Raw genomic sequence first — 57,671 nt, forward strand, 5'->3', positions numbered from 1 at the left:
AACGACCCTGTACTATTCTTTGAGCATAAACGTTTATATCGTCTGATTAAAGGAGAAGTACCTGAAGAAGATTATACTTTGCCAATTGGGAAAGCAGAACTGAAGCGAGAAGGTCATGATGTCACAGTCATTACCTATGGTTTAATGGTTCAATATGCCCTTCAAGCTGCTGAAAGTCTTGAGAAAGAAGGTATCAGCATTCATCTTCTAGACTTACGTACTCTTCAACCATTAGATAAAGAAGCAATCATTGAAGCGACAAAACGGACAGGAAAAGTATTAATTATTCATGAAGATAACAAGACTGGTGGAATTGGTGGAGAAGTTTCGGCGATCATTGCTGAAGAAGCTTTATTTGAACTTGATGCACCAATAAAACGTCTGACTGGAATTGATATTCCTGCCATGCCGTATAGTCCACCTTTAGAAAAAGCATTTATGCTGACCCCAGAAAAGATTGCAAAATCAATCAAAGAATTAGCTGAATTTTAAAGGAGGTGGAATAGATGGCAACTAAAGTATTAATGCCTCAGTTAGGCGAAAGTGTCACAGAAGGAACGATCACTAAATGGCTAAAAAAGGTTGGCGAGCAAGTTGCTCTTTATGAGCCTTTATGCGAGGTAGAAACAGATAAAGTTAATGCAGAAGTTCCAGCGACTGTAGCTGGTATAGTGACCGAAATCGCCGTTGAAGAAGGAACAACTATTGCGGTTGGCCATTTAATTTGCTATATCCAAGAAGATGAAGCTATTTCACCTGAATCAATAGATGGTATTGAACAAACTTTAGAAAACCCTGTTCAATCCGAAATAGTCCAGTCTAAAGCCCAGCCAAATGAAAATCAAGGGATAAAACATGCAGGAAAAATTCGCTATTCTCCAGCAGTGATGAGGCTTGCACAAGAAAACAATATTGACTTTACCAGAATAAAAGGAACAGGTTTGGAAGGACGTATTACTAGAAAAGATGTCCTACAATATATTGAAAATAACAATAAGCAGGAAGTATTAAATGATTCACCATCAATGATTGAGTCAGCTGAGTTAACAACTGGATCAAATGTTGATTTTACTTCTCCTATTATACAAACAACTCCTATTTCAAACGGAATTGATCATGGAGATCAGGTAATGAAGGTTAACACTGTAAGGAGAACCATTGCGAAACGAATGGTGCAAAGTAAACATGAGGCTCCTCACGCTTGGTTAACTGTAGAAGCTGATGTAACAGAACTAGTAAATTACCGAAATAGCATCAAGAAAGAACTTATACAAAAAGAAGGATTCAACCTTACCTTTCTACCATTTTTTATTAAAGCGGTCGTTGAATCGATCAAAGAATATCCCATTTTAAATTCAGTATGGGACGAAGATCAAATTATTTTAAAGAAAAATATTAATATCTCGATTGCAGTGGCTACAGAGGATGCTTTATTTGTTCCAGTTATCCATGATGCCGATCAAAAAAGTATTTATGGGCTGGCTAAGCAAATTGATCAATTAGTTAAAAAGACCAAAGCTGGAAAATTAACGATGGATGATATGCAAGGTGGAACCTTTACAGTGAATAATACTGGAGCGATAGGATCTGTTTTATCAGCACCGATTATTAATCATCCCCAAGCAGGGATTATTACGATGGAATCTATTGTAAAAAGGCCAGTAGTGATTGAGGATATGCTTGCAATTCGTTCTATGGTAAATCTTTGTATGTCGTTCGATCATCGAATTATAGATGGGTTCATTGCAGGTCGCTTCATTCAGAATGTAAAATCAAAGCTAGAATCGTTAGGGAAAAATAAGGTTTCCATTTATTAGTAGGATTGGTTATATGCAAAAGGATAGCAATTTGTCTGCTATCCTTTTTGTTGTGTCTTAAGCTTTACTTAAATTCTCACTAACTGGTGATTTTTCCTCAACAGATAAAGATTGAGCACTACCTCGTGGAATGATGAACCATGCCGTGATAAGTGCCAAAAAGGAGAGGACAAAGGCTGTCCACATCGTGTTATGAATCGAATTTGCTAAGAAAGTAGCCATCCGATCTAAGATATCTGGAGGAATCAAAGCGGCTTGGTCTCCTTCAAAAACACCTTGAGATTGTTCAATTTGCTGTAGTAATTCTGTAGGTAGCTTACCCTGATTTTGTAGAATAAAGAATTCTACTTGTGGCTTCATATTCATCGTTAAAACAGATCCGAGAATGGTCACACCAAGCGTTGCACCAATACTTCTTGCAAACATTTGGCTTGATGTTGCTAGTCCACGCTGTTCAAAAGTAACAGCACTCTGGACGGCAACAGCAAATGTAGTCATCGCTAATCCAAGTCCACCACCTAAGATGAACATCGAAACAAGAACATAAACATAAGATGTATTGACACCTACTTGTGCAAGCATGAAACCAGAAATTGTCATTAAAGAGGCGCCAAACAAAATCGGTAATCGATAACCATTCTTAAGAATCAGGCGACTAGCAACAATGGAGAAAAGACTCCAACCAATCACTTGGGGAGTGATACTAAGTCCAGCTTGTGTAGCACTTGTTCCGAGAACACCTTGAACATATAACGGAACGAACTGGATAGAGCCAAACATTCCAATCCCCATTAAGAAAGCTGTGAGATTGCTTGAACCAATGATTTTAATCTTAAAAAGGGATAATGGAATAAAAGGTTCTTTTGCTTTTTGTTCCACATAGATAAATAGAACAAGTAAGATAAGTGATAACCCAAAGAATGAATCCGTGATGATATGAAACCAACCGTAACGGCTAACAAGCAATGTACCATAAAGGAACATTACAATACTTGTGGAAAGCAAGGTTACGCCAAGAATATCAATTTTATGGGTATGTTTAGTCGTCTTCTGTTTGGGGAGAAAAATCGCAACTAATGTAATGACCAATATTCCAATCGGAAGATTTAAATAAAAAAGCCATCTCCAGGAGAAGTGATCTACAATAAAACCACCAATAAAAGGACCTATAATAGCAGATAATCCCCATATGCTTGAAAACAATCCTTGAACCTTTGCTCTTTGTTCTAGTGTGAACATGTCTCCAGCAATTGTCAATGCAAGGGGGAGAACACCACCAGCGCCTAATCCTTGGATTCCTCTAAATAAAACCAATTGAACCATTGTATTTGCTTGTCCACTTAATGCGGAACCTAGCACAAACAATGTCACTGCAATAATAAACATCACCTTACGTCCATACATATCTGCCAATTTACCATAAATCGGCACAGTTGTTGTATTGGTCAACATAAAGGCTGAAAATACCCAGCTATATAATGAAAAACCACCTAAAGCACCAACAATCGTCGGCATTGCTGCATTGACAATGGTGGCCTCCATTGCTGCAAGGAACATGCCAATCATGATTGCAAATGTTAGAATCTTACGCTGATAAGAAGACATAGATAACCTCCATTTCTAAAAGTAAAAATACAATATATTATTATGTGCTTTTTCTGGCTAAACATCAATAATCAAAGGTTTTTAAAACAGCATATCCCATCGTAATAAATTTTATAGATAAAAAAGAAGATTTCCCAAGTAACTGGAAAATCTTTAAACCCACTATGATTCATTAACGAATCGTATATGTTTGATGACTTCAAGAAATGTTGGGAGTACTTTATCTACGTTTCTTTGGAAGTATCGGAACTTAACAATCGTTCCTTGGTTCTTATCGTGTTGATAAAAAAAGAAATCGTTCCTGACCCCATTCTCATTAATTGTTGAAAATAGATATTCATCGAATATCATGAGATTTTTATCTTTTGTGAGAGGTGATCTAACTAATTCCTCTATAGCAAATTCTTCGGCTATTTCTCTATTGACTATGTTAGAATCAATGGGACGTATAGAAATAAATTCAGCAATACTAAACCCAAATTCATTACCATCTTCAAACATATTTTCTTTTAGTATTTTCGGAACATATAAACCATATGAAGTAAATTTAACTTTTTTAAATTCGGCAGGTTCTATTTTTCCCTCAATGGTGATATTAATACTTTTTTCTCCATTGTATGCCGCATAATCAAATAGTTTTTGTTTCATCATTTCATTTTCTATGTTTTTTTCTTCTATTTTTACTTTCTTTGTTTCTTCTATTGATTCTTTAGGTTTTTGATTTATCTCTTTTTGTTCAAAACTACCATTTTGACAACCAACTAAAAAATGAAAAATAGAATAAATACTAACTTTTTCACATAAATACCTCCTCTAGAATAATTTACATGAAAGAAGACCAAGTGTAAAGTAACACTGGTCTTCTTTCGTTATGATTATTAAATTAATTATATGTTTCTACGTGAAAATGATCATCGTGAACACCACTAGTATCCACTACAATTTTTGAACTACTTACTCCATGATTTGTTTTGAAAATAACCTTTTGTACATTTGAATGTGCTACGGCAACTTCAAGAAACGTCTTTTCCTCAGTGGTTGTCATTGGCGCATTTCGAATATCAATGATTTTTCCGTTCATATGAGTTTGGTGTTCGGGTGTATCAGCCCCATCGATTAAGGAACAATCATTAACTTCAATTTTCTTGTTTGTTTTTTGGTAAAAACTGTAACCTAAGTCATAAAGAGTATCTCTCGTTGTACTTGTTACCCAACTATGATCAAGCATATATTTACTATCACTACTCAAACCGGTTGAGGTATCATTATAGTTAATATATGCTGAGGTTGAACGAAATACTCTAACCCATCCCTTAGGTGAAACCCCAATCACAGCATGCATTGCATTACGTGAACCAGCTCCATAGATCCCATCAGCAGTTAACCCTTCTCTTTTTTGAAAAACTTTTAGATTTTCTTCAGTCGCTGAATCAAAAATAGTTGAGGTATTGTTTTCTAGTGAAGGAGTACCCGTCCATAAATATGAAGGTGTTTTACTGCGATACTCCCTCAGATTTGCTTTTAAGATGGCGACTTGTTCATGATTATCTCCAAGCCGATAAGAACTTTTAAAATTTGTAGTATAGAATTGATTTGAGTAGGTAGTTCCAACTGCCGCAACGTTATTATGTCCATTATCCATTTATAATCATCCTTTCCCTTTTTTAAATTAAACAGAAAGGGTGCAAAGAGTAATGGTTCACCCCTAACCATACTCTTTGTTCTGTCTACTATATAAAGGGGGTTGAATATCAAAAATAACAACTATAGTTTCAAAAAAGGTTGAAAAAAATAAAAAAATCTGATTCAGAAGTTTCTAAATCAGATTTAAATTATAATAAAGTAGGTCTTATCTGTGTGCAAATGTCTTTACATAATTCTATGGTGAAAGGTTTATCAACGTTTACCAAAGGTATGATAATTGCTAATTAAAGTTAAATATATAGAAGGATTTTATTTATTTTATAAGAATACATGAATATACTGGTAAAAGAGGTGATCTTAAATAATGAGAAATTTTATTGTTAAAGGTTTATTAGGATTTTTATGGAGTGCTTTGTTAAGTATCATCACAATGCTAGTCATATGGATTATTTTCAAAGATAAGAAGGACATTGGAACAATTGCCATGTACTTTTTTTATACTTCCTTTATTTATTTGGCTATTGGAATAGCAAATACAATAGGAACCTATAGAGCAAGAGGGGATTTTAATTACCAACAAGCTAGAACGATTTCGAGCCAATCAGGCCTTGAACGGTCAAGAGAAGATATATTAGCAATAAGTAAATTCTATCGTTTATCTTCCATAATGTATACTGTTGGCTTAATTTTATTTTTAACTAGTTATTTTATCCTATCTGGGTATGAACCAAACTTGTCAAAACTAAAACCACCATTGCCAACAGTTACGGTTAATGAAAGGGAAATACCTGTGACACTAAGAGATTATTCAGTTCGCCAATATGGGATGGAATATCGTAATGTAGAACTTTCAACAGAAGAGATAGCTAAAAGTATAATTCCAACGAAAGTTGATCCTCATTCCAAATTAGTTGTTAAATTCAATGAAGAACCAAAGCGGATTTTTATAGGTCAATTAAATCAACCTTTTGGATTAGATAGAATGGTTGAAAATATGGTGTTTCTTTCAAAAGAAGAAGGAAAATATATTTACGAACTCCATGTAGAATGGGACGAAAAGAATGCCAATTATGTTCTTGTTGTTCAAATAGATAGTAGTAAATAATAGGACTTGGAAAGGATCCAAGCCCTTGAAAAATTAACCAGCTGCACGACAATTTCCATCAGATGTACAGAATTGGTAGCCCGGTAAGGTTGAACTATCTGTGTAATAAATCAAATTTGAATCAACTTCAAATAGATAGAGACTACTAATGTTACCGTAACCTTTAATAGCCCCTTCAGTACAATAGTCTGTGATTGCTCCTCCAAAATGAGGCCAGCCTCCACAAATAAATCGTTCTCCACAATCACATTGGTACCAACCTACTAAAGAATCGATTTCTTGACCAGTATCAGCATCAACCACAGAACAGTCTCCTCTTGACAACATTTTATGATTTCCATAGATAGGACATGGTGCAATAGCCATTTTAGATCATCCTTTCCCTTTTTATTTTCCAACAGAAGGAGTATAAAGAGTAATGGTTCACCCCTAACCATACTCTTTGTTCTGTCTATTATATAAAGGGGATTGAAAGTCAAAAATAACAACCATAGTTTCAAAAAAGATTGAAAAAAATAAAAAAATCTGATTCAGAAGTTTCCAAATCAGATTTAAATTATAATAAAGTAGGTCTTATTTGTATGCAAATGTCTTTACATAATTCTACGGTGAAATTCTTCAAAGTCGGGCACCTCATCTAACTTATATTTTTTTGCTGTTAAAAAAATCTTCAAAAATAGTTCTTGTCGAAGATCTTCTCTATCGTTATAATTGGCTTGGTTTAATAAACGATTGACTTTTGGCTCTAATTGATGAATAAATTTGATTAAAGACGAATCGTTTCCATCTTGGACTTCTCTTATCAATTGATATAACTCGCTCAACCTATTCACCTACCCGATGTATATTCCCGGATAGCTTGTCCCAGTTGATCGATACTTTGTCTTAAGGTATCAATTTTCTTTTCAAACCGTATTAACAAATAAATAGCGATTACGATAGGGAAGCCAACATTGCCAATAGCATTATACCATTCGCTTGCTTCGTTCATGTTCTCACCCCCATGGCTTTTCTAATCTTTTCTAATGCAGTCTTTCTTGTTTTGGAAACAGCTTGTTGGGATACATTTAGCACCATTGCAATCTCGACATCTTTTAGCAATTTGACAAAGGAGAGGTAAAGGATTTTTTGTTGATGATTCGTAAGCTGTTTAAAAGCTTGATATAGATGATCGTCGGATAAATAGGAATCCAACGAATCTAACCCATCTATATCTTCTAAACTAATGGTTTCTGTATCTGCAATCGTATCAAGTAATGTGGTTTCACGATCATTACCGATAGGTTGTTCAAGGATCAATGCTTCCCTTTTATGGTGTTGGGACCGTTTTTTACTAAATGTGATGGCTTCGAAATATAGAATCTGATTAAGATAAACCTTAAAACGATATTCGAAATAAAATTCTTTAAACAATTGATTCAGCGATTCTGTATAGTATTTGTCGTTGAAGAGAGATAAAACAAAAACATTCAGATGAATTTCTTCTTCAAGAAAACGTGAAAAGAGATGATTTTGGTTGAATTCTGGATTTTTTATTAGATAATAGTCTAGTTTTTGTTTTAAAAAGGGAAAACGATTTAACTTGAAAAACTTCTTTTTAATGTTAATTTCTTTCGCTTCTAAGTATTCATGGTAAATCTTAATTCCAATCGTTTCGATATCAGATGCAATGAATATGGGATTGTTATTGTCCGAAGGGATAGGTTGAATTTGATTAAAATACACTAACTCTTCAATGTCTACAAAATCTTTTATTGGTAATTCTGGATGGGAAAAATATCCTTTAATTGTATAAAAATCCTTTTTCATATTCATTTCACCTCCAATATAAGGGAAAATATCCTTTTATTTATTTCTATCATAGATGTTTATATATATTAAAGAGTCATTAGAATGAAAAAATACAACCATTCGTCGAACAAATTTGAAAAACAGTTCTATTTTACATTGTCAGAGGAAGTAGGGAAAAATATTTATGGAAATACAAAAAATGGAATATTATAAGATTGTTGTTGGATACTAGCAAATCTTAGATTCTTATTACTCATAATTGTTTTTACCTCGTTTGAACAATGGGGAGATTTTGGAAAGAAATATTTACCAAATCAATATTTGCCATTATATAATTACATAACCATGGATGATAACATAGATTTTAAAAAAGAATCTTTAATCTTTCTAAGTTCTGTTGGTGCAAAAACTTGGTATAATCTATCTTTAGCGTCAGTAAAAAAATACTAATCGTTAATAATGAACTAAACTAAGTAATTTGGAAAATATTTATCAGAATGATAAGGATTCAAAGGTGAACAGAATCTCAAAATTAACAAACTGGACATAAATAAAGATGTCCAGTTAGCTAACATAGTTGGGTATAATTTTCCGATAAAAACTTCAGTCCAATTTTGAATATTGAAATGAAGTTTCTAAACGATCAAAATTATTTATTAACTTAAACTAGTAAATCTACCGCGGCTAGTGGTATTTGATCCATTTTTGTCAACTGGGGAGGAAAATACTCCTAAATAATTTGGAATATCTGTTTCGTACTGATATATTTCAGAACCAGTGTAATAATTTCCACTACTCCATGCAATGGTTTGCCATTCTTTTGTAACTCCCCACCTATTATGCATATATTCTACAACACTTTTACTTCCATAAATTCCGGTAGACCACTTATAACCGTTCATATTATAAAATTCATTCATTGCATCTGATATCCCATGAAAATAGTTGTCTACATTAGTTAGATAATTATTCATATCAGCATCAACAGCAAAATAAATGTTCCGTCCATCTTAAACCATCCTTTCCTTTTTATAATTGAACAGATGGAATGTCCATTATGACGTAATCAACGATAAACTAATAGCAACTGTTGGTGCACAGATTTCACCAATTAGATTTATTGGAAAAATACGATTATAATGGTAAAATGTATAAGAACAAATCGATTAGGTTTGAATCCTTATCCAATTAGACTAGACTTAGAATAAGTTCCTCATCTAACAATCAATAAAACTGGACATAAGATAATATGTGCCCAGTTTTTTTTTAATGGTCTTATGCCTCATTTTATAGGCGCATTATACATAAATTGAAGCAAAAATTGTGAAAATTTGCTTATTTTATAGAAATAAAGAGTAACCATCTGGTAAAATGTTCTATAATGAAAGGGTGTCATTACGAAAAGTTCATTCAAAGAATGGTTGGGCATTAACGTGTTAGCAAAAAAAAGAAAATGAAATGGGAGATGGGTAAATTGTTGAAAAAACTCTCGGTGTTATTGCTTTTCCTTCTTGTTATAGGTTGTTCTAACTCCTCTGACGAACAATCAGCAATGCAACTGGCAAAAGAATTTAAAATGATTCAGTATGAGATTACGGACTATACTCATATTAGTGACCTAACAGAATACCAGAAAAATATATTGGAAAAATTAAAGCCTTATCTTACCGAGGAGGAATACCAAGATTTTTCGGCTAATCGACTAGCTGGGATTGTTCCTTCTATAGCTCAAAAATATAAAACCAATATTCATGTTGAAGATATAACATTTACTAAAAACCAAGAAAACAAAGAAAAAGGAACAATAGGATTTAGTTACACAATCACATTAAAGTCATCTGGAGAAATCAATAAAACTATTGTAGAAAAAGGAAAAATGATTTTGACCAAAACAGCAGAAGGTTGGTTAATTAGCAATGATTCAAGCGAACATAGCCTCTTAAGGGGAATTAACAAATAAAAGACTTGGATTTCTCCAAGTCTTTTATTTGTTGTTATCGACATACTCCGTCTGATGTACAAAAACGATATCCTTCTATTGTTGATTGAGTTGTATTCCAAACTAAATTCTTATCGACCTGGAATAACATTTGGCCACCAATATTTCCATAGCCCTTTATAGCACCTTCAGTACAATAATCACCTATAGCTCCACCAAAATGAGGCCAACCTTCACATAGGACACGTTCTCCACAATCACATCTGTACCAACCAACTAGAGTAGGAATTTCTTGTCCAGTATTAGCATCAACGGCAGAACAATCTCCTTTTGATATCATTCTGTGAATCCCGTATATTGGACATGGCGCAATTGACATTCAAAATCATCCTTTCTCTTTTTTATATTGAACAGAAGGGGGGCAAAGAGTAACGGTTCACCCCTAACCACACTCTTTGTTCTGTCTACTATAAAAAGGGGAACGAAAATCAAAAATAACAACCATAGGTTGTAAAAATTTAATAAAAATCAATTAAAATTGCTTGTGAGTTTATTACGTATATTTAAATTACACTGGTTTAAATTAAAAATCGACTTACATGAATGGTCGGAGATCGCCATACTGATTGAAAATTGGTTTACAGAACTTTCTTTATAATAATGTCCATTATGACGTAATCAACGATAAACTAATAGCAACTGTTGGTGCACAGATTTCACCAATTAGATTTATTGGAAAAATACGATTATAATGGTAAAATGTATAAGAACAAATCGATTAGGTTTGAATCCTTATCCAATTAGACTAGACTTAGAATAAGTTCCTCATCTAACAATCAATAAAACTGGACATAAGATAATATGTGCCCAGTTTTTTTTAATGGTCTTCTTCCAAAGCTTTGTAAATTGCATTTACAAAATCTAACTTTCCTTCATACTCAGCAATATATGCATCATCATCAGGATTGATTATTTGATAAAATGTCCCTATGGAGAGGTGAATACTATGAGTGAGAGAAAAATAGGCAAACGCATAAAATTTCTTATTTTACTTATTGCAATAGGTTCCTTAACGATTTATATCTTCTATATACAAGGAGTATTTGAGAAAATTTCGTTAGAGAAACAAGAGACGGTTGAAACCAAAGTTGTAAGTAATGATGAACTTTACCAGATTAGGCGAAATCAATATGAATTATCTGATGAGGTAATGCTTAAGAAAACAAGAATTTGGTTAGCAAAAGAAATTCAAATAGGAGCATCCAGAATTGGCTTCAATTTTGATTTTATGACAGACCATCCTGAATACGATTTAATAGAAATTAGTTTTCCAACAACGAAATATATTGATGACGATCAAGTAATTAAGTTTTTTTCTGATAAAGGTGTAATTACGAAAGTTCATTCAGAGGAAGGGTGGATATTAACGTACTAGTAAAAAAATAAAAAAACTTCAATTGAAGTCTTTTCGAAGACGTAGTCTAGTCCTTCTTTTAAGAAAGTTTTTTATGCCGATAGTTCAAGTTTAACCTTTTCTTTAATGCTTTAACGAAGTTAAACCTTCTTACGCGGTAAAAAAGGAATGCTTGGAATATATAGTAAGCATTCCTTTTTGAATATTCGTGATAATTGCTAGGGTGGAAAATACACTACATTACAATCCAACCACTAGATGAATGAACTTTTGTTAGTATGCCTCTACCTGTTACAAATTTAATATCCTCACCTTCATCATTTACGTCAATATATTGTAGAAAAGGATATTTAATTTCAATTAAGTCATACTGTGGGTTATCGTACATGAAGTCATACATTTCGCCCAGCCAACGTTCTCCGTCGGCACTAAGACTATTAAGAATATCTTTTTCACTAGGTACTAAACTTAACCCAAGAGCAACAGCAGATAATGCAACTTGTGCTGGTATAGGGAATCTTACAACAAAGAAAGTTAAAATAGAAGCAAAAAGGCTTAATCCTGATTCTAACTTATTACTGTCGGGATTAAGAATGCCATCAAGCATAATTTCTCTTTGAGCACGTTCGATTTTATACAAATCATCTTTTGAAACAATTACTGTGGAAGTTCCCTCTCGTGTGTTTGCTATAATAAATCATCTCCTTAAATTTATTATAGGACAAATTTTTAATCCGCGGAATTTTATGTCCTATATTATAAAGGGGCTTTAAATTAAAATTTAACAACCTTTTAAAAAATTTTTACGTCTGGAGGTGGGGAAATGTTTTTTATTGGGATCATTTCAATAATAATTTATGTCAGGTTATGCCGTAAGAGCGATCCGGAGAGTAAAGGTCGTGTTGAAGCTGTAGTCAAATACATGAAAAATAATTTTGCAAAGAATCGATACTATATGGATTTAAGAACATAGAACGAATCATTCTGGCAATGGCTTGAGAGGACTGGAAATGCTAAAATTCATGGCACAATTAAAAAATACCGGCTGAAGTATTCAAAATTGAGCGGGAATACTTAAAGCCAGTACCTCAAAGATATAATATTCCTGACCCCATTTTATCGAGGACAGTAAGAAAAGACAATACGATCTGGTATGAAGGCAACCGCTATACAGTTCCTACCGGTACATACAAGCCAGGGCTTGAAGTAGCCATAGAAGTATGTGACGGAAAGCTTTTGATCTATGACGTCATAGACCACAACCTGATTGCAGAGCATTCTATATCCCTTGAGAAGGGCAGACTTTTTTTTAATGGTCTTATGCCTCATTTTATAGGCGCATTATACATAAAAGGAGAGAAAGGTTTGAAAATAAGCTATGATTGGAGTGAGCATAACCTATTAAGAGAAATTAACTAATAAAAAAACATATTCTTTTAGATCATTTCTTTATAGGAATGGTCTTTTTTATTTAATAGTAGAAAAAATTAGAAGGAAATATATAATAAATATTGAATATAAATAATATTATTATTTTTTAGAAAAATCTAAATTGTCTGGAGGGGGAGTAATGGGGGAGGTACTACACTCTGATCCATTTCAAAAATGGAAAGAAAAAACGGAAGAATCGTTGCAAAAATTTCCTGAAAGAAAAAAGGTGTTTGAAACAAGCTCTAAGATTGAACAAGACCGGTTATATGTGCCTGAGGAGATTAATCAATCTTATATAGAAAAACTTGGTTTTCCAGGGGAGTATCCTTATACACGAGGAATCCAACCAACGATGTATCGTGGCAAACTGTGGACGATGAGGCAATATGCTGGTTTCTCTTCTGCTGAAGAATCAAATAAACGATATAAATATCTGCTAGAACAGGGGCAAACAGGCTTAAGCATTGCCTTTGACTTACCTACACAAATTGGTTTTGATTCTGATGATCCTTATGCAAAAGGTGAGGTTGGAAAAGTAGGCGTTGCGATCGATTCCTTGCAAGATATGGAAATTTTGTTTCAGGACATTCCACTAGACAAAGTCAGCACTTCAATGACGATCAATTCTACAGCGGCTATTTTATTAGCTATGTATATCGCTGTAGCAGAAAAACAAGGTGTTTCACCAAATCAATTAACGGGTACGATTCAAAACGACATTCTTAAAGAATATATAGCCCGAGGAACATATATTTTCCCGCCGAAACCGTCGATGCGCCTAATTACAGATATTTTTCAATATTGTTCAATTCATTTACCAAAATGGAACACCATTAGTATCAGTGGTTATCATATTCGTGAAGCTGGCTCTACTGCTGTTCAAGAATTAGCTTTTACTTTGGCAAATGCGATAGCTTATGTAGAAAGTGCTTTAGTAGTTGGCCTACAAATTGATGATTTTGCTCCAAGACTTGCTTTTTTCTTTAATGCTCATAACCATTTTTTTGAAGAAATTGCTAAGTTTAGAGCTGCTCGGAGAATTTGGGCAAGAATCATGAAAAATCGTTTTCATGCTCAAAATCCTAAGTCATTACAACTACGTTTTCATACGCAAACAGCTGGCTCCACTTTAACAGCACAACAGCCGGAAAACAATATTATACGTGTTACCTTGCAAGCCTTAGCTGCAGTTCTTGGTGGAACGCAAAGTTTGCATACCAATTCAAGAGACGAAGCACTGGCCTTGCCAACTGAGGAATCAGCACGTATTGCTCTTCGAACACAGCAAATTATTGGTTATGAATCTGGGGTTACAGATACGGTTGATCCTTTAGGGGGATCTTATTATATTGAGGCTTTAACGGATTCCCTTGAAAAAGAGGTGGAAGCTTACTTACAAAAAATCGATGAAATGGGCGGAGCTGTTGCAGCGATTGAACAAGGGTATATCCAAAGGGAAATTCATAAAGCTGCTTACGAGTACCAACAAGGAATTGAAAATCAGGATATTAAAATCGTTGGCTTAAACACCTTTCAAATTGAAGATGATACAAAACCAGAAATTTATCGTGTCGACCCTTCGATAGCCAAGATTCAAGAACAGAAATTAAAAGAGCTTAGAAGTCAAAGAAACCAAGCGTTAGTAGAAACTAGTTTAAATCATTTGCAGCAAGCTGCAAAAACAGAGGCAAACTTAATGCCATATATTTTGGATGCAGTAAAAGCATATGCAACGATTGGTGAAATTACAAATGTATTAAGAGATGTGTTTGGTACTTATCAATCGCACTAAATGGGGGGAGAAAAAATGAGTAAGCCAATTCGGGTTCTTATTGCAAAGCCTGGATTAGATGGACATGATCGTGGGGCATTAGTTGTGGCACAGGGGTTACGGGATGAAGGGATGGAAGTCATTTATTCTGGATTAAGGCAAACTCCAGCACAAATCGTTTCCACCGCCATTCAAGAAGATGTCGATTGTATTGGTTTATCCATTCTATCAGGAGCTCATAACGAGCTGTTCCCTGAAGTAACTAGTCTGCTCAAACAAAATCAAGCAGAAGATATTTTTGTAATTGGTGGAGGCGTTATTCCTGAGGAGGACATTCCTTACTTGTTAGAGCAAGGGATTAAAAGTGTTTTTACACCGGGAACACCAATCAAAGAGATTGCACAATGCATTAGAGAAAATGTAGGGTTCAAGCAACAGAAAAAAATTCAAATTAATAAAATAGATCATATTGGTATTGCTGTAAATAATCTAGATTCTACTATTCACTTATTTAAAGATGTTTTAGGTTTGAAAATGGTGGGAACTGAAGAAGTTCCTTCTGAAGGAGTCAAGGTCGCATTCTTTGAAATTGGTAATCTTCATTTAGAATTGTTAGAAGCGACTCATTCAGATAGTCCAATCTATAAATATATAGAGAAAAAAGGTGAAGGCATTCACCATTTGGCCTTTGAGGTGGATCAGATTACTGAACAATTTGCTACATTAAACCAGCTAGGTATTCCTTCATTGCAAAATGAGCCGAAACTCGGTGCCCATGATAGAAAGGTAGGATTTATCCATCCAAAAGCAACATCTAAAGTGCTTATTGAATTGTGTGAAAAGGAGTAAGGGGGAGGAACAATGTTAAATAAAATAGAAGAATTGGATGTAAGAAAAAGAAAAGTAGAATTAGGTGGCGGAGAAAAAAGAATTGAGTCTCAACATGCTAAAGGCAAGTTAACGGCAAGAGAACGAATTTCCATTTTATTAGATGAAGATTCTTTTGTAGAATTAAACCCTTTTATTGAACATCGTGGCACACATTTTGGGCTGGATAAATTAGAAGCGCCAGGAGAAGGCGTGGTAACAGGGTATGGTAAAGTTCATGGTCGTGGAGTTTATGTATTTGCTCAAGACTTTACTGTATTTGGCGGTGCTTTAGGGGAAATGCATTCAAAAAAGATCACCAATATCATGGATTTAGCTGCTAAAAATGGTTGTCCTGTCATTGGGCTTAATGATTCAGGTGGGGCTAGAATTCAAGAAGGGGTTGTTTCCTTAGATGCATATGGACAGATCTTCTATCGAAACTCCATTTATTCAGGTGTTATTCCTCAAATATCGGTCATCATGGGGCCAAGTGCTGGTGGTGCCGTTTATTCACCAGCAATTACTGACTTTGTCTTTATGGTTGAAAAAACAAGCCAAATGTTTATTACTGGGCCAAAAGTGATCGAAACGGTTACAGGTGAAAAAATCACTTCTGAAGAATTAGGAGGTGCAAGGGTTCATTCTACAATAAGTGGGAATGCTCATTTTACCTCACCCTCAGAACCTGAAGTACTAGAAAGTGTAAGAAGATTACTTAGCTTCCTACCACAAAATAATTTAGAAGATCCACCAAGAGTTTATGCAAAAGAGGACGATGGATGGTGTGAAGAATTGTTAGATGTGGTTCCAATAGAAGGAACGAAAGTCTATGATATACGCAATGTCATTCATTTAATTGTAGATGAAGGTGACTTTATGGAAGTCCATGAGAACTTTGCCAAAAATATCGTTGTTGGCTTTGCACGTATAGCTGGGCAAAGTGTTGGCATTGTAGCGAATCAGCCAAAAATGATGGCTGGTGGGCTAGATATTGACTCTTCAGATAAATTATCAAGATTTGTGCGGTTTTGTGATGCATTTAACATCCCTATTATTACATTAGTCGATGTCACTGGATTTTTCCCAGGCGTTATGCAGGAACATCGGGGAATTATTCGTCATGGTGCAAAGATTTTATATGCTTATTCAGAAGCAACCGTACCTAAGATTACAGTAATTGTACGTAAAGCCTTTGGTGGAGCCTATGTAGCACTAAATAGTAAATCTATCGGTGCAGATTTGGTTTATAGTTGGCCAAATGCAGAGATTGCCGTGATGGGGCCAGAAGGGGCGGCAAACATTATCTTTAGTAAAGAAATTAATGAGAGTGAGGACCCTCTCACAACAAGAGCACAAAAAATTGCCGAATATCGAGAAAAATTTGCCAATCCTTATGTGGCGGCATCAATGGGAATGGTTGATGACGTGATCGACCCAAGAGCAACGAGGAAAATATTAAAGCAATCTTTAGAGATGTTAAAGAATAAGCGGGAAACAAGACCTCCTAAAAAACATGGAAATATTCCATTATAAAGGTGGTGAAATTGATGAGAAACAAAACAAATAAAAGTTTATATCCAACCACAATGTTTATAACTGGGCCAAGAGATCAATCAACATGGAGAACACATAGTAGGCATCAACACCTACAAGAACGGAAAATGCTTTTTCAGAATGAAATCGTTAGACCACAATGGTTTTTAAAACACCTCCATGATAAAATGATAGGGATGAGAAGTTAAATTTTATCTTTGGAGGGAAATGATGATTAACCAAGAACGCTTAATCAATCAATTTATGGAATTAGTTAAGATTGATAGCGAATCAGGAAACGAAAGAGAAATTGCTGATTTCTTAAAAAAGAAAATTACGGAGCTTGGACTAGAGGTAACGGAAGACAACTCTATAAAAAAGACGGGACATGGAGCAGGGAATTTAATCGCCTCACTTAAAGCTACTGAGAATAAAGGTGAAACTATTTATTTTACTTCTCATATGGATACAGTGACCCCTGGGAATGGAATTAAACCATCTATTGATGGGGGTTATATTGTTTCTGATGGGACGACGATTTTGGGGAGCGATGACAAAGCGGGAATTGCAGCAATGCTTGAAGCAATAACTGTGATTAAAGAGGATGGATTGTCTCACGGAAATATTCAATTTTTAATCACGGTTGGAGAAGAATCCGGACTTAAAGGTTCAAGACACCTTCAAGAAGGGCTTTTACAAGCTGATTACGGTTATGCATTAGATAGCAATGGACCAGTTGGTCATATTATTATTGCTGCCCCTACCCAAGCCAAAATTACAGTAACAGTTTATGGGAAATCAGCTCATGCGGGCGTAAATCCAGAAAACGGGATTAGTGCTATTCAAGTGGCTAGTCATGCTATTTCAAAGATGAAGCTTGGGCGAATTGATCATGAGACTACAGCAAATATAGGGAAATTTCAAGGTGGAAGTGCAACAAATATCGTTAGCGACCGTGTAGATATTCTTGCTGAGGCAAGAAGTTTAGTGAATGAAAAATTAGAAAAACAGATTCAACATATGAAAGAGGCTTTTGAACAAACAGCAGATCAATTCTCTACAAAGGTAGACTTTACTAGTGAAATCATGTATCCAGCCTTTCGTTTTGGAGAAGATCATCAGGTTGTAAAGAAAGCAATAGAAGCTATTCATGAAATCGGAAGAACGCCAAAATTATTATCCAGTGGTGGAGGAAGTGATGCCAATGTGATTAATGGTCTTGGCATTCCAACCATCAATCTTGGGATTGGATATGAAAACATTCACACCACTTCCGAAAAAATGCCTATCAGCGAACTAGTGAAAACAACAGAGCTTATCCTTGCTCTAATCAAGAAAAACTAGAAAAACCTCAATTGTAATTCAATTTTCATGAAACCCACAAAAGTGACCGTGGTACTCTTTAAACGGGAGTCGTCACTTTTGTGGGTTTTCATTATGAATAAAAAGTTTGATCTAAATCTCCCAAGTATCCTCTGATTTGGGATAACAACCTATTACCTCTTCATCTGTTATTTGATAAGCATGATCAATAGGCGCATGTTCTGTTCATAACCATATTCTTTTAATAGGTGAGTAAATGGGATTAGTTCTTTCTCTGAAATGAGAGAAATAAGGGGTTGGGTCATCTACATCGTCTCCTTTTTAAAAGTTAAAGAAATGAATTACCAATGGTTAGTTTTTGCTTGGTAAAAATCTTTTAAACCCTGAATGGAACACTTTCCATTTACATAAGCTGAAAGGTAAGAGTGATAGGAGGGAATGGAATGGTTTTTTGGGGGAAAGGAAAGGTAATTCAAATCTTAGAAGAAACTGGTCAAAGTCAAGTATTGAAGGTTCAATATTCAGATGGTGAAGGAGTAGCCATTCACTATCTTGAATTTTTTCCTGCTTTACAAATTGGCGATCAAATATGGGTTAACCGTACAGCCACTTTCCTTCAATTAGGCACTGGTGGATATGACTATGTGCTCTCGATTTTAAACCATAATGAGAATGGAGTAGTGAAACAAACAAATGGCCATATTATGAAATTAAGATATACACCCCTTCAATTTTCTGTTCTTTCATGTGAGGAACAAGGTAGTGAATATCATCATATATTTACTAAGCCAAGAATGTTGCAAGGTTTGCCAGTAATGATTGGTGAGTTGCATAGCATGTTGCCCATTGTCGTAACCATTCTAAGACAATTAGAAAAAAAGGTCAAAAAAGACTAAACATTGTCTACATTATGACTGATGGAGCGGCATTACCCCTTGCTTTTAGTAAACATGTATTGCAACTAAAAAAACTAGGTTGGTTAGATCATACAATAACCATTGGCCAAGCTTTTGGTGGAGATTTAGAAGCGATTAATATCTACACTGCACTAATTGCGGCTAAATATATTTACAATGCAGATGTAGTACTTGTGATGATGGGACCTGGCATCGTAGGAACTGGAAGTTGGTTAGGCCATACTGGGGTTGAACAGGGGATTATCATCAATGCAGTATCCTCTTTAGAAGGAGTACCAATCACAATTGTGAGAGCAAGTTCTAATGATCAACGAGGTAGACATGTAGGGATTAGTCACCATACTTTATCTACATTGAAATATATCAGTTTAACAAGAAGTATTGTTCCTTTTCCAAGTTATCTTAAAGAAACCTTCCCCAATGTTTATTCTCGTTTATCTGAACATGCAATACCCAAACATCAGTTAGAACCAGTTTCTATTTCCCATTCTGATGTAAAGGAAATAATCAAAACCTACCCTTTTCCAATTGCAACGATGGGCAGAACGATAGAACAAGAACCGTTATTTTTTGATTTTATTGCAAGTGCCGCGTATTGGTTTTATCAACATTTTTAATGGGAAAAAAGCTGTAAATATTGCTGAACAGTTAATTTTGATTTAGATAGCTCTGAAAGTTTAGCTCTTATTTCCCAAGCTTTTCCTATCATTTTTAATTGGTGAGGTGTACGAATCACTTTCATATTAAAACCTCCTACGATACAATAAAGTAGACTTCGTTTAATTTACTTTTATGATGTTGATGGACAAGTTATGATCATTTTTTAAGGATGTGAAAAAATGTATTTCGATTATTCCGAAAAGACGATTTCTAGTGAAAAAATTTACCAAGGGAAAATCATTCAAGTAAAAGTAGATACGGTCCTTTTGCCAAATGGGAAAGAAGCAAAAAGAGAGTTGGTCAATCATCCAGGTGCTATTGCTGTTCTTGCTCTAACGCCAGAGGATAAAATCATTCTAGTAAGACAGTACCGTAAACCGCTAGAAAAAACGATTTTGGAAATCCCGGCAGGAAAATTGGAAAAGGGCGAAAACCCTCTAGATTGTGCAATTCGTGAATTAAAAGAAGAAACAGGGTATATAGCATCCAATATGACACAAATTACTAAATTTTATACTTCTCCAGGCTTCGCAGATGAAATCATTTATCTTTACAAAGCCAACAGTTTACAACAAGGTGAAGCAAAACCTGATGAAGATGAGTTTATCGAGACAGTTGAATTGTCCCTAGACGAGGCATTAGAAAGAATAGAAACAGGAGAAGTCATCGATGCGAAAACGATAATGGCTATATATTATTGGCAATTAGAAAGGAACAAAGGTTAAAAACCATGAGAGAATTTTTTGCAGATTTACATATTCATATTGGATGGACAGAAAAAAAGGAACCTGTTAAGATTAGTGCCTCTAAGAATTTAACCTATATCAATATCTTGAAAGAGGCTTATCATCATAAAGGCTTAGATATGATTGGAATCATCGATTGTCACTCGCCAAGAGTTCAAGAAGAAATCCTTTATTATTTAAATCATGGCTTGATTGGTGAGCTGGATGAAGGCGGACTTCAGTATCAAGAATTAACCATCCTTTTGGGTTCAGAAATTGAAGTGAAAGAAGAAGGAAGAGGAGAGGCTCATTATCTAGCTTTTTTCCCATTTTTATCGGATATAATCGATTTTTCCAAGTGGATGCAAAAGCATATGAAAAATATAAATCTTAGTTCCCAGCGACTTTATGTAAAAACAAAGGAACTTCAAAAAGAGGTTTATGATCGGAATGGCCTGTTTATACCTGCCCATATTTTTACTCCTTTTAAATCAGTATATGGAAAATGTTGTGATCGTATGGAAGAGGTATTGGATTTAAATAGAATTGACGCAGTGGAACTAGGACTTAGCTCGGACACAGAAATGGCAGATCGCATTCAAGAATTACACCAATTTCCTTTTATTACAAATTCAGACGCCCATTCATTACAAAAAATAGGCCGTGAATATAACAAACTCCTGATAGAAAGTCCTACTTTTAAGGAATTAAAATGGGCTTTAAAAGGTTTAAATGGAAGAAAAATCTTAAAAAACTACGGACTAGATCCAAAATTAGGAAAATATCATCAAACCAGGTGTGTTCAATGTGATCAATTAGTAGAGAATGAGTCATATTGTGACCACTGTGGAAGCAAGAAAATAATAAAGGGAGTGTCTAATCGGATTGATGAGCTTGCAGATCTTCAAACTGGATTACATCCATCTGGGCGACCAGACTATATTCATCAAGTTCCTTTAGAGTTTATTCCTAAATTAGGGCAGAAAACGCTAGAAAAATTACTCTCTCATTTTGGAACGGAAATGAATATTTTACATCGTGTATCAATGGAGCAGTTGCAAGCAATTATCCCAGATAAATTAGCAGAAATGCTCATTCAAGCAAGAGAAGGAAAATTGTCAGTGGAAGTTGGTGGGGGAGGCGTATATGGTAAAGTTTTAGAATAAGTGGGACATAATCCTTTTTTGTCCATCATACAATGTACTATGTTGGACAAGGGGGGATTTTCTTGAAAGGTAGACAAATAGATTACCGAATCCAAAATTACGTAAAAGAACATTTTTCATTATATATTTTCGCTATTATTTTGTTTATTATGGGTGTGATTTTTGGGTCAATGATTGTCCACTCCTTATCACCTGATCAAAAACAAGAAATGATTACGTATATTAGTAAATTTTTTCATGGGATCAACCAAACGGATCAATGGATGGAATCAAAAGTAGCGTTTAGACAAGTTGTTTTTGAGTATCTAAAATACCTTTTTCTTTTATGGTTTTTGGGATTATCTATTATTGGTATGCCATTCATTTTAATTCTATTATTTATGAAGGGGTTTATGGTAGGCTTTACGATTTCTTTTCTTATTGCCGAATTACAATGGAAAGGATTTTTGTTTTCATTTGTTGCGATTTTACCTCAAAATTTATTGATTGTTCCTGTTATCATTATTGCAGGTGTAGCAGGGATTAGTTTTTCCTTGTCACTGATTAGAGCAAGAGGTCAAAATAGAATACGCCAATATCAACAACCTTTTATTTCTTATTCCTTTTTAATGCTGATTTTAGGTGGTGTTCTTATATTTGCCTCTGGTTTTGAAAGTTATGTTTCACCATGGTTGATGAAAAGTGTTACGACTTTTTTAGTGCGTTAATGATTATCATTTACATTGACTTTTCATATTCTCCTCACTATAATCAGGTTAGATGCTGTTAGGAGGTGATACGTTATGGAAGAACGTATCGAAAAAATAAAACAACAGCTTCATTCATATAATTTTAAATTAACTCCACAACGAGAAGCTACCGTAAGAGTTTTATTAGAGAATGAAGAAGATCATTTAAGTGCTGAAGATATATTTCTTTTGGTAAAGGAAAAAGTACAAGACATTGGTTTAGCAACCGTTTATCGAACATTAGAATTACTATCTGAGTTAAATATTACACAAAAGTTAAATTTTGGTGACAATGTAACAAGGTACGAATTCCGATCTGAAGAGGCTGAACATCATCATCACCATCTTGTTTGTGTGAATTGTGGTAAAGTGGATGAAATTAACGAGGATTGGCTAGACCCAATTGAAGAACGTGTAGAAAATCGATTCCAATTTAAAATTGTTGATCATCGATTAATCTTTCATGGGATTTGTAAAGAATGCCAAAAAAAGAAAAGGATAATCTATAAATCGCGAATTTTCTGTAAAATTCGTGATTTATTTTTATCTATATCCCTTTTATCAATAAAGTGGTAATATATAAAATATACAAAATGTTATTTTTGTAGGAGGAACATAAGATGAGAGTTGGAATACCTAAAGAGATTAAAAACAATGAAAATCGCGTAGCGATTACCCCAGCAGGAGTACAAGCTCTACGCTTAGCAGGCCACGAAGTGTATGTGGAAACCAATGCAGGGGTTGGAAGCGGTTTCGTTGATGAGGACTATTTGTCTGTCGGAGCAAATATTACTGATTCAGCTAAAGAAGTATGGGATAAATCCGATATGATTATGAAAGTAAAAGAACCATTACCTTCAGAATATCAATATTTCCGTGAAGGACTTATCTTGTTTACATACCTACATTTAGCTCCAGAGCCAGAATTAACAAAAGCCTTAGTGGACAATGGAGTGGTTGCCATTGCTTATGAAACAGTACAATTAGATAATGGATCTCTTCCACTATTAATGCCGATGAGTGAAGTCGCAGGAAGAATGTCTATCCAAATTGGGGCTCAATTTTTAGAAAAGCCACAAGGTGGAAAAGGAATTCTACTTGGAGGAGTACCTGGTGTTCATCCAGCAGAAGTCGTTATCATTGGTGGTGGGATTGTAGGAACTAACGCTGCAAAAATGGCGATTGGTTCGGGAGCAAATGTAACGATCATCGATCTTAATCCTGACCGTTTACGCTATTTGGATGATATTTTCCATGGTCGAATCAATACTGTAATGTCTAACTCTTATAACATAGCTCAAGCAGTCAAAAAAGCTGACCTATTAGTTGGAGCCGTATTGATACCTGGGGCAAGGGCACCAAAATTAGTTTCAGAAGAAATGGTTAAAACAATGAGCCCTGGTTCAGTCATTGTTGATGTGGCAATCGACCAAGGAGGTTCGATTGAAACGATTGATCGCGTAACCACTCACAGTGAACCAACCTATGTAAAACATGGAGTAGTTCACTACGCTGTAGCAAATATGCCTGGAGCAGTAGCAAGAACATCAACACTAGCTTTAACGAATGTAACGGTTCCATATGCATTACAAATTGCCAATAAAGGATATGAAAAAGCGATTCGTGATAATCGAACATTAGCAAAGGGAGTTAACGTCATTCATGGCCGAATCACATACGAGGCTGTTGCTAAAGCTCTAAACCTACCCTATGTTCCATTGGAGCATGTATTAAATTAAAGGATTGAATAATTAAATCTAATAGATCAAAAATAAGAGTAGGCTGCTCAACTGTAGTAGCCTACTTTTATCATATTTATTTATAGGTTCTCATAATTTATTATACGTATGTTTACAAGTGTACTAGATAAATTGGGGGTATCATCATGTTCATTATTTTAAAAAGAATTCTAGAATGGATGATATTGTTTATCTTCTTTTTTTTACTAACATTATTTTTATACCAATTCTTACTAGTTCTTTCTGATTGGATTCAACCGATCGATCAGTTTAAAGAACCATCTGGTCGAGCGGTCAAGGTCATTGATATGGGGAATGGAACCGAAATACAAAACTCGGAAGATGTAATCGATCGCTTAAAGTTATTTTATTGGTTAGGTGAATAATTCCCATAAAATATTTTCCATAAAAAGAAAGAAGGAGTTAATCAAAAGATGTTGAATAGTAGAATAAATAAGTAATGAGAAGAAAGTTTAATTTAAGGGAGAAATGTTTGGTATGGAAAAGAGAATCGAAGAATTTATTCACTATCTAATGGTAGAGAAAGGTCTCGCTCAAAATACACTAGAATCTTATCATAGAGATTTGCAATCCTACCATACATTTCTTAAACAATTTTATCAGCATGTACCTATCGAGAAAACGAATCGTGCCCATATTATGTCTTATCTCATAGATCTAAAAAATAAAGGCAGAGCAACATCGACGATCTCAAGAAATTTGGCCTCTATTCGTTCTTTTTATCAATTTCTTATGAGAGATCATTTTATTCAAAAGGATCCATCGCAAAATTTAGAATCTCCAAAAATCGATAAGCGTTTGCCAAAAGTTCTTACTGTCAAACAGGTAGAACAATTGTTACAAATGCCAAATATCTCAACGTTAACAGGAGTCAGGGATAAGGCCATGTTAGAGCTCCTTTATGCAACTGGAATTCGTGTTTCTGAGTTAGTTTCTTTAAATATAGAAGATTTGAATTTAAATATGGGATTTGTCAAATGTTTTGGTAAGGGTTCAAAAGAACGAATTGTTCCCATTGGTAGCCTAGCCATAGAAAGTATTCAATACTATGTGAATCGAAGTCGAAAGATGCTTCAAAAAAACCAACAGAAAATGCACTTTTCTTAAACCACCATGGAAAACGTTTGTCAAGGCAAGGATTCTGGAAAATTATAAAAAAATATGCTAAACTAGCCTCAATAGAGGTTGAAATAACACCTCATACACTTAGACACTCTTTCGCTACACATTTATTAGAAAATGGGGCTGATTTAAGATCTGTTCAAGAAATGTTAGGCCATGCAGATATCTCTACGACACAGATCTATACACATCTTACGAAATCACGTCTAAAAGAGGTTTATTCTAAAGCCCATCCTAGGGCGTGAAAAAAAGGTGATTCAACTTTTTTTTAGGTTTGATGCAATGGGTACGATTTGTACCTTTTCTTTCTCTTGATGTTGTCTGACATCAGTCAACTGCCAAAGATTTGATCATTTAAATTTTGTTGTAGTAAATTTATATCTTTGGTGATACTAAAAAGAAAAAATATAGGAGGGATTATGAAATGAAATTTAAACGAATTTCTTTAATTGTTCTTGATAGTTTAGGAATTGGGGAGTTACCTGATGCTGAAAAATTTGGAGATCAAGGGACCAACACCTTTGCTCACATTGCTGATAAAATAAATGGACTAATCATTCCTCATCTAGAAAAAATGGGTTTGGGGAATATTTACCCAATAAAAGGTGTAAACAACATTGAAGACCCTATTGCTGCTTTTGGGAAGATGAAGGAAGTTTCAGTAGGTAAAGACACCATGACTGGCCATTGGGAAATTATGGGTTTAAAAGTAAATATCCCTTTTAAAACGTATCCTAATGGATTTCCAAATTCTCTAATTAAAGCCTTTGAAGAAAAAATAGGTAGAAAAGTAATTGGTAATAAGCCTGCTTCAGGTACAGAGATTATTGAAGAATTAGGAGAAGAACAAATGAAGACAGGAGCTGTTATTGTTTACACATCTGCAGATAGTGTGTTTCAAATAGCTGCTCATGAAGATGTTGTCCCATTAAATGAACTTTATCAAATATGTGAAATAGCTAGAGAAATGACTTTAAATGACGAATATGCGGTGGGGCGAGTGATTGCTAGACCATTTATTGGTTCTCCTGGTTCTTTTAAAAGAACACCAAATCGAAAAGATTATTCAGTAAAACCACCAGCCAAAACAGTTATGAATCACTTAGTTGAAAATGGATTTGACTCCATTGCAGTCGGGAAAATTGCTGACATTTATGCAAATGAAGGAGTTACGAAAGCGCTTAAGTCAAAGTCAAATATGGATGGTGTAGATAAAACGATTGAGGGATTAAAAACAGACTTTAATGGTTTGATTTTTACCAATTTAGTTGATTTTGATATGTTATATGGACATCGTCGTGATCCTATAGGTTATGGAAAAGCGATTGAAGAATTTGATCAAAGATTACCAGAATTGATAGATGCACTTCAAGATGATGATTTACTTATCATTACTGCCGACCATGGAAATGACCCTACACATACAGGTACAGATCATACACGTGAATATGTTCCATTGTTAGTTTATAGTAAATTACTAAAAGGTGGTATCAATTTAGGGATTCGAAAAACATTTGCAGATGTTGGAGCTACAGTTGCAGACAACTTTGGCGTTCAATTACCTGAACATGGTATTAGTTTTTTAGATGATCTAAAGTAAGGGGAGGAAATCAGATTGAGTTTAAAGCTAAAAATAAAGGATTCTTCAGAATGGATATTAAAGAAGGTCAATATCCAACCTGAGATTGGCTTGATTTTGGGTTCAGGTCTTGGTGTGCTAGCTGATGAAATCGAAGAAGCTGTTCAAATACCCTATTCAGAAATCCCTCACTTTCCAGTATCTACTGTAGAAGGCCATAAAGGCCAATTAGTTATTGGTAAATTAGCTGGTAAATCTGTTATTGCCATGCAAGGTAGATTTCACTTCTATGAAGGATATTCAATGCAAGAGGTTACTTTTCCAGTAAGAGTAATGAAAGAATTAGGTGTACAAAAACTTCTTGTTACCAATGCTGCGGGTGGGATCAATCTTTCATTTAAACCAGGGGATCTAATGATCATTGAGGATCATATCAACTTTATGTTTAATAACCCGCTAATTGGACCTAATGAAAACGAATTAGGTGTAAGATTTCCCGATATGTCTACAGCTTATTCTGAAGTGTTAATCGAGAAAGCAAAAAGCGTTGCAGATCAGTTACAAATTGACCTAAAAAGTGGAGTTTACGTGGGACTAACTGGTCCAACCTATGAAACACCAGCTGAGGTAAGAATGTTACGGACAATGGGTAGTGATGCAGTGGGAATGTCCACTGTTCCTGAGGTGATTGTTGCTAGACATTCAGGTATAGAAGTTTTAGGCATTTCTTGTATTACCAATATGGCTGCAGGAATATTGCCTCAACCTCTTTCACACGATGAAGTAATTGAAACGACCAAACTTGTACAATCGAAGTTTTTAAATTTAGTTAGACAAATTATAGGGACCATTTAAAGGGGGAGTTTTTATGGATAATAAATTTAATAAAATTAATGAAGCTAAGGATTATATCTTTTCTAAATTAAAAGAAGCACCAGAAATTGGATTGATTTTAGGTTCTGGGCTAGGAGAATTAGCTGACAAAATTGAAAATGAAGTAAAAATACCCTATCATGAAATACCGCATTTTCCAGTATCAACTGTAGAAGGGCATAAAGGACAACTTGTCATTGGAACACTTGAGGGAAAAAGAGTTGTAGCGATGCAGGGAAGATTCCATTATTATGAAGGTTATACAATGAGTGAGGTTACTTTTCCTGTTTACGTAATGAAAGCATTAGGGGTAAAAATGTTATTTGTTACCAATGCTTGTGGCGGAATGAACAAAGCATTTGCACCAGGTGATTTAATGATTATTAACGATCATATTAACTTTACTGGAGCAAACCCGCTCATCGGTCCAAACATGAATGAATTTGGTCCTAGATTTCCTGATATGTCAAGAGCTTATGATTATGAACTCATTCAATTAGCGCAAAAGGTTGCTTTAGATAAAGGAATAAAAATACAAAACGGCGTTTATGTTGCGATCAGCGGTCCAAACTATATGACTCCTGCCGAACTGAAGATGTTAGCTCGACTGGGTGCAGATACAGTTGGAATGTCCACAGTTCCCGAAGTCATTGTTGCTAATCATGCAAAAATGAGGGTATTAGGTATTTCACTTATTACTGATATGGCAATTGGTGAAGAATTAGAACCATTGACCCACGAGCAAGTGATGGCAGTTGCGGAAAAGAGCAAGACGAAATTTATTGAGCTTGTAAGAGGAATCCTCTATGAGGTGGATTTAGCATGAGAATGGTTGATTTAATTCAAAAAAAAGGGATGGAAATAATCTTACAACAGAAGAGATTCAGTTTATTATTGAAGGTTATACTCAGGGAAATATCCCCGATTATCAAATGTCTGCTTTGACGATGAGTATTTTTTTTAAAGGGATGAATGATAGAGAAATTACTGATTTAACCATGGCGATGGTTCAATCTGGTGAACAAATTGATTTAACAGCAATTGAGGGAATTAAAGTTGATAAACATAGCACAGGTGGTGTAGGTGATACGACAACGCTAGTGCTTGGGCCTTTGGTTGCAACTGCGGGAGTTCCTGTGGCCAAGATGTCAGGCAGAGGATTGGGACATACAGGTGGAACCATCGATAAATTAGAGTCTATTGAAGGTTTTCATGTTGAATTAAGTAATGAGGAATTTATTAAACAAGTAAATGAGATTAAACTTGCCGTTATTGGTCAGACCTCAAATTTAACACCCGCTGATAAAAGGCTTTATTCATTAAGAGATGTAACTGCTACCGTTGATTCAATCCCACTTATTGCTAGTTCGATCATGAGTAAGAAGATAGCTGCTGGGGCTAATGCGATCGTTTTAGATGTAAAAACGGGTGAAGGTGCTTTTATGAAAACACCAGATAAGTCGTTTGAACTTGCAAAAGCGTTGGTTGATATCGGTACACAAACTGGCCGAAATACTGTGGCTATTGTAAGCAATATGGACCAACCCTTAGGTTTTGCCGTAGGTAATGCATTAGAAGTCAAAGAAGCGATTGATACTTTAAAAGGAAATGGGCCAAAAGATCTTGAAGAATTGTGTTTAGTACTAGGTTCTCATATGTTAGTTTTAGGTGGAAAGGCAAAAGATACCGACAATGCTTATCAGACACTGAAGGAGCTTATTCAATCTGGAAAAGCATTAGAAACTTTAAAAGAATTTGTGAGTAGGCAAGGTGGTAACCCAGAATTGATAGAACATCCTGAACGATTACCACAAGCAAAATCTAAAATTGAAGTAACAGCTCTAGAAAGTGGTTATATTCATCATATTGATGCAGAAGAAATAGGAATCAGTGCAATGATGTTGGGAGCAGGGCGAGAAACCAAAGAATCTAAGATTGATTTATCGGTAGGCATCGTATTACATAAAAAAGTGAATGATTATGTAAGTAAAGGTGGGGTTTTAGCTACTTTACATGTAAATGACGAAAAAAATATTGCAGAAGTCACAGAAAAAGTACTTCAAGCCTACACGATAAAAGAAGAAAAAATAGAAGATGTTCCGCTTATATATGGAATTGTTAGTAAAAATGGGATACAAAGGTGGCATTAAGCCATCTTTTTTTGTAATTGGAATAATTCCCCTTAATCTGTGAAAAATAAGACTATGATTAAAGGAGGGACTACATTTTATGTTGAAAAAAATTTGGATATTAGGAGTAATCCATCTACTACTCTTTTCTTTACTTTCCATCCCTATTGTAAATGCTGAAGAAGTAAACTTGACCCCAAACGCACGTTCAGCCATACTAATTGATCAAGACACAGGTACAATTTTGTATGAAAAAAATAGTCATGATCGGTTGCCACCGGCAAGTATTACAAAAATCATGACTATGCTTTTGATCATGGAGGCATTAGATCAAGGTAAAATTGCATTGGATGATAAAGTCAGAGTGAGTGAAAATGCTGCTTCAATGGGCGGTTCCCAAATCTTCTTAGAAGTTGGCGAAGAGATGACCGTCAAAGATTTATTAAAAGGAATTGCGATTGCATCTGGTAATGATGCTTCTGTTGCTATGGCTGAATATATTGCTGGATCTGAAGAGGGTTTTGTTCATATGATGAACAAAAAAGTAGAAGAACTGGGGCTTAAGAATACACATTTTGTAAATTCCAATGGTCTTCCAGAAAATGATCATTATACTTCTGCATATGACATTGCGATCATGTCAAGAGAGCTATTAAAATATGAAAAAATCACGGAATTTACCGGGATATATGAGGATTATTTAAGGAAAGATACAGATAATCCCTTTTGGTTAGTCAATACAAATCGTTTAGTTCGGTTTTACGAAGGGGCCGATGGATTAAAAACAGGATACACTAGTGAAGCAAAGTATTGTTTGTCCGCAACGGCAAAACGAGGATCACTAAGGGTGATCGCCGTTGTGATGGGTGAGCCAAATACGAAGACAAGAAATAAAGAGATATCTCAATTATTAGACTTTGCTTTTAGTCAATATAAAAACGAGGTGATCTACCAAAAAAATCAAATGATAACGAAAGTGGAAGTAAGCAAAGGAAAAGAACACGAAGTTCAACTAGTTGCTCCTCACCAAATAAGTATACTTATGAAAAAAGGGGAAAAAATAGAAGATTATGAACAAATCATAAAAATAAAAGAGCAAATTCAAGCACCTATTAAGCAAGGTGATATTCTTGGAGCGTTGGAGATCATTCGAAATGGGAAAATAGTGCAATCTATCTCTTTAGAATCATCTACTGATATTTCTAAAGCAAATTTATATCATTTAATTAAAAAAGTTGTCAAGGAACACTTGTTTTTAAACCAATAAAAAGATAACATATACTGATTTATTTCGACATCGAGATGCTGCATTTTGACAAGGCTTCTCGATTTTTTTGTTCTTTTGTCGACTAGCAGGAAAAGGAAAAAGAGAAGGAGAATTAGTTTGGCATGAATGGAAGAAGGAGGATAAAGAATGAGCTTACATTTAGAAATGGAAGTAGAAAGAAGTACTTTAATTGTAAGATTAGATGGTGAATTAGATCACCATACTTCAGAAATGGTTCGTGAAAAAATCGAGGCGGAATTGGACAAGGGGATTGTGAAAAACCTTATCTTCAACCTAGAACAATTATCATTTATGGACAGTTCTGGACTAGGAATGATGCTTGGGCGCTATAAGAGAGTTGTTCAACAAAATGGGAAAATGTCCATCTGTTGTCTTCAAGCGAATGTTTATAAGATCTTCGAACTTTCTGGTATGTTTAAGATCTTACCTGTTTATGACAACGAATCTGAAGCCATTAAATCATTGGAGGTGGCGTAATTGGAGAATTTTATGCGATTACAATTTGCCTCCAAGTCAGAAAATGAATCTTTTGCCCGGGTTGCTGTAGCAGCGTTTATTTCTCAAATCGATCCAACGTTAGATGATTTAAATGATATTAAAACGGTTGTTTCAGAAGCAGTAACTAATGCGATCATTCATGGATATGATCAAGAACCTAATGGGATGGTAGAAATAACCGTACTCCTTAAAGATTCAATCGTGGAAATCACAATTGAAGATCAAGGAAAAGGAATTGAAGATGTTCAGGAAGCAATACAACCACTTTTTACGACAAAACCGGAGTTAGAAAGATCTGGAATGGGCTTTACGATCATGGAGAATTTTATGGATGAAATGAAGGTTCAATCTGAAGTAGGAAAAGGAACCAAAGTGATTTTAAGAAAAGAGCTTGCACTGAATCGTATTATAAGTTAGGGGTGGTCATATGGAAATTGATATTAAGAATAGCCACCACTCTTATCTGGACGATGCAGAAATTAAAGAATTAATAATTCAAAGTCAAAATGGTGACGATAAAGCGAAAGAACTCATCGTAAATAGTAATATTCGGCTTATCTGGTCTGTTGTTCAAAGATTTTTAAATAGAGGTTATGAGGCGGATGATTTATTTCAAATAGGAGCGATTGGGTTATTAAAAGCAGTAGATAAATTTGATTTGTCGTTTGATGTGAAGTTTTCAACCTATGCAGTACCCATGATTATTGGAGAAATACAGCGTTTTATAAGAGATGATGGGACAGTTAAAGTGAGTAGGTCTCTAAAAGAGACTGCTAACAAGGTCAGAAAAGCGAAAGATGAATTATCTAAGCAATTAGGTAGATTACCGACCATTAAAGAAATTGCTGATCATCTTCATATTTCACCCGAGGATGTTGTTTTTGCTCAAGAAGCCAATAGAGCTCCATCCTCGATCCATGAAACTGTATTTGAAAATGATGGGGATCCGATTACACTGATGGATCAAATTTCTGACGATTCACAAGACAAGTGGTTCGAAAAATTAGCATTACAAGAAGCCATACGATCTCTAAATGAAAGAGAACGATTAATTGTTTATCTTAGGTATTATAAAGATCAAACCCAATCTGAAGTTGCTGAACGCTTAGGAATATCTCAAGTTCAAGTATCAAGATTGGAAAAGAAAATACTTTCGATGATAAAAGACCAATTAGGTTAATCCATTTTGGTCTTTTTTCTTTTTCATTGCATGGCTTTCAACGGGATAACTCATAATAAGAAAGACACTCTTTATCATTAAAGGGGGAAAAGTAAATGAGTGACAGAAATATAGTCTACCTACGTTTGCGCAACCGACATTTTGCAAAACCGAATGCACAAATATTTTTATCAGAAATTGCACAAATTATTGCTCCTAAACAATATGAATCAGCAATAAAAGGGTTATCCTTGTACCAGATCACTGCTGAAGACCAACACTTAGTAGTTTTGGATCTCATTCATGTGATAAAAAAAATCAAGGAAGAATTCCCTAATTTAGACATTAGGAGTATCGGTTCTCCAGAAATTATCATTGAAATCGTAACGGCTGAAATGAAGAAGCAGCCAAGTATATGGTTAATTGCATTTGTTTGGACATTACTATTTATTGGATCAGGCCTTGCAATCATGAATTTCCATCATGATGTCAGTATGCAAGAGGTACACCAGCGTATTTACTATTTGATTACAGGGATCGAGAATAAAAAACCTTTACTTTTACAAATCCCTTATTCCTTCGGTTTAGGATTTGGGATGATCCTATTTTTTAATCATATTTTCAAGAAAAAATAAACGAAGAGCCTAGCCCATTGGAAGTAGAGATGTTTTTATATCAAAAAAATTTGGACGATTACGTTGTATTAAATGAAAACAAAGAAAATAGGAAGAAGGATTAAATGCTTCTACTTTTTCAATATTCATTGGTGGTATTAATTGGCTTAGCTGGAGGGTTAGCTGTAGGTAGTGGGCTAGTCGCTTTTGTCACTGTTCTAGATATTATTCCGAGGTTAACTCAACTCATAAAAGGGTTTAGATATATGAAATGGTTTGAAAGAGCATTGGTAAGTGGTGCTGTCATTTTTACTTGGATTGATTTAAGGGAAATAATCTTTCATTTACCTAAAATCTTAATCTTTATTTTTGGAGCCTTTTCCGGAATATTCGTTGGAATGCTTGCTGGTGCACTCACAGAAGTACTTAATGTTTTGCCCATTTTGGCAAAACGTGTGAATATGGCGAATGCTATATTATTTCTTTTAATGGCAATGGTATTTGGAAAAATTGCAGGATCATTGATCCATTGGTTAATCTATGTGCCGAATTCATGATTTAAAGGGTGATGTATATGAGTCAATCTACTGGTAAAAAAAGAAAACAAAATGAAGAAAAAAGAAAATATCAACAAATGACCATGCAAATGAGACCAAAGCCTCCTGTTTTAATCAATAGTGTCAAAGCTTTTGTGATCGGTGGACTGATAAGTCTGTTGGGTCAAGCCTTTCAAAATATATACCTTCATTTAGGATTTTCAAAAGATCAGGTAGGGAATCCAACAGTAGCAACTTTGGTCTTTATATCAGCTCTTCTAACAGGCCTTGGAATTTACGATAAAATTGGACAATTTGCTGGTGCAGGATCAGCTGTTCCGGTAACTGGTTTTGCTAACTCCATTGCTTCAGCAGCTTTAGAACATCGTGCAGAAGGTTTGGTACTTGGTATAGGTGGAAATATGTTTAAACTAGCTGGTTCCGTTATTGTTTATGGTGTGGTAGCCGCTTTCTTCGTTGGATTGGTTAAAACCTTAATTCGCTTGATCTAAGGAGGTAAAACATTTGAGTCATCAACTAGGAAGAAGTACATGGGAATTTTCAAAGGTTAGAATACTAGCAAGTGCTGTTTCTGTAGGACCAAAAGAGGGTCGGGGTCCTTTAGCAAAGGATTTTGATATTATTCATGATGATTTACATATAGGTCAAGATACATGGGAAAAAGCTGAACGCAAATTATTTGAAGAGGCACTTGATCTGGCGGTTCAAAAAGCTGGATTAAAAAAAGACCAGATTGATCTTTTGATCGCAGGGGATTTATTAACCCAAATCATTTCCGCTTCTTTTACTGCTCGTTATGCTCAAATTCCTTATTTAGGTGTATATGGAGCTTGTTCAACCTCGATGGAATCATTGGCTTTAGCGGCTTCTCTTGTTGAAGGCGGTTATGCGAACTATGTTGTTTCTGGTTGTAGTAGTCATAATGCAACGGCTGAAAGGCAATACCGTTACCCTACAGAATATGGAGGACAAAAACCTCCTTATGCACAATGGACCGTAACCGGTGCAGGTGTAGCAGTAGTAGGAAAGGGACTGATTGGACCTAAAGTCCGGTATGCGACAATTGGTAAAATTATTGATATGGGACTTAAAGATCCATTTGATATGGGTTCAGCTATGGCGCCTGCTGCAGTTGACACCATTGAACAACATTTTATTGATACAGGTAGACGTCCTGAAGATTATGATCTAATTGTTACAGGTGACCTTGCTGGAGTAGGCTATCCATTAGCAAAAAAAATGTTGCTTGAGCGGGGTTTTGATTTATCATCTGTTTATAATGATTGTGGCTTAATGATTTATTACTCAGACCAAGAAGTTTTTGCAGGGGGAAGTGGTTGTGCAAGTAGTGCCTCTGTAACATATGGTCATATTATGAAAGAGTTACATAAAAAAACTTTAAATAAAGTTCTTGTTGTAGCAACGGGAGCGTTACTGAGCCCTGTGACCTATCAACAAGGGGAATCCATTCCATGTATTGCCCATGCAGTTGCAATAGAGAATGAGGAGGAATAGTAATGGGAACTTATTGGTCTGCGTTTTTAGTTGGGGGCTTAATTAGCTTAATTGGCCAATTACTCATGGATTTAACAAAAATGACTCCTGCACATGTGATGACAACATTAGTGGTGTCTGGGGCTGTTTTAGATGGTCTTGGATTATATGAGCCTTTGATCGAGTTTGCAGGGGCAGGTGCAACAGTTCCTATCACAAGCTTTGGTAATGCGCTCGTTCATGGTGCATTAGCAGAAGCAGAACAACACGGATTGGTCGGGATTATTACTGGAATTTTTGAAGTAACTAGTGCCGGTATTTCTTCAGCTATCGTCTTCGGTTTTCTGGTAGCAATTATATTTAAACCTAAAGGGTAATTTGGTGATCAATGATGAAAAAAAGAAAGGTAATTGTTATTACAGATGGGGATGACGTTGCCAGACAAGTAATAGAAGAAGTTGCGAAGATAATCGGTGGCCGATGTATTTCACGTTCTGCAGGGAATCCAACACCATACAATGGCAATGAATTAGTTGAAATGATCAAGAGCACTCCCAATGATCCAGTTTTGGTTATGTTTGATGACAATGGGCGTGGGTATAAAGGTGAAGGGGAAAGAGCGATTGAATTTATCACCAAACATCCCGACATTGAGGTGCTAGGGGCCATCGCTGTAGCATCTAATACTAAATTTGTTGAGGGAACAACCATTGATTTTTCAATCGATCGCAATGGGAAAAGAGTAGAAAGTGGGGTAAATAAAGATGGAGACCCTGTTGGTGGACCACTTCGTGTATACGGAGATACAGTGGATATCTTAGACAAACTAGATATGCCTGTTATTGTGGGAATTGGAGACATTGGAAAAATGAGAGGGAGAGATCATATTAAACACGGTTCTCCGATTACATTAAAAGCGATCCAAACCATTTTGGAATGGAGTGAGCAACATGAAGAAAAACATGAAACTTAAATATCAGTCAAAAACCAATGAAAAAAAAGCAACAGAAGCTGAAAACAAATCAACAACAAAAATCAACACAGTGGAAGAGAAACTAAATCAAACGCTAAAGATTTCTAAAGAATTAAGTAAAAACAAAAAGATATTAGAAGAGAGATTGGGAGTAGGCGAAAGCTTTGATATGGTCTGTAGGGAGATGAATTTTGCAGGAAAAGATTTTGCTCTCTTCTTCGTAAATGGCTTTGCTGATTCTGATATCATGACCCAGATATTAAAAGAATTAGCTGACTTAAAAAGAGAAGAGATAGTACCCAATATCCTAGAACACCTTCTTGAACGATATGTGTCTCACATACAGGTAAAAAAACTGAAGACAATCAATGAAGCGATGGATAACATTCTTTCTGGACAATTAGTGATGTTTATTGATGATCAGGAGGAAGCCCTTGTGATAGATGCAAGGAAATATCCTGGCAGAAATCCGGAAGAGCCAGATATTGAGAGAGTAGTTCGTGGAGCAAGGGATGGTTTCACTGAAACTTTGCTTTTGAATACGGCTTTAACTAGAAGACGAATCCGGGATGAACGTTTAAGAATGGAAATTAGCCAATTAGGTGAACGTTCAAAAACCGATATTTGTATTGCCTATCTTAAAGATGTTACAGACCCAGGGTTAATTAAGCTAATTAAACAGAAGTTAGAAGAGATAAAAATTGATGGACTTCCGATGGCAGAAAAGTCACTAGAAGAGTTTATCATTGGTCGATCATGGAATCCTTATCCCTTAGTACGTTACACGGAGAGGCCAGATGTGGCAGCTGCACACTTATTAGAAGGACATGTTATTCTTTATGTTGATACTTCACCAAGTGTGATAATCATGCCTACCACGTTTTTTCATCATGTTCAACACGCAGAAGAATACCGACATACACCAATGGTAGGCACCTTTTTGAGATGGATACGCTTTTTCGGAGTCTTTTCCTCTTTGTTTTTATTACCAATATGGTTAATCTATGTCCAAGAGCCGGAAATACTTCCTAAAGCTATCGATTTTATTGGTCCCAAGGAAACAAGCAACATCCCCATCTATTTACAAATTATATTTGCTGAATTAGGATTAGATCTGATGAGGATGGCAGCTGTTCATACACCAACCCCATTAGCTACTGCAATGGGATTAATAGCAGCAGTTTTGATTGGGGATATTGCTATTAAGGTAGGTTGGGTTGTTCCTGAAGTGATTCTATACTTGTCGATAGGTGCAATTGGTATGTATGCTACACCAAGTTACGAGCTAAGCTTAGGTAATAAATTAGCTAGATTGTTTCTTATTTTTGCTACATTCATTTTTAAGATTCCTGGTTTTGTTATCGGAACGATGTTATGGATTGTTTTACTTGCAACGACTCATTCCTTGAATACCCCCTATTTGTGGCCATTTATTCCTTTCAATTTTAAAGCATTGATGGCAATTCTTTTAAGAGAACCTATTCCGCTTGCAAATAAACGGCCAAGTATCGTCCATCCACAGAATGAAAATAGGCAATGATTTTGGCTTATTGCAAAACATAACTCTTTATGTTATATTCACATATAATTTAATAGTCTAACATAATAAAGTCGAAGGTAGAGGTTTTTAAATTAGTCCTTCCTGTCTAATTAAAAAAGGAGGAGAAACATGTATTTACCAGGTTCTAGCAAAATAAACGAAAATAACCATCTTGAAATTGGCGGTGTGGATACCGTCCATTTAGTTGAACGATTTGGAACACCACTATATGTATTGGATGAATGGGAAATTAGAAAAAAATGGGGGAATTTGTTAATGCATTTAAGCAGATGGAGGTTCCATTTCAAGTTGCTTATGCAAGCAAGGCTCTATGTACCACGGCTTTGTGTCATATTGCTAGAGAAGAGGGATTATCTCTAGATGTGGTTTCTGGTGGTGAATTATACACAGCGATCAAAGCTGGGTTTCCTGTAGAAAGAATTCATTTTCATGGCAATAATAAGAGCTATGAAGAGATTGAAATGGCAATTGATGTAAATATTGGTACCTTCGTGATTGATAATTTACATGAAATAGAGCTAATTGAACATTTAGCAGAAAATAAACAAAAAAAGGTAAAAGCCTTAATACGGGTTACTCCTGGAATAGAAGCGCATACTCATGAGTATATTCAAACAGGACAAGAAGATTCAAAGTTTGGTTTTAACATAGGGGAACAAGCTTTGTCTGCTGCAAAATTGGTTTATCAATCCAAGTGGATTCAATTATTAGGGTTTCATTTTCATATTGGCTCTCAAATCTTCGAGATGACTGGTTTTGAAAAAGCGATTGAGCGAATGGCTGACTTTTATGAAAGGATTCACAGTGAATTAAATACATCACTTCCCATTTTAAATACTGGTGGTGGATTTGGGATTCGTTACATTGATGAAGATCGGCCTCTTTCAATTCATCAATATGTAACCTCCCTTGTAAAAGCAGTGAAAGAACATTTTTCTAAAAGAAGCTTACCGATTCCAGAGATATGGATTGAACCAGGAAGAAGCATTATTGGTGAAGCAGGAACAACTTTGTATACCATTGGTTCTAGTAAAGAAATTCCAAATGTAAGAAAATACATTGCGGTCAATGGAGGCATGATGGATAACCCAAGACCAGCTTTATATCAAGCAAGATATGAAGCAGCTATTGCCAATCGAATGATTTCTGATGGTTTAGAGACAGTATCAATCGCCGGAAAAGCATGCGAAAGTGGTGATATGTTAATTTGGGATATCAAGCTTAATAAACCGCAAACAGGGGATATTTTGGCCGTATTCTCTACTGGAGCATATAATTATTCCATGGCAAGTAATTATAATCGAATTCCAAGACCTGCAATGGTTTTAGTGAATAATGGAGAAGCTGAGTTAATCGTAAAAAGAGAGACCTATGAAGACCTTGTTCAATTTGATCAAGTGCCAGAACGCTTTTTAGCAAAAACTAGATCATAGCTTTTATTTAAATAGTAAGCATAACTTTCTTTTAAATTTAATATTTCCCCTTATTATTTGGGTTTGTATATTCCATAAGCAGCGACCTTTGAGAGTGTATTTCTTTACCTTATTTTTTATTCAAAGAAATACACGGACAACGGAGCGCATTGTAATATACAAACTTATTTTATTTGTTGATAGATGAGGGATATGTTATAATTTCACCAGTAAAGTTGGTATTATAGGCAGGAGAACATGATGACATATCAAATTAAATTAGATGTTTTTGAGGGACCTCTCGATTTATTACTTCATTTAATCGATAAAGAAGAAATGGATATTTATGATATTCCTATTGCAAAAATTACGGATCAATATTTGCAGTATATTCATACCATGCAAACTTTAAAGTTGGATATAACGAGTGAGTTCCTTGTCATGGCTGCTACCCTATTGTCAATTAAAAGTAAAATGTTATTACCAACTCGAACAGATCCTTCTTTACAGCAACTATTAGAGATGGACATTGATGAAGTAGATCCAAGAGAGGAATTAATACATAGATTATTAGAGTATAAAAAATATAAACAATTAGCTGGGGTGTTAAGGGAAAAAGAGATTGCCAGAAATCAAATTTTTACTAGACCACCATATAATTTAACTCCGTATCTTGTTCAAGAAAAAGAAAACCCTGTTGAGGGAATTAGTCTTTACCATTTAGTGCACGCTTTCGAAAAGGCTTTAATAAAGTATTCCTATCGTGAGCCTTTAACAAAGGTAGAGCGAGAAGAAATATCGGTAAAAGATAAAATGATACAAGTGATAAATTTGTTAAAGACCCAAGGTATATTGTACTTTTCAGAGTTAATAACATCTCAAGCTACACGAACTGACATTGTCATTACATTTCTAAGTATCTTAGAACTGATGAAGCAAAAACGAATCTATTGTATTCAAAACAAAACATTTGACGATATTGTAATTCACTATTCTTCAGACAAAGGGGGAACAGAATTTGGATTACAATCATATTAAATCGATCATTGAGGGATTGATCTTTGTGGCTGGCGATGAAGGAATAGAAGCAAAACAATTAGCTTCTATTATTGAGATTGATCAGGAAACGATTGAAGATCTGATCCACGATATGCAAGGGGATTATAAAAGGGAACATAGAGGACTACAAATTGTACAAATTGCCAATGCATACTTATTAACAACACTGCCAGATCATGCTATTTATTTTGAACGTTTAGCTTCTTCTCCAACCCATTCTACATTGTCCCAAGCCGCCTTAGAAACATTAGCTATCATCGCATATAAGCAGCCAATAACTAGGGCGGAAGTTGAAGAAATTAGAGGTGTTAAATCTGAAAAAGCGATTAATACTTTAAATAGCAAAGGATTAATAAAAGAAGTTGGCAGGGTAGAAGGAATTGGTAGGCCAATTCTTTATGGGACGACGATAGAATTTCTAGAATATTTTGGTTTAAAGAATTTAGAACAATTACCTCCACCAAAAGAAACTCAAGAATTGAATGAAGAAGAAGATTTATTTTCATTTAAATATCAAGAGGAATAAGAGCCTTACTTTAAAGGCTCTTTTTTGTTGTATTGAAAACTTGTATATGGAGAATACTACCAATTAGTGAGTGGAGTGATGAAAATGCATTGGACTTGGTATGTCTTATTTTTCCTTTTACTAATATTAATGATTATCATTTTTTCACCAATTAAAATTCAGATTCAAGTTCATAAACAAGGGAAGAATGATGAAGTGATTATTGATTTTTGGTTTCTGTACCAACTATTTCATCTTCGTAAAATGATTCCAATGATTGCTATAGAATCGATTCACGAGGGGACAAAATTTAAGACAGAGACAAAAGTAAGCATGGTTAGTGAATTAGAGCCAAAAAAAGATCGTTTAACACCAGAAAAGGTAACTCATTGGAATAAACAGTATCATAGGTTTTTAAAACATGTCACGGATTTTTATGAAGTAATGAAAAGATTTCTTTCCCATGTTCACATAGACAAACTTTATTGGCAATCACAAGTAGGAACTGGAGAAGCAATGGAAACTGGATTATTAACAGGGGTGGTTTGGAGTATAAAAGGATCAATTTTAGGAATTATTTCTAAGTATATCATTTTAACGAAAGACCCCATACTAGTAGTAGAACCTAATTTTCAACAAAGGGTATTCAGAACCAATTTTGAATGCATAATAAGTTTTCGACTAGGGCATGTTATATTAACAGGAATACGTATCATCTTGAAGTTTTTAAAAGGGGGCGGGAAAAGATGGCTGGAGAACATCCCATTCAGGGCTTGATGAAAACAGCAATGGAAAACCTTAAAGAGATGGTAGATGTTAATACGATTGTTGGTGAACCTGTTGAAACACCAGACGGAAGTGTAATTCTTCCAATATCGAAAGTTGGTTTTGGGTTTGCTGCCGGCGGTAGTCAATTTAACTTCGATGTAGAAGGAAAAACTACGTCTGACCAATCAAACTTGAATGAAATACCGTTTGGTGGCGGAAGTGGTGGTGGTATATCCATTACCCCAGTAGCTTTCCTTGTTGTAAGCAAAACATCAGGTGTACAATTACTTCCACTTGATTCACAAACACATATTTATGAGCGGATCATTGATTTAGCTCCTCAGGTGATGGATAAATTACAAAATGCGTTGAAAAAAAATACGAATCAGCAAAATAACGAGAATACTCAACCCATCATGTAGAAAAGCTCTAAGATAAAAAGCGCATTTGATTGCGCTTTTTTCTTTCATTTCTTCATACTCATAAGAACCAAGCATATATATGTACAGATAAGTTAGGAGGACAAACATGATTTTCAGAAAAATAATCACGATATGGATGGTTGTCTCTATTCTAACCTTTGGAAATTCTTCTCAGGTTTTTGCTATGACAGAGATTCAGCCATTGCATATTAGTGCGCAAGGAGCAGCATTAATTGATGTAAAGAGTGGTCGGATTTTATTTGAAAAAAATGGCGATCAGAAAATGCGAATAGCAAGTTTAACGAAAATCATGACTGCAATTGTTGCTATTGAGAATGGTAATCTAGAAGATATGGTAACAACCAGCGATAATGCCTATGGAACAGAAGGGTCGTCAATCTACTTAAAAAGAGGTGAACAATTAACCCTAGAAGATATGTTATATGGCTTGATGCTAAGATCAGGAAATGATGCTGCTGTAGCTATTGCAGAACATATTGGAGGGTCTGTAGAAGGATTTGCTTTTTTAATGAATGAGAAGGCTAAGATCTTAGGAATGAATCATACCCATTTTGTGAATCCCCATGGATTAGATGATAAGGAACATTATTCTACACCAAAAGATATGGCAATTCTTACCGCTTATGCGCTTAAAAATTCAACTTTTAAAAAAATAGTTAGGACAAAAGTAAAAACAGCTCCTTTGGCTGATGAGTCGTGGGATCGACAGTGGATCAATAAAAACAAACTATTACACATGTATCAATGGGCAGATGGTGTAAAAACAGGTTATACAAAAATTGCAAAAAGATGCTTGGCTTCTTCTGCAACAAAAAATGGATTTCAATTGGCCAGTATTACCTTAAACGCATCAGATGACTGGAATGATTCGATGCAAATGTTAGAATATGGATTTAACAATTATTCCCCTTATGAAATTACAAAAGGAACCTATGCAGGATATGTAAAAGTAAATAAAAACCAAGTAGTGCATTTAGAAACGGCTCATGATTTCTTCTATCTTTTAAAAGAAGATGAGAAACAAAGATTACGAAAAAAGGTAAATATTCAGTATGTAAATACATTCGTATCAGAGCAAATTGTAGGCAACATCCAACTCTATTTAGATAATCAATACATTGGGAGTATTCCGGTAAAAATAAGAAAAGAAAAAGAGAGTTGGAAAGAAAATATCTTAAGTGTCTTTAATCGATGGTGGAGAGGAGAATAATCATTGGTTAATTGGCTTTGGGCAATGTTTATTATGATTGGAATTGTGACAGCAGCAATTCAAGGAAAGATCGAAATCGTTAATCATGCCATATTTGAAGGAGCCAAAACTGGTGTAACGATTAGTTTTGGCTTGATTAGTATTTTGGTTTTTTGGTTAGGAATCATGAAAATTGCCGAAGAAGCTGGTTTATTAATAGTAATAAGCCGACTTCTTCGCCCAATTGTTCGGTGGCTTTTTCCCGATGTACCTAAAGACAATCCGGCACTTGGATATATTTTATCCAACATTGCAGCAAATATTTTTGGACTTGGAAATGCTGCCACACCCATGGGTATTAAAGCCATGCAAGAATTGCAAAAAATAAATCCTTACCCAGATAGAGCATCCCCTACTATGGCCACGCTTCTAGCTCTGAACACCTCAAGTATTACGCTTATTCCAACACAAGTGATTGCCATTAGAATGAGTTATGGTTCAGTAAATCCTACAGAAATAGTAGGAACAACAATCTTAGCTACTCTTTTTTCTACCCTTTCAGCCATTCTTTTAGATCGTTGGTATAGAAAAAAAACATATAAATCTTAGGGAGAGGTTAAAAAATGACCCAATGGATTACAACAATATCATTATGGATTATTCCTGGTCTTATCAGTATCATTCTTCTTTTTGCCATTTGGAATCGGGTACCTGTTTTTGAGACATTTGTTGACGGAGCTAAGAATGGATTTCAAACAGCGATAAATATCATGCCACATTTAGTTGGGATGATGGTGGCAATTACCGTTTTTAGAGAATCTGGTGCATTACAACTCGTGATCGATTTTATCCATCCATTCCTAACAATGTTTCATTTTCCGACAGAGGTATTTCCTTTAGCCATGATGAGACCAATTACTGGTACAGGGGCATTGGCCATAACAACTGATCTCATTGCAACCCATGGACCCGACTCATTTATTGGAAGATTAGCTTCTACGATGCAAGGAAGTTCTGATACAACTCTATATATTATTACCGTTTATTTTGGAGCTGTAGGAATCAAAAAAGCTGGGTATGCATTAAAGGTTGGATTATTTGCGGATCTGATCGCAGTGATTGCATCTTTAATGATTGTGTCTTATTATTTTTAAATATTTATTTGATGTTGAAAAAAACTTTGATAAAGTAATTTTTAAGAGGTGTTGTCGTTGGAGAGATTACAAAAAGTTATTGCAAAAGCAGGAATTGCTTCTAGAAGAAAGGCAGAGCAATTAATTACCAGTGGACAAGTCTTAGTAAATGGAAAAGTTATTACAGAATTAGGAACAAAAGTTAACTTGGATGAAGATGAAATTAAAGTAAATGGTAAGCTATTAAAAATTCCTGAAGAAAAAATTGTTCTTTTGTTTTATAAGCCTAAAAAGGTAATTACAAGTATGAAAGATCCTAAAGGCAGAGAAACGGTTATGGATTATATAGATGTAAACTTACGTGTGTTTCCAATCGGGAGATTAGATTACGACACAGAAGGCTTATTGCTTTTAACAAATGATGGAGAATTAGCGAATCGCTTAATGCACCCGAGATATGAATTTAACAAAACCTATGAAGCGGTGGTAAAAGGAATACCAAGGGAAGAGGATTTGGACAAGCTCAGAAAAGGAATTTTATTAGAAGATGGGCTAACCTCTCCAGCGGAAGTGGTTAAATTGAGAGACCATAGAAACGAATCAATTATAAGAATCACAATTCATGAAGGGAAAAATCGACAAGTGAGAAGAATGTTTCAACATATTCAGTTTCCTGTACTTCAACTTAAAAGGATTCAGTATGGATTTTTAACGTTGAAAGGGTTAAAGGTGGGAGAATACCGTCTTTTGGAAGCTGAAGAGATTTCCAAACTAAAAAAAATGGTACAGTTACATTAAAAATTAAAGAATATCACAATAGAAATAAAAAATAAAATCAGATAAAATAAACATAAACATCGAAATGATGAAGAGGTGAAACCATGAATTCGGAAAGAAATTACCATGTTTTAATCGTTGATGATGAAGAAAGAATACGTAGATTATTAAAAATGTACCTTGAAAGAGAAGGATTTAAGATCGATGAAGCGGAGGATGGTACGACTGCATTAGAAAAAGCATTAAAAGCAAACTATGATTTAATTTTACTCGATTTAATGCTACCAGGTATGGATGGAATTGAAGTCTGTCAATCATTAAGGGAAAAGAAATCAACTCCGGTTATCATGTTAACTGCTAAAGGAGAAGAATCCAATCGTGTTCATGGCTTTGAAGTAGGTGCAGACGATTATGTGGTAAAGCCATTTAGCCCTAGAGAGGTTGTATATCGGGTAAAGGCTGTTTTAAAAAGAGCTTCCACTACAGCTTATTTAACCACTAGTCCTACAAAAACATCTAATATGATTGTATTTGATGATCTAGTTATTGATCATGATGCTCATAGAGTGACTGCCAATGGAATTGAAATCAACTTAACACCAAAAGAATATGAATTGTTACATTACCTCGCTTCTTCGCCGGATAAAGTATTTAGTCGTGAAGAACTATTGAAAGAGGTCTGGAATTACGAGTTTTTTGGTGACCTAAGAACAGTGGATACACATATAAAGCGTTTAAGAGAAAAACTAAATAAAGTATCAGTAAATGCTGCCAAGATGATAGGAACTGTTTGGGGAGTAGGTTATAAGTTAGAGGTGCAAAAATAGGTGATATTTCGAAGTGTTGTTGGAAAATTATGGATTACAATTATTATCTTTGTATCTATTATTTTGTCCTTATTAAGTTTATTTTTAATTCGATATTTTGACTATTATTATTATGAAAGGCAATCGACCAATCTCACAAACTTGGCAACAAGGTTATCTACAATTTTAACCGAAAATCCAGATAATCAAAACGCAGTAATCATGGCAAAAGATTTGATTGAAGCTTATAATAACACAAAGATGACTCTTTTTGATAAGGATTCATTAGATCAAAAAAACTTTTGCAACATGGACTTACAGCTAAAGATATAGAACGAGTCTTTGTGGGAGAAACTTTAGTTTTACGTGTAATTGACCCAGCTAATCAAAAATCTGAACAGAGGAACGGGGATGAATTATTAGTTGTTGCCGTTCCAATTAAACAAAATCAAGCAAATGAAGCGCTTATATTGTCACAATCTTTAAGGGGATTATATAAATCCACGAAGGATACAAATAAAATTATTTTGTTTTTTACTGCAATGGGAATCGTGGGAACGACAATTTTTGCCTTCTTCTTATCTAGCAGAATTACAGACCCCATTCGACAGATGCAAAAGGCGGCAAATCGAATGGCACAAGGTGATTTTCATACTAAGGTTAGAATTCGTTCATCCGATGAAATTGGCGACCTAGCAATAAGCTTTAATCGAATGGCAAGCCAATTAGTAGAAACTGTACAAGCCTTATCAACTGAAAAGGAAAAGTTAGCCAATATTTTAAAAAGTATGGCTGATGGGGTTATTACGATTAATTCTGAGGGAAAAATCATCATGACCAATCCACCTGCAGAGAAATTATTTAATCATTGGCATGATGAGGATAATCAACTATACACGATTTTGAAAGAAACATTAAATGAGGTTTTAAAAGGAAAAGTGCCAATTAGCAAAGATATTCAATGGAATGGACAGATTTTTTCGATTGTCATGGCACCTCTTTATTCAGGCCAAGTGATAACTGGTGCGGTTACCTTACTTAGAGAAGTAACGTATGAAAGAAAACTAGATAAATTAAGAAAAGACTTTCTTGCTAATGTTTCTCATGAATTACGAACGCCAATCTCGATGCTTCAAGGTTATAGTGAAGCAATTATAGATGATATAGCACAAACAGACGAAGAAAAAAAGAACTTGCCCAAATTATTTATGATGAGTCGTTAAGAATGGGGAGGTTAGTCAATGAATTGCTAGACTTGGCAAGAATGGAGTCAGGAAATATTCAACTCCAATATTGCAAAACGAATATTACGGTAACTTTAAATAAAGTGATCCGTAAGTTTTCGGCTTTAGCAAAGGATTTGGGAATAGAGTTAACAACTGAGGTAGATCCTAATATTAAGGAAGTATTTATTGATGTTGATCGCATCGAGCAAGTGATTACTAACTTAGTAGACAATGCAATGAGACATACTCAAAGAGATGGAAGAATTACCATGAGAGCAAAACCAAAAGGAATTAGAAAAATATTATTAGAAGTCGAAGACACTGGTGTTGGAATCCCTGAGGAGGATTTACCATATGTTTTTGAACGTTTCTATAAGGCTGACAAAGCGAGGACAAGGGGTCACTCAGGTACTGGGTTAGGTCTTTCTATAGTAAAAAATATTGTACATGCCCATGGTGGAAGCATCTCAGTTTCAAGCCAATTAGGACAAGGAACGACATTTTCTATTATTCTTCCGACTCATAATTTGACAAAAGAATAAGGTTACCGTCGAAAAAAATATGAAAATCTTGTTTAACGTGAAACAATCTTATTTACCAGGCAGAAGTTGGCATAGATGTCAATTTCTGCCTTTTTCATAATGTAGGAGGTCGTCACTTTTGTGGTAGAAACATTGGGAAATTGTAGGCATATTTTAATAGTAACTGTATAAAAGGAGGGTTCTGATTTTGAAATATATGATAAAAAAAGATGATATCGTGCAGACCAATGAAGAATATAGTTATGAGGACTTAGTTGCAGATATTGAGGCATTAAAAAGTAGATATCCTTTTATTCAAACCGATATTATAGGATCATCAGTAATGGGTAAATCAATTTATGCGATTCGCTTAGGAATAGGACAAAAAGAAGTATTTTATAGTGGTGATTGGCATGCAAATGAATATTTAACTGCACCATTATTAATGAAATTTGTAGAGGATTATGCAAAGGCATATACACAAAAAAGAACATTACGCGGATATGATATTGAATACCTTTATCGTAACAATTCGATCTGGATTGTGCCTATGGTAAATCCAGATGGTGTTGAACTCGTGATAGAAGGAATCACACCATCGCATCCGTTTTATCAAAGTGTACTTAGAATCAATTCTGGTTCGAAAGATTTTAGAGGTTGGACAGCAAATATAAGGGGTGTTGATTTAAATCATCAGTGGCCAGCAGATTGGGAGCAGGAAAATGATCGAAGTCCGCAAGTTCCATCTCCACGAAAATATGGGGGTACTAGACCATTAACTGAACCAGAAACTATAGCCATCTATGATTTCACAAAAAAACATAATTTTAGAATGGTGTTAGCCTTTCATTCTCAATGCCAAGTTATTTATTGGGGATTTAAAGGAATGGAACCACCCGAATCAGAAAAAATCGTAAACCGAATGGCTATTCTGACTGGATATGTCCCAGAAAAAACAGCATATAGTGGGGCAGGTTATAAAGACTGGTTCATTCAAGAATTTCGAAAGCCAGGATTTACAATTGAGGTAGGTATTGGGATTAATCCTTTACCTGTATCTCAATTCCCGCAAATTTATCGAGAAAATCTAGCTGTTTTATTAGAAGCCCCTTTACTTTAAAAAATTAACAGAGTTCATCGTTAGATGAACTCTGTTAATTTTAATGTCACTTATTTACCTTCACTATATCTTGCAACACATTCTTCGTATAATTGAATAGCTACTTCTTTGTCCTTCCATCCTTCAATATTGGTTATCTTGTTTTCTAAGTCTTTATAGACTTTAAAGAAATGTTCGATCTCCTTCAAAATATGTGATGGCACATCGTTTAAAGTATTGACTTCTTTAAATCGAGGATCATCAGCTGGAACAGCTAATAGTTTTTCATCTTGTCCTTTATCATCAGACATAATAAGAACTCCGATCACTCTTGAACTGATCACACAGCCAGGAAAGGTTGGAAATGTTGTCAGTACAAGAATATCTAATGGATCTCCATCAAGAGCCAAGGTGTTTTCAAGATAGCCATATTCAGTAGGATAATGTACAGGCGAGTATAATACTCGGTCTAAACGAAATACCCCCTTTTCCTTATCAAATTCATATTTGTTTTGACTACCTGTTGGAATTTCAATAAATGCATCGACGATTAAGTCTTTAGACATGAATGTTGCCTCCTCAATTCATTATGTATCATATTTTTTGTTTACATTTGACATTATAGCAATTTGAACAAATAAAGCAAATATAGGTAGAAGCAAAAAACCACCTAGGAAATCTAGGTGGTTTTATGTAAGTCATATTATTCTTCAACTTTGATGGAGTCAGTTGGGCAACCTTCAGCTGCATCACGAACATCATCTTGAAGTTCTTCAGAGATTTCAGCTGTTCCTTGGTTGTCGTCTAAAATGTTATATGCAATACCATCATCATCGTAATCGAATACATCAGGAGCTGTTGCACCACATGCTCCGCATGCAATACATGTATCTTTATCTACCCAAGTTTTCATATTTTTCACCTCCCATATAAGTTGGATGTCCACCAACTCATTGTCCACTTCCCTTTTCTATTGTAGAATGTCTTTTAATATAATGCAATACTTGAAATTTAAAGTTTTTTAACTCAATCAATTAAAATTTGGAATTTTGGGTAAGGGTGCTCCTTGATACCAATCTTTATATAATAAAAAGTCCTTTTCATGAATTGCATTTGTCGAGATAAGAAATTGAATCAGTTCTTCTAAATTCATTGTAGTGTCTCGATTTGCTTTGGCATAGGCATCAATATGAACCGTTATATCTTCAGGTTTGTAAAAAGTGATGATTGTATCCTTCGCCAAGATCATGGCAATGATATAGTTCTTTTGGTGAATACTTGCCTTATTCCACTCATTCCAATTCACAAGTGACTCATCAATGTATTGGCTGATAGGATTCCTATTTTCCTGCTCCCAAACCCATATATGTCGATAAAATTGAGTTTGGCTTTGCAAATAATATTGAATCGCTTGATTTAATAATTCATGTCTATTAGGATTTTCTAGATATTGTTTCATTTGCTCCAAGCTTTGTTGAATTAGTTCAATACTCTTTTGTAAATAGGGAGAACTAAATTGATACTTGGTCATGTTCGTTTTCATTTCTTCAACCGATTTTTGCATGGAATTTACCATGTTAAGATCTATAGGGGATTGGTTTATTTTCCCATACACTTCTTTAAGCCACAGTTGAGTTGGTAAAAAAATAAGTTTATTAAAACTGATGATTTCACCTTCTGTATAGGTGTTTTGATCAATATTTGTTGGCACATTAGCTTTTAATTGTTTTTCCATCACTTTTGCTCCTAAGAAAAAGCCTGTTAAAAATAAAATCAAAATAAACAAAATATAGTAAATAACAAAAAAATCTTTTTTAGATAAACGACTTGAATTCATAGAATCCTCCTACCAAATTTTAATTCTAATAGTTTTAGTATAAAAAAACAAAAAGATAAATCTATGATAATATGTTACTAGAATGTTACACTTTTTATTGTTCATGATAGCCCACAAAAGTGACGAACTCATTCGAAGCATATTCCGATTACTTTTGTGGGGTCCCATTATAATAATGAAAAGAAAGTTTCTTTCTTTACAATTTAAAAAGGAATGATCACATGGTTCCCTTTTTTATCTTATGGGTGGTTTATCAATTAAATGGAGATCGCTCCATTACTGGGGTGGTGAGGATTTTAAAAGGATCGTATGCTAAGCAAACCATTCAAGATACGCAATTTTACAACCTTCATCCCTATTATGGGCTGTTTGATGGAATCTCGGCTAATGAAATAATAAATCAAATTGAAGAATTAACAAAACACCATTTTCTTTATATACAAAATGAACAATTGATCATTACTCCACAAGGTATCAATCAGTTAGATAAATTGAAGAGGAATATTGTTAAGAATCAACTATTTCATATCGAGCAAGATCATTCTATTTTATTAATTGATCGAACTACGAAAAATACGTTTTGGAAAAGATTAAGTTTGTTAATTCAAACATTATCTTATTTATCATACCATGATTTTCATTTTTCACCGGTGATTTCAGATCTTCCTGTTCAGAAATGGGTAAAGAAGCTTTTAATCTCGAATACAACAGATAGGGTGCAACGACTAACGAATCAGTTACATCTTGAAATGAATCAATTAAAAGATGATTTATCTGAACCAGAACAAAAAATACTTTTGTATCGTTTATCTGGACGACATCGAATGGCTTTTACATGGAGGCAACTTGAAGAAGAATTGGGCTATTCTATTCAAGAAATAAAGATTATGTTTAATAATTTGACCTATCGTTTGTTGCAAAAGGTTTATCATGACCCAACTCGTTTTAAATTATTGAATATGATATCAGAAATTGATAATAAAAGAAGTTATTTGTCTCCATCAACCATAAAAACGATGCAACTTTTAAATCATGGATTTTCAATTGAAGAAATTGCAAGGAAAAGAGGCTTAACAGAAGGTACGATTTATGATCATATCGTGGAGATCATTTTACATTCACCCATTGATCTCACAAGATTTACAGATGAATGGAAGATTGAACAAATTAGAGAGTTGTATCGATCTATAGGTTCAACAAATCTATCTGAATATAAAAAGAGGCTTGATCCAGCAATTTCATATCATGAAATACGTATGGTTTTAGCGGATCAAATAAAAACAAAAGAGTGATTGAAGATGTTAACAAAATATTTATCACGGTACTTTGGCTATGACTCATTTCGTGATGGGCAAGAAGAAATTATTCAGCATCTTCTAAAAGGGGAGCATGTGCTAGGGGTATTGCCAACTGGTGGTGGGAAATCAATATGCTATCAACTACCTGCACTTCTTTTTCCAGGGATAACGATTGTAGTATCACCACTTATTTCCTTAATGGAAGATCAAGTTATACAATTAAAAAATATGGGCCTATTTATTGCTACATATATCAACAGTCAACTTTCTTATGAAGAGATCGTTTATAGATTGAAAGGTTTAGAACAAGGGAAAACTAAAATTTTGTATGTTTCACCAGAAAAACTACAGCAAGAAGCATTTTTTAATCGTTTAAAAAAATGAATATCTCTCTTTTTGTGGTAGATGAAGCTCACTGTATCTCTCAATGGGGACATGATTTTAGAACGGACTATTTGCGATTAAGAGATTATATAGTTCAACTCAATGAGCCTACAGTCCTTGCATTAACTGCCACAGCAACCCCAATTGTTCAGGAAGATATTATTGAACAATTAGGCCTACAACAAATGTATAAAATCGTTACATCCCTTGATAGGAAAAATATTGCTTATGAAGTGATTCAAGTAGACACGATCGAAGAGAAAAAGGTAGTATTGTTTAATTTACTTGAACATCTTCAAGGGCCGGGAATCATTTATGTAAATACTAGACTCACAAGTGAATGGCTATCTGATGAGTTAAAAAGAAATGGATTTAATCGCATAGAAGCATACCATGCTGGATTACCTAATGAAGATCGATTGATTATTCAACAACAATTTATGCGAGAGGATCTAAACGTTATTATTGCGACGAAGGCATTTGGTATGGGGATAAATAAGAAGAATGTCAGGTTTGTCATTCATTATGATATCCCAGCGAATATCGAAAGTTATTTACAAGAGACCGGAAGAGTGGGAAGGGATGGAAAACAAGGATATGCTGCTCTCATCTATCAAAAAGGAGATGAAGAGACATCTATCCATCTTATCGATAACGAATATCCCGATAAGGAAAAAATACAGTTGGTTTGTCAGCAAATCAATCAACAAAAGAAAGAAAATAATTTCAGAATAGAAGATTTTAAACAAGGGACAATATCTGAACAACAGTTAGAATTGATATTTTTTTATTTAGAAAAAATGGGTCATATTTCTTGGTTGAAAACAAAGAGTGGCTATAAAGTACAAAGGAATGAGGATATATTATCTTATCGGTGTATAAAAGAACTTGAACAAATTTTTGAACAACGCAAAAGAAAACGATATGGTGAAGTGAATCACATGATTCAATTTGTCAACCAAAAAACCTGTAGACGGTTAAGCATTTTGGAGTATTTTTACGAACAAAATCTGGATAAGCCGGCCTTTTGCTGTGATATATGTGGTATAAAGATAGAGAAGATCTTTGAAAAAAGGGAAAAAACGATACAATACAATGCATGGAGTTGGGAACAGGAGTTATCTAAATTGCTTCCCATATCAAGGAGCGCTTATGAAAAAGAGAGAAAAAATTGATATAGAATCATTACCTGTAAGAGTATTGGTTATCAATCTTTACCTGACTCAATTTATTTCAGTAGGACTTGCGTTTATCCTCTATTTAATTTTACACAGAATGAATCCCATTGAAGCTATTGTGTCCATTTTACCCGGCAAATTGATTCAACCTGTGTTGGTTGGTTTTCTTTTTAGTCTCGTTGTTATAGTTGTTGACATCATACTATCAAAGAAATTACCTGAAAAATGGTTAGATGATGGAGGCATAAATGAAAAATTATTTCGCCATTTACCCATCTGGCATATCGCTATTATTGCGGTAATGGTTGGTTTTGTTGAAGAATTTTTATTTAGAGGTGCCGTTCAATCCTATCTTGGCGTTTTTCTTACCAGTCTTATTTTTACTTTGATCCATTTTAGGTATTTAAAAAAATGGGTGCTCATTTCTATGACTTTTCTTATTAGTCTTGGTCTTGGATATTTGGTGATTTTAACTGGCCAATGGATTAGTGCATTTGTTGCTCATAGTATGATAGATTTTGTTCTGGGTATACTCATACGAAAGAATTGGTTATGAATAGCAAGCTTAAGCCTCAATGCAGGATTTTGGCTCATTTTATCGAATAAGAAGGTGGAAGAGGCAACAATCGAAAGGTAGATGTAATGATGGAACAGGTATGTAAACAAGAAAATATTGAATACAGTTCACTACCACCCAGGAAGACAATTCATAAAAACAAAAAGAAAGAAAAAAATATAAAATTAATCTATTACAACTGATTGTTGGAGCTTTTATCCTTCTAATCTTTATAACAGGCTATATCTTATACCCTGATCATGAAGCAAGAAAAGAACAAAATGGGATTCCTATCAATCCTCCTAATTTTGAAGTCATACAACCACAGAGCAATCTTTCTTCTAATCAAAATTTAAATCCTAATCGTGAGAAGGATCAAAACGAGGTTGTTCAAGAAATAGAAACAAAAGAAGAAACTAAAGAAAGTATTCATATTGTTAAGCCTGGTGAGAATTTGTATAGAATTTCATTAAAGTATTATCAAAGTGGAAAATATGTCTCAGCATTAGCAAAATATAATGGTCTAAAGAATAGTGATGACCTATATGCAGGGTTTAAATTAAAAATTCCTGATAAATCATTGTTACAATAAACATTTTAAATTAATACATCCATTACATACGATTCATCTTTTATTGATGAATTTTTTTTGCAGAAAATGTCATTTATAATCTGTTATAGTCGCCAAAAATAATCTGTTATATATCTCATTATTTAGATAAAGATTAGTAAGTTTTTGAAAAACGTATTTGCACCAACAGTTTTCACTATGTACGTGTTGTTAACTAAGTGATAGATAAAAATTTTTCCGTATCTGTTGCTATATAATATTTATACTGTTATAATCAAAAATGAAAATAAGTTTTTATGTAATTGACTTATTTACACAGCGGATATAATCAAGAAATAGAAAATATTGTTATATCCTTTGTTAAGTGTCTGTTACACTATTTTAGATCTAATGGGTGAGGAGGTATATAAATATGTCAAAATTACCAATTAAAAATGAGCTAGGTTTTTTTGAAATTCGTTTAGAGTCTATTGGGGGACTTGGTGCTCATTTAGCAGGAAAAATGTTAGCAGAAGCTGGCGTACTTGGGTTAGGTCTTAATGGTGCCCACTTTTCTTCCTATGGGTCAGAAAAGAAGGGTTCTCCTGTAAAATCCTTCATTCGCTTTGGGGAAGGTGAAATTCGGGCAAGTAGTCCAGTAGAACGACCACACATTGTTGGGGTATTCCATGAAAATCTTTTTAAAACGATCGATGTTGCAAACGGTTTATATCCAGATGGAGTAATCATTGTTAACACAACAAAATCTCCAGATGAGATTCGTGAAAAACTTCATATTAAATCTGGAACAGTTGCAGTCATTGATGCTTTAGGAATTTCAGTAGAAGAAAAGACTCGTGTAAATACAGCAATGTTAGGTGCACTTTTCCGTTTTGCTGACTTCTTAAATCCAGAAGCCATGAAAAATGTAATTCGTGCTACCTTTGAAGAAAAGTATCCGAAATTAGTTGATTCCAATATTCGTACCTTTGACCGTGGATTTAATGAAGTTAAGTTTAAAACTTACGAAGCTGAAGAAGGGGCTAAGGCTGAATATGTACGTCCAAAGCCAGTATTAGGTTATGAAACTCAACCTATTGGTGGAGTGATTCTTAATCCAGGGAATAGTATTCTTAAAGACTTAAGTGGTTCAAGGGAAGGCTTCTTACCTGCTTTTGAAATAGAAAAATGTATTAACTGTGCTTCCTGTGACATTGCTTGTCCTGATGGTTGCTTTGTATGGGAAGAAAAAGAAGACAAGAAAGGTCGTCCACAATTATTCTTACAAGGAATCGACTATCAATATTGTAAAGGTTGCCTAAAATGTGTAACAGTATGTCCAACACAAGCACTCACTACATTAAGAGAAACTGAGGGATATGCTGATGAACATCGAGTACCACATCAATTTGTTTTAGCATCTAATTAAGGGGAGGGGTTATAATGGCTATCGAAGAAAAAGATTTAAAGATAGAACAAAAAGTAGATATAAAAACAGGTAATGAAATGGCAGCTTTATCTGTTGCACAGATTAACTTCCACGTGATGGGCTATTTTCCAATCACCCCATCTACTGAAATTGCAGAATTTCTAGATGAAATGAAAACACGTGGTGAACATGATATCGTCATGATCCCTGCTGATGGCGAACACGGTTCTGCTGGTATCAACTTTGGGGCTGCAACTGGAGGCGGACGTGTATTTAATGCAACTAGTGCAAATGGATTCTTATATATGTTAGAACAATTACCAGTTCAATCAGGTTCCCGTTTTCCAATGGTGCTTGATTTAGTTACTCGTTCTGTCAGTGGGCCTTTGAACATTCGTGGAGATCATTCTGACCTATACTACGGATTAAATATAGGATGGCCAATTCTTATTGCTAGAGATCCACAGGCTGTATATGATATGAATATTATCGCTACGCGACTAGCTGAACATAAAGATGTACGTTTACCTGTCATTGTAGCTTATGACGGTTTTGTGACTTCTCACCAAAAACGAAGAGTACACTATTTTAATGATCGTAAAATTGTTCAAGATTTTGTTGGAGAAATGCCAGAAGGTTTTGTTCATGCATTAGATCCTAAGAATCCTGTAACGATTGGTCCATACATGAATGATGATTATATCAATAATAAATATCAACAATCACTAGCTATTTACAATGCTGGAGAGGTATTTAAGCAAATTGCGGCTGAATATAAAGATTTATCAGGACGCGAATATCCTGTTTTAGATGAATATATGATGGAAGATGCGGAAGTAGCTTTATTCTTACTTGCATCTGCTGCTGAAACAGCGAAAGATGTAGTAGATAAGCTTCGTAAGCAAGGAATAAAAGCTGGGGTTATTTCACCTAATATTATCCGTCCATTTCCAGCAGAAGAAATCCGTAAATCCTTGAAAAATGTGAAAGCTTTACTTGTAGGTGAACGAGCTGACTCATACGGTTCTAATGGTGGTAATTTATCTCATGAAATTAAAGCAGCCCTTCAGGAAGATAAAGAAAACCAAACGATTGTATTAACTCGAATCTTCTCATTAGGTGGAAAAGATTTCTATTTCGATGAGGCTGAAGATTTCTTTAAGTTAGCTATTGATGCTGCAGAAAAGGGTTATGCAGAAGTACCTTTTGACTATTATGGTGTTAACCCTGGTGATCCTGATAAAGCACCTAAGCGCGTTCTTGAACCAGTAAATACTGATGAATTTAAAACAGGACTTATTAAGGTTGAAAAAGACGAAAATACTGGAAAATTGAATGTAAAAATTCCACCTTTACGTCAATTGATGAAAAAACCTAGACGTTTAGCTCCTGGTCATGGAGCATGTCCAGGCTGTGGAATTTTCCCTGGATTAGAAACGTTCTTTAAAGGAATTG

General features: G+C 34.8%; 65 protein-coding genes and 4 pseudogenes (2 of these 69 only partly in view). 55 read left to right on the forward strand and 14 right to left on the reverse strand.

What is annotated here, in order from left to right:
• Both U473_RS04225 and U473_RS04230 read left to right on the forward strand, forming a co-directional pair.
• Window positions 1-492, forward strand: partial view of an alpha-ketoacid dehydrogenase subunit beta gene (locus U473_RS04225; protein ID WP_068723678.1) — the 3' end only. 492 nt of this gene lie to the left of the window's left edge; 492 of the gene's 984 nt are visible here — the last part of the coding sequence; the start codon falls outside the window, past its left edge; its stop codon occupies window positions 490-492.
• Between the two features lie 14 nt (window positions 493-506).
• On the forward strand, window positions 507-1,817 hold the full coding sequence (locus tag U473_RS04230; protein WP_068723680.1) for a dihydrolipoamide acetyltransferase family protein: 1,311 nt from the start codon (window positions 507-509) through the stop codon (window positions 1,815-1,817).
• 57 nt (window positions 1,818-1,874) lie between these two features.
• Here the strand turns inward: U473_RS04230 and U473_RS04235 are convergent, their stop codons facing one another.
• From U473_RS04235 to U473_RS04245, 3 genes are all read right to left on the reverse strand, one after another.
• A complete protein-coding gene (locus U473_RS04235; RefSeq protein WP_068723682.1) occupies window positions 1,875-3,422 on the reverse strand; it encodes an MDR family MFS transporter in 1,548 nt (515 codons plus the stop codon).
• Between the two features lie 162 nt (window positions 3,423-3,584).
• On the reverse strand, window positions 3,585-4,070 hold the full coding sequence (locus tag U473_RS04240; protein WP_153011991.1) for a hypothetical protein: 486 nt from the start codon (window positions 4,068-4,070) through the stop codon (window positions 3,585-3,587).
• 235 nt (window positions 4,071-4,305) lie between these two features.
• Entirely contained in the window at window positions 4,306-5,064 is a 759-nt protein-coding gene (locus U473_RS04245) for a peptidoglycan-binding protein (RefSeq protein WP_068723688.1), read from the reverse strand.
• A gap of 366 nt (window positions 5,065-5,430) precedes the next feature.
• Here U473_RS04245 and U473_RS04250 point away from each other — a divergent pair, with 366 nt between their 5' ends.
• Complete coding sequence (locus U473_RS04250) at window positions 5,431-6,171, forward strand: hypothetical protein (RefSeq protein ID WP_068723690.1); 741 nt, start codon at window positions 5,431-5,433, stop codon at window positions 6,169-6,171.
• A 33-nt stretch (window positions 6,172-6,204) separates the two neighbouring features.
• Here U473_RS04250 and U473_RS04255 read toward each other — a convergent pair whose 3' ends face one another.
• The 5 genes from U473_RS04255 to U473_RS04270 form a co-directional block, all read right to left on the reverse strand.
• Window positions 6,205-6,537 carry a hypothetical protein gene (locus U473_RS04255; protein ID WP_068723693.1) on the reverse strand — a complete coding sequence of 111 codons (333 nt, stop codon included), beginning with the start codon at window positions 6,535-6,537 and terminating at the stop codon, window positions 6,205-6,207.
• A 227-nt stretch (window positions 6,538-6,764) separates the two neighbouring features.
• Complete coding sequence (locus tag U473_RS04260; protein WP_068723695.1) at window positions 6,765-6,995, reverse strand: hypothetical protein; 231 nt, start codon at window positions 6,993-6,995, stop codon at window positions 6,765-6,767.
• Between the two features lie 5 nt (window positions 6,996-7,000).
• Complete coding sequence (locus U473_RS14150; RefSeq protein WP_082732368.1) at window positions 7,001-7,162, reverse strand: YvrJ family protein; 162 nt, start codon at window positions 7,160-7,162, stop codon at window positions 7,001-7,003.
• Window positions 7,159-7,980, reverse strand: a complete 822-nt coding sequence (locus tag U473_RS04265) for a sigma-70 family RNA polymerase sigma factor (protein ID WP_068723698.1) — start codon at window positions 7,978-7,980, stop codon at window positions 7,159-7,161. The genes U473_RS14150 and U473_RS04265 overlap by 4 nt, the downstream gene beginning before the upstream one ends.
• A gap of 638 nt (window positions 7,981-8,618) precedes the next feature.
• Window positions 8,619-8,960: a glycoside hydrolase domain-containing protein gene (locus U473_RS04270; RefSeq protein WP_268807451.1), complete on the reverse strand. Its 342-nt coding sequence runs from the start codon at window positions 8,958-8,960 to the stop codon at window positions 8,619-8,621.
• A gap of 476 nt (window positions 8,961-9,436) precedes the next feature.
• On the opposite strand from U473_RS04270, the gene U473_RS04275 reads away from it, so the two are divergent.
• Complete coding sequence (locus tag U473_RS04275) at window positions 9,437-9,922, forward strand: hypothetical protein (RefSeq protein ID WP_068723703.1); 486 nt, start codon at window positions 9,437-9,439, stop codon at window positions 9,920-9,922.
• A gap of 34 nt (window positions 9,923-9,956) precedes the next feature.
• On the opposite strand, the gene U473_RS04280 is transcribed toward U473_RS04275, so the two are convergent.
• Window positions 9,957-10,280: a hypothetical protein gene (locus tag U473_RS04280; protein WP_068723706.1), complete on the reverse strand. Its 324-nt coding sequence runs from the start codon at window positions 10,278-10,280 to the stop codon at window positions 9,957-9,959.
• Between the two features lie 627 nt (window positions 10,281-10,907).
• Between U473_RS04280 and U473_RS04285 the strand changes: the two genes are divergently transcribed.
• Window positions 10,908-11,336 (forward strand): hypothetical protein, encoded by a 429-nt coding sequence (locus U473_RS04285; protein WP_068723708.1) that lies wholly within the window; start codon window positions 10,908-10,910, stop codon window positions 11,334-11,336.
• Between the two features lie 214 nt (window positions 11,337-11,550).
• On the opposite strand, the gene U473_RS04290 is transcribed toward U473_RS04285, so the two are convergent.
• Window positions 11,551-11,955: a hypothetical protein gene (locus U473_RS04290; protein ID WP_068723710.1), complete on the reverse strand. Its 405-nt coding sequence runs from the start codon at window positions 11,953-11,955 to the stop codon at window positions 11,551-11,553.
• 473 nt (window positions 11,956-12,428) lie between these two features.
• On the opposite strand from U473_RS04290, the gene U473_RS15640 reads away from it, so the two are divergent.
• The 8 genes from U473_RS15640 to U473_RS15365 all read left to right on the forward strand — a co-directional run bounded on the left by U473_RS15640 (window position 12,429) and on the right by U473_RS15365 (window position 19,777).
• Window positions 12,429-12,734: a Mu transposase domain-containing protein gene (locus U473_RS15640; protein ID WP_407701946.1), complete on the forward strand. Its 306-nt coding sequence runs from the start codon at window positions 12,429-12,431 to the stop codon at window positions 12,732-12,734.
• Window positions 12,735-12,885: 151 nt separating this feature from the next.
• Window positions 12,886-14,538: an acyl-CoA mutase large subunit family protein gene (locus U473_RS04295; protein ID WP_068723713.1), complete on the forward strand. Its 1,653-nt coding sequence runs from the start codon at window positions 12,886-12,888 to the stop codon at window positions 14,536-14,538.
• 15 nt (window positions 14,539-14,553) lie between these two features.
• A complete protein-coding gene (mce, locus tag U473_RS04300) occupies window positions 14,554-15,366 on the forward strand; it encodes a methylmalonyl-CoA epimerase (RefSeq protein WP_068723715.1) in 813 nt (270 codons plus the stop codon).
• 12 nt (window positions 15,367-15,378) lie between these two features.
• Window positions 15,379-16,920, forward strand: a complete 1,542-nt coding sequence (locus U473_RS04305; RefSeq protein ID WP_068723718.1) for an acyl-CoA carboxylase subunit beta — start codon at window positions 15,379-15,381, stop codon at window positions 16,918-16,920.
• Between the two features lie 14 nt (window positions 16,921-16,934).
• The gene (locus U473_RS04310; RefSeq protein ID WP_068723720.1) at window positions 16,935-17,129 is read left to right on the forward strand and encodes a hypothetical protein; all 195 of its coding nucleotides are present in this window, start codon (window positions 16,935-16,937) and stop codon (window positions 17,127-17,129) included.
• 22 nt (window positions 17,130-17,151) lie between these two features.
• A complete protein-coding gene (locus U473_RS04315; RefSeq protein WP_068723722.1) occupies window positions 17,152-18,264 on the forward strand; it encodes a M20/M25/M40 family metallo-hydrolase in 1,113 nt (370 codons plus the stop codon).
• Window positions 18,265-18,686: 422 nt separating this feature from the next.
• A complete protein-coding gene (locus U473_RS15360; RefSeq protein ID WP_082732369.1) occupies window positions 18,687-19,139 on the forward strand; it encodes a DUF3866 family protein in 453 nt (150 codons plus the stop codon).
• A 14-nt stretch (window positions 19,140-19,153) separates the two neighbouring features.
• Entirely contained in the window at window positions 19,154-19,777 is a 624-nt protein-coding gene (locus U473_RS15365; RefSeq protein WP_082732370.1) for a DUF3866 family protein, read from the forward strand.
• On the opposite strand, the gene mciZ is transcribed toward U473_RS15365, so the two are convergent.
• A complete protein-coding gene (gene mciZ, locus U473_RS14165) occupies window positions 19,774-19,902 on the reverse strand; it encodes a Z-ring formation inhibitor MciZ (protein ID WP_082732371.1) in 129 nt (42 codons plus the stop codon). The two genes, U473_RS15365 and mciZ, sit on opposite strands and share 4 nt — an antisense overlap.
• A gap of 97 nt (window positions 19,903-19,999) precedes the next feature.
• Between mciZ and U473_RS04325 the strand changes: the two genes are divergently transcribed.
• The 36 genes and pseudogenes from U473_RS04325 to U473_RS04490 all read left to right on the forward strand — a co-directional run bounded on the left by U473_RS04325 (window position 20,000) and on the right by U473_RS04490 (window position 49,005).
• Window positions 20,000-20,545 (forward strand): NUDIX hydrolase, encoded by a 546-nt coding sequence (locus U473_RS04325; RefSeq protein WP_068723725.1) that lies wholly within the window; start codon window positions 20,000-20,002, stop codon window positions 20,543-20,545.
• A gap of 5 nt (window positions 20,546-20,550) precedes the next feature.
• On the forward strand, window positions 20,551-21,711 hold the full coding sequence (locus U473_RS04330) for an endonuclease Q family protein (protein WP_068727459.1): 1,161 nt from the start codon (window positions 20,551-20,553) through the stop codon (window positions 21,709-21,711).
• 62 nt (window positions 21,712-21,773) lie between these two features.
• Window positions 21,774-22,418: a stage II sporulation protein M gene (gene spoIIM, locus U473_RS04335; protein ID WP_068723727.1), complete on the forward strand. Its 645-nt coding sequence runs from the start codon at window positions 21,774-21,776 to the stop codon at window positions 22,416-22,418.
• A 75-nt stretch (window positions 22,419-22,493) separates the two neighbouring features.
• Entirely contained in the window at window positions 22,494-23,015 is a 522-nt protein-coding gene (gene fur, locus U473_RS04340; protein WP_068723729.1) for a ferric iron uptake transcriptional regulator, read from the forward strand.
• A gap of 44 nt (window positions 23,016-23,059) precedes the next feature.
• Window positions 23,060-24,178, forward strand: coding sequence for an alanine dehydrogenase (ald, locus tag U473_RS04345; RefSeq protein ID WP_068723731.1), 1,119 nt, complete (start codon window positions 23,060-23,062; stop codon window positions 24,176-24,178).
• Between the two features lie 146 nt (window positions 24,179-24,324).
• The gene (locus tag U473_RS04350; protein ID WP_068723734.1) at window positions 24,325-24,564 is read left to right on the forward strand and encodes a DUF4227 family protein; all 240 of its coding nucleotides are present in this window, start codon (window positions 24,325-24,327) and stop codon (window positions 24,562-24,564) included.
• A gap of 112 nt (window positions 24,565-24,676) precedes the next feature.
• A pseudogene (gene xerD / locus U473_RS04355) lies at window positions 24,677-25,566 on the forward strand (site-specific tyrosine recombinase XerD).
• Window positions 25,567-25,745: 179 nt separating this feature from the next.
• Window positions 25,746-26,921, forward strand: coding sequence for a phosphopentomutase (deoB, locus tag U473_RS04360; RefSeq protein ID WP_068723737.1), 1,176 nt, complete (start codon window positions 25,746-25,748; stop codon window positions 26,919-26,921).
• A gap of 33 nt (window positions 26,922-26,954) precedes the next feature.
• The gene (locus U473_RS04365) at window positions 26,955-27,755 is read left to right on the forward strand and encodes a purine-nucleoside phosphorylase (protein WP_407701947.1); all 801 of its coding nucleotides are present in this window, start codon (window positions 26,955-26,957) and stop codon (window positions 27,753-27,755) included.
• 13 nt (window positions 27,756-27,768) lie between these two features.
• A complete protein-coding gene (locus U473_RS04370) occupies window positions 27,769-28,599 on the forward strand; it encodes a purine-nucleoside phosphorylase (RefSeq protein WP_068723742.1) in 831 nt (276 codons plus the stop codon).
• Window positions 28,596-29,923, forward strand: a pseudogene (locus U473_RS04375) (pyrimidine-nucleoside phosphorylase). The gene U473_RS04370 and the pseudogene U473_RS04375 overlap by 4 nt, the downstream one beginning before the upstream one ends.
• Before the next feature lie 79 nt (window positions 29,924-30,002).
• Window positions 30,003-31,169 carry a D-alanyl-D-alanine carboxypeptidase family protein gene (locus tag U473_RS04380; protein ID WP_068723744.1) on the forward strand — a complete coding sequence of 389 codons (1,167 nt, stop codon included), beginning with the start codon at window positions 30,003-30,005 and terminating at the stop codon, window positions 31,167-31,169.
• A 147-nt stretch (window positions 31,170-31,316) separates the two neighbouring features.
• Window positions 31,317-31,667 carry an anti-sigma F factor antagonist gene (gene spoIIAA / locus U473_RS04385; RefSeq protein ID WP_068723747.1) on the forward strand — a complete coding sequence of 117 codons (351 nt, stop codon included), beginning with the start codon at window positions 31,317-31,319 and terminating at the stop codon, window positions 31,665-31,667.
• Window positions 31,668-32,105, forward strand: coding sequence for an anti-sigma F factor (gene spoIIAB, locus U473_RS04390; protein WP_068723749.1), 438 nt, complete (start codon window positions 31,668-31,670; stop codon window positions 32,103-32,105).
• A 10-nt stretch (window positions 32,106-32,115) separates the two neighbouring features.
• Window positions 32,116-32,868, forward strand: a complete 753-nt coding sequence (gene sigF / locus U473_RS04395) for an RNA polymerase sporulation sigma factor SigF (protein WP_068723751.1) — start codon at window positions 32,116-32,118, stop codon at window positions 32,866-32,868.
• 95 nt (window positions 32,869-32,963) lie between these two features.
• Window positions 32,964-33,586: pseudogene (locus tag U473_RS04400) on the forward strand (stage V sporulation protein AA).
• The gene (locus U473_RS04405) at window positions 33,587-34,018 is read left to right on the forward strand and encodes a stage V sporulation protein AB (protein WP_068723754.1); all 432 of its coding nucleotides are present in this window, start codon (window positions 33,587-33,589) and stop codon (window positions 34,016-34,018) included.
• A gap of 17 nt (window positions 34,019-34,035) precedes the next feature.
• Entirely contained in the window at window positions 34,036-34,509 is a 474-nt protein-coding gene (gene spoVAC, locus U473_RS04410) for a stage V sporulation protein AC (RefSeq protein ID WP_082732373.1), read from the forward strand.
• Window positions 34,510-34,522: 13 nt separating this feature from the next.
• Window positions 34,523-35,533, forward strand: a complete 1,011-nt coding sequence (gene spoVAD, locus U473_RS04415; protein ID WP_068723756.1) for a stage V sporulation protein AD — start codon at window positions 34,523-34,525, stop codon at window positions 35,531-35,533.
• 2 nt (window positions 35,534-35,535) lie between these two features.
• The gene (gene spoVAE, locus U473_RS04420; protein WP_068723758.1) at window positions 35,536-35,889 is read left to right on the forward strand and encodes a stage V sporulation protein AE; all 354 of its coding nucleotides are present in this window, start codon (window positions 35,536-35,538) and stop codon (window positions 35,887-35,889) included.
• Between the two features lie 14 nt (window positions 35,890-35,903).
• On the forward strand, window positions 35,904-36,485 hold the full coding sequence (locus U473_RS04425) for a stage V sporulation protein AE (RefSeq protein ID WP_068723760.1): 582 nt from the start codon (window positions 35,904-35,906) through the stop codon (window positions 36,483-36,485).
• Window positions 36,463-38,025 carry a spore germination protein gene (locus U473_RS04430; protein WP_235589061.1) on the forward strand — a complete coding sequence of 521 codons (1,563 nt, stop codon included), beginning with the start codon at window positions 36,463-36,465 and terminating at the stop codon, window positions 38,023-38,025. Before U473_RS04425 ends, U473_RS04430 begins: the two co-directional genes overlap by 23 nt.
• 129 nt (window positions 38,026-38,154) lie before the next feature.
• Window positions 38,155-39,479 (forward strand): annotated as a pseudogene (gene lysA, locus U473_RS04435) (diaminopimelate decarboxylase).
• Window positions 39,480-39,719: 240 nt separating this feature from the next.
• The gene (locus U473_RS04440; protein ID WP_068723763.1) at window positions 39,720-40,496 is read left to right on the forward strand and encodes a segregation and condensation protein A; all 777 of its coding nucleotides are present in this window, start codon (window positions 39,720-39,722) and stop codon (window positions 40,494-40,496) included.
• Complete coding sequence (gene scpB, locus U473_RS04445) at window positions 40,477-41,043, forward strand: SMC-Scp complex subunit ScpB (RefSeq protein WP_068723765.1); 567 nt, start codon at window positions 40,477-40,479, stop codon at window positions 41,041-41,043. The genes U473_RS04440 and scpB overlap by 20 nt, the downstream gene beginning before the upstream one ends.
• 84 nt (window positions 41,044-41,127) lie before the next feature.
• Window positions 41,128-41,799, forward strand: coding sequence for a DUF2953 domain-containing protein (locus U473_RS04450; protein WP_068723768.1), 672 nt, complete (start codon window positions 41,128-41,130; stop codon window positions 41,797-41,799).
• On the forward strand, window positions 41,769-42,212 hold the full coding sequence (ytfJ, locus tag U473_RS04455; RefSeq protein WP_068723770.1) for a GerW family sporulation protein: 444 nt from the start codon (window positions 41,769-41,771) through the stop codon (window positions 42,210-42,212). Before U473_RS04450 ends, ytfJ begins: the two co-directional genes overlap by 31 nt.
• A 106-nt stretch (window positions 42,213-42,318) precedes the next feature.
• A complete protein-coding gene (locus tag U473_RS04460) occupies window positions 42,319-43,443 on the forward strand; it encodes a D-alanyl-D-alanine carboxypeptidase family protein (RefSeq protein ID WP_068723773.1) in 1,125 nt (374 codons plus the stop codon).
• Window positions 43,444-43,446: 3 nt separating this feature from the next.
• Entirely contained in the window at window positions 43,447-44,031 is a 585-nt protein-coding gene (locus U473_RS04465) for a nucleoside recognition domain-containing protein (protein WP_068723776.1), read from the forward strand.
• A 14-nt stretch (window positions 44,032-44,045) separates the two neighbouring features.
• The gene (locus tag U473_RS04470; protein ID WP_068723778.1) at window positions 44,046-44,576 is read left to right on the forward strand and encodes a spore maturation protein; all 531 of its coding nucleotides are present in this window, start codon (window positions 44,046-44,048) and stop codon (window positions 44,574-44,576) included.
• A gap of 57 nt (window positions 44,577-44,633) precedes the next feature.
• On the forward strand, window positions 44,634-45,353 hold the full coding sequence (locus tag U473_RS04475; RefSeq protein WP_068723781.1) for a pseudouridine synthase: 720 nt from the start codon (window positions 44,634-44,636) through the stop codon (window positions 45,351-45,353).
• A gap of 83 nt (window positions 45,354-45,436) precedes the next feature.
• Window positions 45,437-46,159 carry a response regulator transcription factor gene (locus U473_RS04480; protein ID WP_068723783.1) on the forward strand — a complete coding sequence of 241 codons (723 nt, stop codon included), beginning with the start codon at window positions 45,437-45,439 and terminating at the stop codon, window positions 46,157-46,159.
• A complete protein-coding gene (locus U473_RS15125) occupies window positions 46,160-46,471 on the forward strand; it encodes a hypothetical protein (RefSeq protein ID WP_235589062.1) in 312 nt (103 codons plus the stop codon).
• Window positions 46,472-46,482: 11 nt separating this feature from the next.
• Window positions 46,483-47,361 carry a HAMP domain-containing protein gene (locus tag U473_RS15130; RefSeq protein WP_235589063.1) on the forward strand — a complete coding sequence of 293 codons (879 nt, stop codon included), beginning with the start codon at window positions 46,483-46,485 and terminating at the stop codon, window positions 47,359-47,361.
• Between the two features lie 2 nt (window positions 47,362-47,363).
• Window positions 47,364-47,906 carry a sensor histidine kinase gene (locus tag U473_RS15135; RefSeq protein ID WP_235589064.1) on the forward strand — a complete coding sequence of 181 codons (543 nt, stop codon included), beginning with the start codon at window positions 47,364-47,366 and terminating at the stop codon, window positions 47,904-47,906.
• Window positions 47,907-48,102: 196 nt separating this feature from the next.
• Window positions 48,103-49,005 carry a M14 family metallopeptidase gene (locus U473_RS04490; RefSeq protein WP_068727464.1) on the forward strand — a complete coding sequence of 301 codons (903 nt, stop codon included), beginning with the start codon at window positions 48,103-48,105 and terminating at the stop codon, window positions 49,003-49,005.
• A gap of 50 nt (window positions 49,006-49,055) precedes the next feature.
• On the opposite strand, the gene U473_RS04495 is transcribed toward U473_RS04490, so the two are convergent.
• From U473_RS04495 to U473_RS04505, 3 genes are all read right to left on the reverse strand, one after another.
• Window positions 49,056-49,550 carry an inorganic diphosphatase gene (locus tag U473_RS04495; protein WP_068723785.1) on the reverse strand — a complete coding sequence of 165 codons (495 nt, stop codon included), beginning with the start codon at window positions 49,548-49,550 and terminating at the stop codon, window positions 49,056-49,058.
• A 137-nt stretch (window positions 49,551-49,687) separates the two neighbouring features.
• On the reverse strand, window positions 49,688-49,897 hold the full coding sequence (locus U473_RS04500; protein ID WP_068723788.1) for a ferredoxin: 210 nt from the start codon (window positions 49,895-49,897) through the stop codon (window positions 49,688-49,690).
• Between the two features lie 117 nt (window positions 49,898-50,014).
• A complete protein-coding gene (locus tag U473_RS04505; RefSeq protein WP_068723790.1) occupies window positions 50,015-50,821 on the reverse strand; it encodes a YneF family protein in 807 nt (268 codons plus the stop codon).
• Window positions 50,822-51,042: 221 nt separating this feature from the next.
• On the opposite strand from U473_RS04505, the gene U473_RS04510 reads away from it, so the two are divergent.
• The 6 genes from U473_RS04510 to U473_RS04530 form a co-directional block, all read left to right on the forward strand.
• Window positions 51,043-52,113: a helix-turn-helix domain-containing protein gene (locus U473_RS04510; RefSeq protein WP_068723793.1), complete on the forward strand. Its 1,071-nt coding sequence runs from the start codon at window positions 51,043-51,045 to the stop codon at window positions 52,111-52,113.
• 6 nt (window positions 52,114-52,119) lie between these two features.
• A complete protein-coding gene (locus U473_RS14170; RefSeq protein ID WP_082732375.1) occupies window positions 52,120-52,503 on the forward strand; it encodes a DEAD/DEAH box helicase in 384 nt (127 codons plus the stop codon).
• Complete coding sequence (locus U473_RS04515; protein ID WP_082732376.1) at window positions 52,500-53,678, forward strand: RecQ family ATP-dependent DNA helicase; 1,179 nt, start codon at window positions 52,500-52,502, stop codon at window positions 53,676-53,678. Before U473_RS14170 ends, U473_RS04515 begins: the two co-directional genes overlap by 4 nt.
• Window positions 53,656-54,237, forward strand: coding sequence for a CPBP family intramembrane glutamic endopeptidase (locus tag U473_RS04520; protein WP_068723795.1), 582 nt, complete (start codon window positions 53,656-53,658; stop codon window positions 54,235-54,237). Before U473_RS04515 ends, U473_RS04520 begins: the two co-directional genes overlap by 23 nt.
• Before the next feature lie 983 nt (window positions 54,238-55,220).
• A complete protein-coding gene (locus U473_RS04525; RefSeq protein ID WP_068723797.1) occupies window positions 55,221-56,216 on the forward strand; it encodes a 2-oxoacid:acceptor oxidoreductase family protein in 996 nt (331 codons plus the stop codon).
• Between the two features lie 14 nt (window positions 56,217-56,230).
• Window positions 56,231-57,671: the 5' portion of a thiamine pyrophosphate-dependent enzyme gene (locus U473_RS04530; protein ID WP_068723799.1), read on the forward strand. The gene runs 839 nt beyond the window's last position; 1,441 of the gene's 2,280 nt are visible here — the first part of the coding sequence; it begins with the start codon at window positions 56,231-56,233; its stop codon lies off the right edge, out of view.

Source organism: Tepidibacillus decaturensis (assembly GCF_001561915.1).
Taxonomy (GTDB): Bacteria; Bacillota; Bacilli; order Tepidibacillales; family Tepidibacillaceae; genus Tepidibacillus_B; species Tepidibacillus_B infernus.

Bases quoted from the DNA above. Each gene is read 5' to 3' on its own strand.
- U473_RS04520 (WP_068723795.1), top strand. From the start codon at position 53,656: ATGAAAAAGAGAGAAAAAATTGATATAGAATCATTACCTGTAAGAGTA.
- mciZ (WP_082732371.1), bottom strand. From the start codon at position 19,902: ATGAAAGTGATTCGTACACCTCACCAATTAAAAATGATAGGAAAAGCT.
- U473_RS04370 (WP_068723742.1), top strand. From the start codon at position 27,769: ATGGATAATAAATTTAATAAAATTAATGAAGCTAAGGATTATATCTTT.
- U473_RS04230 (WP_068723680.1), top strand. From the start codon at position 507: ATGGCAACTAAAGTATTAATGCCTCAGTTAGGCGAAAGTGTCACAGAA.
- U473_RS14170 (WP_082732375.1), top strand. From the start codon at position 52,120: ATGTTAACAAAATATTTATCACGGTACTTTGGCTATGACTCATTTCGT.
- U473_RS04460 (WP_068723773.1), top strand. From the start codon at position 42,319: ATGATTTTCAGAAAAATAATCACGATATGGATGGTTGTCTCTATTCTA.
- U473_RS04480 (WP_068723783.1), top strand. From the start codon at position 45,437: ATGAATTCGGAAAGAAATTACCATGTTTTAATCGTTGATGATGAAGAA.
- U473_RS04285 (WP_068723708.1), top strand. From the start codon at position 10,908: ATGAGTGAGAGAAAAATAGGCAAACGCATAAAATTTCTTATTTTACTT.
- spoVAC (WP_082732373.1), top strand. From the start codon at position 34,036: ATGAGTCAATCTACTGGTAAAAAAAGAAAACAAAATGAAGAAAAAAGA.
- fur (WP_068723729.1), top strand. From the start codon at position 22,494: ATGGAAGAACGTATCGAAAAAATAAAACAACAGCTTCATTCATATAAT.
- sigF (WP_068723751.1), top strand. From the start codon at position 32,116: ATGGAAATTGATATTAAGAATAGCCACCACTCTTATCTGGACGATGCA.
- U473_RS04490 (WP_068727464.1), top strand. From the start codon at position 48,103: ATGATAAAAAAAGATGATATCGTGCAGACCAATGAAGAATATAGTTAT.
- U473_RS04310 (WP_068723720.1), top strand. From the start codon at position 16,935: ATGAGAAACAAAACAAATAAAAGTTTATATCCAACCACAATGTTTATA.
- U473_RS04525 (WP_068723797.1), top strand. From the start codon at position 55,221: ATGTCAAAATTACCAATTAAAAATGAGCTAGGTTTTTTTGAAATTCGT.
- U473_RS04350 (WP_068723734.1), top strand. From the start codon at position 24,325: ATGTTCATTATTTTAAAAAGAATTCTAGAATGGATGATATTGTTTATC.
- U473_RS04450 (WP_068723768.1), top strand. From the start codon at position 41,128: ATGCATTGGACTTGGTATGTCTTATTTTTCCTTTTACTAATATTAATG.
- U473_RS04515 (WP_082732376.1), top strand. From the start codon at position 52,500: ATGAATATCTCTCTTTTTGTGGTAGATGAAGCTCACTGTATCTCTCAA.
- U473_RS04295 (WP_068723713.1), top strand. From the start codon at position 12,886: ATGGGGGAGGTACTACACTCTGATCCATTTCAAAAATGGAAAGAAAAA.
- U473_RS04255 (WP_068723693.1), bottom strand. From the start codon at position 6,537: ATGGCTATTGCACCATGTCCTATCTATGGAAATCATAAAATGTTGTCA.
- U473_RS04380 (WP_068723744.1), top strand. From the start codon at position 30,003: ATGTTGAAAAAAATTTGGATATTAGGAGTAATCCATCTACTACTCTTT.
- U473_RS04265 (WP_068723698.1), bottom strand. From the start codon at position 7,980: ATGAAAAAGGATTTTTATACAATTAAAGGATATTTTTCCCATCCAGAA.
- U473_RS04245 (WP_068723688.1), bottom strand. From the start codon at position 5,064: ATGGATAATGGACATAATAACGTTGCGGCAGTTGGAACTACCTACTCA.
- U473_RS04250 (WP_068723690.1), top strand. From the start codon at position 5,431: ATGAGAAATTTTATTGTTAAAGGTTTATTAGGATTTTTATGGAGTGCT.
- U473_RS04235 (WP_068723682.1), bottom strand. From the start codon at position 3,422: ATGTCTTCTTATCAGCGTAAGATTCTAACATTTGCAATCATGATTGGC.
- U473_RS15135 (WP_235589064.1), top strand. From the start codon at position 47,364: ATGGGGAGGTTAGTCAATGAATTGCTAGACTTGGCAAGAATGGAGTCA.
- U473_RS04330 (WP_068727459.1), top strand. From the start codon at position 20,551: ATGAGAGAATTTTTTGCAGATTTACATATTCATATTGGATGGACAGAA.
- U473_RS04315 (WP_068723722.1), top strand. From the start codon at position 17,152: ATGATTAACCAAGAACGCTTAATCAATCAATTTATGGAATTAGTTAAG.
- deoB (WP_068723737.1), top strand. From the start codon at position 25,746: ATGAAATTTAAACGAATTTCTTTAATTGTTCTTGATAGTTTAGGAATT.
- U473_RS04405 (WP_068723754.1), top strand. From the start codon at position 33,587: ATGCTTCTACTTTTTCAATATTCATTGGTGGTATTAATTGGCTTAGCT.
- spoIIAA (WP_068723747.1), top strand. From the start codon at position 31,317: ATGAGCTTACATTTAGAAATGGAAGTAGAAAGAAGTACTTTAATTGTA.
- U473_RS04510 (WP_068723793.1), top strand. From the start codon at position 51,043: ATGGTTCCCTTTTTTATCTTATGGGTGGTTTATCAATTAAATGGAGAT.
- U473_RS15360 (WP_082732369.1), top strand. From the start codon at position 18,687: ATGGTTTTTTGGGGGAAAGGAAAGGTAATTCAAATCTTAGAAGAAACT.
- U473_RS04470 (WP_068723778.1), top strand. From the start codon at position 44,046: ATGACCCAATGGATTACAACAATATCATTATGGATTATTCCTGGTCTT.
- U473_RS04430 (WP_235589061.1), top strand. From the start codon at position 36,463: ATGAAGAAAAACATGAAACTTAAATATCAGTCAAAAACCAATGAAAAA.
- ytfJ (WP_068723770.1), top strand. From the start codon at position 41,769: ATGGCTGGAGAACATCCCATTCAGGGCTTGATGAAAACAGCAATGGAA.
- U473_RS04325 (WP_068723725.1), top strand. From the start codon at position 20,000: ATGTATTTCGATTATTCCGAAAAGACGATTTCTAGTGAAAAAATTTAC.
- mce (WP_068723715.1), top strand. From the start codon at position 14,554: ATGAGTAAGCCAATTCGGGTTCTTATTGCAAAGCCTGGATTAGATGGA.
- U473_RS15365 (WP_082732370.1), top strand. From the start codon at position 19,154: ATGACTGATGGAGCGGCATTACCCCTTGCTTTTAGTAAACATGTATTG.
- spoVAE (WP_068723758.1), top strand. From the start codon at position 35,536: ATGGGAACTTATTGGTCTGCGTTTTTAGTTGGGGGCTTAATTAGCTTA.
- U473_RS04305 (WP_068723718.1), top strand. From the start codon at position 15,379: ATGTTAAATAAAATAGAAGAATTGGATGTAAGAAAAAGAAAAGTAGAA.
- U473_RS04280 (WP_068723706.1), bottom strand. From the start codon at position 10,280: ATGTCAATTGCGCCATGTCCAATATACGGGATTCACAGAATGATATCA.
- U473_RS04500 (WP_068723788.1), bottom strand. From the start codon at position 49,897: ATGAAAACTTGGGTAGATAAAGATACATGTATTGCATGCGGAGCATGT.
- ald (WP_068723731.1), top strand. From the start codon at position 23,060: ATGAGAGTTGGAATACCTAAAGAGATTAAAAACAATGAAAATCGCGTA.
- U473_RS14150 (WP_082732368.1), bottom strand. From the start codon at position 7,162: ATGAACGAAGCAAGCGAATGGTATAATGCTATTGGCAATGTTGGCTTC.
- U473_RS04495 (WP_068723785.1), bottom strand. From the start codon at position 49,550: ATGTCTAAAGACTTAATCGTCGATGCATTTATTGAAATTCCAACAGGT.
- U473_RS04440 (WP_068723763.1), top strand. From the start codon at position 39,720: ATGACATATCAAATTAAATTAGATGTTTTTGAGGGACCTCTCGATTTA.
- U473_RS04425 (WP_068723760.1), top strand. From the start codon at position 35,904: ATGAAAAAAAGAAAGGTAATTGTTATTACAGATGGGGATGACGTTGCC.
- U473_RS04240 (WP_153011991.1), bottom strand. From the start codon at position 4,070: ATGAAACAAAAACTATTTGATTATGCGGCATACAATGGAGAAAAAAGT.
- U473_RS04505 (WP_068723790.1), bottom strand. From the start codon at position 50,821: ATGAATTCAAGTCGTTTATCTAAAAAAGATTTTTTTGTTATTTACTAT.